The organism is Novosphingobium sp. UBA1939 (genome assembly GCF_002336885.1).
Taxonomy (GTDB): Bacteria; Pseudomonadota; Alphaproteobacteria; order Sphingomonadales; family Sphingomonadaceae; genus Novosphingobium.
Map to the genome: position 1 here is coordinate 1 of NZ_DDFB01000116.1, position 52,210 is coordinate 52,210.

The 52,210-nt window shown below is 64.9% G+C and carries 44 protein-coding genes and 1 pseudogene; 28 read left to right on the forward strand and 17 right to left on the reverse strand.

What is annotated here, in order from left to right; translation table 11 throughout:
• The coding region (locus B3547_RS15125; protein ID WP_292964411.1) for a DUF1109 domain-containing protein at positions 1-522 on the reverse strand (522 nt) is incomplete at its 3' end.
• Positions 519-1,058: a sigma-70 family RNA polymerase sigma factor gene (locus B3547_RS15130; RefSeq protein ID WP_124809450.1), complete on the reverse strand. Its 540-nt coding sequence runs from the start codon at positions 1,056-1,058 to the stop codon at positions 519-521. The genes B3547_RS15125 and B3547_RS15130, both read right to left, overlap by 4 nt.
• Before the next feature lie 177 nt (positions 1,059-1,235).
• Here B3547_RS15130 and B3547_RS15135 point away from each other — a divergent pair, with 177 nt between their 5' ends.
• The 4 genes from B3547_RS15135 to B3547_RS15150 all read left to right on the forward strand — a co-directional run bounded on the left by B3547_RS15135 (position 1,236) and on the right by B3547_RS15150 (position 4,848).
• A complete protein-coding gene (locus B3547_RS15135) occupies positions 1,236-1,499 on the forward strand; it encodes a DUF2282 domain-containing protein (RefSeq protein ID WP_124809451.1) in 264 nt (87 codons plus the stop codon).
• A gap of 74 nt (positions 1,500-1,573) precedes the next feature.
• Positions 1,574-2,020 (forward strand): DoxX family protein, encoded by a 447-nt coding sequence (locus tag B3547_RS15140; protein WP_292964412.1) that lies wholly within the window; start codon positions 1,574-1,576, stop codon positions 2,018-2,020.
• A 223-nt stretch (positions 2,021-2,243) separates the two neighbouring features.
• A complete protein-coding gene (locus B3547_RS15145) occupies positions 2,244-3,575 on the forward strand; it encodes an MFS transporter (protein WP_292964413.1) in 1,332 nt (443 codons plus the stop codon).
• 64 nt (positions 3,576-3,639) lie between these two features.
• Positions 3,640-4,848 (forward strand): citrate synthase, encoded by a 1,209-nt coding sequence (locus B3547_RS15150; protein WP_292964414.1) that lies wholly within the window; start codon positions 3,640-3,642, stop codon positions 4,846-4,848.
• Between the two features lie 47 nt (positions 4,849-4,895).
• Here B3547_RS15150 and B3547_RS15155 read toward each other — a convergent pair whose 3' ends face one another.
• From B3547_RS15155 to B3547_RS15170, 4 genes are all read right to left on the reverse strand, one after another.
• The gene (locus B3547_RS15155) at positions 4,896-5,204 is read right to left on the reverse strand and encodes a DUF4387 domain-containing protein (RefSeq protein ID WP_292964415.1); all 309 of its coding nucleotides are present in this window, start codon (positions 5,202-5,204) and stop codon (positions 4,896-4,898) included.
• Entirely contained in the window at positions 5,204-6,607 is a 1,404-nt protein-coding gene (locus B3547_RS15160) for an acyclic terpene utilization AtuA family protein (RefSeq protein WP_292964416.1), read from the reverse strand. Before B3547_RS15160 ends, B3547_RS15155 begins: the two co-directional genes overlap by 1 nt.
• Before the next feature lie 36 nt (positions 6,608-6,643).
• Positions 6,644-7,927 (reverse strand): CitMHS family transporter, encoded by a 1,284-nt coding sequence (locus B3547_RS15165; RefSeq protein ID WP_292964473.1) that lies wholly within the window; start codon positions 7,925-7,927, stop codon positions 6,644-6,646.
• 109 nt (positions 7,928-8,036) lie between these two features.
• A complete protein-coding gene (locus B3547_RS15170; RefSeq protein ID WP_292964417.1) occupies positions 8,037-10,298 on the reverse strand; it encodes a TonB-dependent receptor in 2,262 nt (753 codons plus the stop codon).
• A gap of 207 nt (positions 10,299-10,505) precedes the next feature.
• Between B3547_RS15170 and B3547_RS15175 the strand changes: the two genes are divergently transcribed.
• Both B3547_RS15175 and B3547_RS15180 read left to right on the forward strand, forming a co-directional pair.
• Entirely contained in the window at positions 10,506-11,189 is a 684-nt protein-coding gene (locus B3547_RS15175; protein WP_292964418.1) for a Crp/Fnr family transcriptional regulator, read from the forward strand.
• 180 nt (positions 11,190-11,369) lie between these two features.
• Positions 11,370-14,300: a TonB-dependent receptor domain-containing protein gene (locus B3547_RS15180; protein WP_292964419.1), complete on the forward strand. Its 2,931-nt coding sequence runs from the start codon at positions 11,370-11,372 to the stop codon at positions 14,298-14,300.
• A gap of 42 nt (positions 14,301-14,342) precedes the next feature.
• Here B3547_RS15180 and B3547_RS15185 read toward each other — a convergent pair whose 3' ends face one another.
• Positions 14,343-15,236, reverse strand: coding sequence for a LysR family transcriptional regulator (locus B3547_RS15185; RefSeq protein WP_292964420.1), 894 nt, complete (start codon positions 15,234-15,236; stop codon positions 14,343-14,345).
• Between the two features lie 166 nt (positions 15,237-15,402).
• Here B3547_RS15185 and B3547_RS15190 point away from each other — a divergent pair, with 166 nt between their 5' ends.
• The 6 genes from B3547_RS15190 (at position 15,403) to B3547_RS15215 (ending at position 23,407) form a co-directional block, all read left to right on the forward strand.
• A complete protein-coding gene (locus B3547_RS15190) occupies positions 15,403-17,058 on the forward strand; it encodes a hydantoinase B/oxoprolinase family protein (protein ID WP_292964422.1) in 1,656 nt (551 codons plus the stop codon).
• Positions 17,055-19,151 carry a hydantoinase/oxoprolinase family protein gene (locus tag B3547_RS15195; protein ID WP_292964424.1) on the forward strand — a complete coding sequence of 699 codons (2,097 nt, stop codon included), beginning with the start codon at positions 17,055-17,057 and terminating at the stop codon, positions 19,149-19,151. The genes B3547_RS15190 and B3547_RS15195 overlap by 4 nt, the downstream gene beginning before the upstream one ends.
• A 27-nt stretch (positions 19,152-19,178) precedes the next feature.
• Positions 19,179-20,183 (forward strand): phosphoglycerate dehydrogenase, encoded by a 1,005-nt coding sequence (locus B3547_RS15200; protein WP_292964426.1) that lies wholly within the window; start codon positions 19,179-19,181, stop codon positions 20,181-20,183.
• Between the two features lie 72 nt (positions 20,184-20,255).
• Positions 20,256-21,512 (forward strand): glycerate kinase type-2 family protein, encoded by a 1,257-nt coding sequence (locus B3547_RS15205; protein WP_292964474.1) that lies wholly within the window; start codon positions 20,256-20,258, stop codon positions 21,510-21,512.
• Entirely contained in the window at positions 21,509-22,585 is a 1,077-nt protein-coding gene (locus tag B3547_RS15210; protein WP_292964428.1) for a tartrate dehydrogenase, read from the forward strand. The genes B3547_RS15205 and B3547_RS15210 overlap by 4 nt, the downstream gene beginning before the upstream one ends.
• Before the next feature lie 78 nt (positions 22,586-22,663).
• Complete coding sequence (locus B3547_RS15215) at positions 22,664-23,407, forward strand: class II aldolase/adducin family protein (protein WP_292964430.1); 744 nt, start codon at positions 22,664-22,666, stop codon at positions 23,405-23,407.
• Between the two features lie 45 nt (positions 23,408-23,452).
• Here B3547_RS15215 and B3547_RS15220 read toward each other — a convergent pair whose 3' ends face one another.
• The 3 genes from B3547_RS15220 to B3547_RS15230 form a co-directional block, all read right to left on the reverse strand.
• On the reverse strand, positions 23,453-23,764 hold the full coding sequence (locus tag B3547_RS15220) for a DUF4387 domain-containing protein (RefSeq protein WP_199558045.1): 312 nt from the start codon (positions 23,762-23,764) through the stop codon (positions 23,453-23,455).
• The gene (locus B3547_RS15225; protein WP_292964433.1) at positions 23,761-25,155 is read right to left on the reverse strand and encodes an acyclic terpene utilization AtuA family protein; all 1,395 of its coding nucleotides are present in this window, start codon (positions 25,153-25,155) and stop codon (positions 23,761-23,763) included. The genes B3547_RS15220 and B3547_RS15225 overlap by 4 nt, the downstream gene beginning before the upstream one ends.
• Positions 25,156-25,489: 334 nt before the next feature.
• Positions 25,490-26,761, reverse strand: a complete 1,272-nt coding sequence (locus tag B3547_RS15230; RefSeq protein WP_292964435.1) for a Rieske 2Fe-2S domain-containing protein — start codon at positions 26,759-26,761, stop codon at positions 25,490-25,492.
• 244 nt (positions 26,762-27,005) lie between these two features.
• Between B3547_RS15230 and B3547_RS15235 the strand changes: the two genes are divergently transcribed.
• Genes B3547_RS15235 through B3547_RS15250 form a run of 4 tightly spaced genes read left to right on the forward strand, consistent with a single transcriptional unit; the run spans position 27,006 to position 32,493 of the window.
• Entirely contained in the window at positions 27,006-29,414 is a 2,409-nt protein-coding gene (locus B3547_RS15235; protein WP_292964437.1) for a TonB-dependent receptor, read from the forward strand.
• 36 nt (positions 29,415-29,450) lie between these two features.
• Positions 29,451-30,359, forward strand: coding sequence for a VOC family protein (locus B3547_RS15240; protein WP_125953437.1), 909 nt, complete (start codon positions 29,451-29,453; stop codon positions 30,357-30,359).
• Entirely contained in the window at positions 30,356-31,471 is a 1,116-nt protein-coding gene (locus tag B3547_RS15245) for an FAD-dependent oxidoreductase (protein WP_292964440.1), read from the forward strand. Before B3547_RS15240 ends, B3547_RS15245 begins: the two co-directional genes overlap by 4 nt.
• A 53-nt stretch (positions 31,472-31,524) precedes the next feature.
• Entirely contained in the window at positions 31,525-32,493 is a 969-nt protein-coding gene (locus tag B3547_RS15250) for a fumarylacetoacetate hydrolase family protein (protein ID WP_292964442.1), read from the forward strand.
• Here the strand turns inward: B3547_RS15250 and B3547_RS15255 are convergent.
• Entirely contained in the window at positions 32,490-33,131 is a 642-nt protein-coding gene (locus tag B3547_RS15255; RefSeq protein WP_292964444.1) for a TetR/AcrR family transcriptional regulator, read from the reverse strand. The genes B3547_RS15250 and B3547_RS15255 overlap by 4 nt on opposite strands.
• A 79-nt stretch (positions 33,132-33,210) precedes the next feature.
• On the opposite strand from B3547_RS15255, the gene B3547_RS15260 reads away from it, so the two are divergent.
• The 4 genes from B3547_RS15260 to B3547_RS15275 are packed head-to-tail and all read left to right on the forward strand — an operon-like array spanning position 33,211 to position 37,796.
• On the forward strand, positions 33,211-34,194 hold the full coding sequence (locus B3547_RS15260; protein WP_292964446.1) for an MBL fold metallo-hydrolase: 984 nt from the start codon (positions 33,211-33,213) through the stop codon (positions 34,192-34,194).
• Positions 34,184-35,485: a fumarylacetoacetate hydrolase family protein gene (locus B3547_RS15265; protein WP_292964448.1), complete on the forward strand. Its 1,302-nt coding sequence runs from the start codon at positions 34,184-34,186 to the stop codon at positions 35,483-35,485. Before B3547_RS15260 ends, B3547_RS15265 begins: the two co-directional genes overlap by 11 nt.
• Positions 35,482-36,528 carry an amidohydrolase family protein gene (locus B3547_RS15270; protein WP_292964450.1) on the forward strand — a complete coding sequence of 349 codons (1,047 nt, stop codon included), beginning with the start codon at positions 35,482-35,484 and terminating at the stop codon, positions 36,526-36,528. Before B3547_RS15265 ends, B3547_RS15270 begins: the two co-directional genes overlap by 4 nt.
• Entirely contained in the window at positions 36,525-37,796 is a 1,272-nt protein-coding gene (locus B3547_RS15275; protein ID WP_125953443.1) for an MFS transporter, read from the forward strand. Before B3547_RS15270 ends, B3547_RS15275 begins: the two co-directional genes overlap by 4 nt.
• 99 nt (positions 37,797-37,895) lie before the next feature.
• On the opposite strand, the gene B3547_RS15280 is transcribed toward B3547_RS15275, so the two are convergent.
• On the reverse strand, positions 37,896-38,165 hold the full coding sequence (locus tag B3547_RS15280; RefSeq protein ID WP_292964452.1) for a hypothetical protein: 270 nt from the start codon (positions 38,163-38,165) through the stop codon (positions 37,896-37,898).
• Positions 38,166-38,308: 143 nt separating this feature from the next.
• Between B3547_RS15280 and B3547_RS15285 the strand changes: the two genes are divergently transcribed.
• Together B3547_RS15285 and B3547_RS15290 are read left to right on the forward strand one after the other, a co-directional pair.
• Positions 38,309-39,649, forward strand: coding sequence for an MFS transporter (locus B3547_RS15285; RefSeq protein WP_292964454.1), 1,341 nt, complete (start codon positions 38,309-38,311; stop codon positions 39,647-39,649).
• 23 nt (positions 39,650-39,672) lie between these two features.
• Positions 39,673-40,638 carry an amidohydrolase family protein gene (locus B3547_RS15290; protein WP_292964456.1) on the forward strand — a complete coding sequence of 322 codons (966 nt, stop codon included), beginning with the start codon at positions 39,673-39,675 and terminating at the stop codon, positions 40,636-40,638.
• 2 nt (positions 40,639-40,640) lie between these two features.
• Here B3547_RS15290 and B3547_RS15295 read toward each other — a convergent pair whose 3' ends face one another.
• The 3 genes from B3547_RS15295 to B3547_RS15305 all read right to left on the reverse strand — a co-directional run bounded on the left by B3547_RS15295 (position 40,641) and on the right by B3547_RS15305 (position 42,940).
• Entirely contained in the window at positions 40,641-41,372 is a 732-nt protein-coding gene (locus B3547_RS15295) for an SDR family oxidoreductase (RefSeq protein WP_292964458.1), read from the reverse strand.
• A complete protein-coding gene (locus B3547_RS15300) occupies positions 41,365-42,369 on the reverse strand; it encodes a Rieske 2Fe-2S domain-containing protein (protein WP_292964460.1) in 1,005 nt (334 codons plus the stop codon). Before B3547_RS15300 ends, B3547_RS15295 begins: the two co-directional genes overlap by 8 nt.
• Positions 42,370-42,436: 67 nt before the next feature.
• A complete protein-coding gene (locus B3547_RS15305; RefSeq protein ID WP_292964462.1) occupies positions 42,437-42,940 on the reverse strand; it encodes a hypothetical protein in 504 nt (167 codons plus the stop codon).
• A gap of 440 nt (positions 42,941-43,380) precedes the next feature.
• On the opposite strand from B3547_RS15305, the gene B3547_RS15310 reads away from it, so the two are divergent.
• The 4 genes and pseudogenes from B3547_RS15310 to B3547_RS15320 all read left to right on the forward strand — a co-directional run bounded on the left by B3547_RS15310 (position 43,381) and on the right by B3547_RS15320 (position 46,389).
• Positions 43,381-44,181, forward strand: coding sequence for an amidohydrolase family protein (locus B3547_RS15310; protein ID WP_292964464.1), 801 nt, complete (start codon positions 43,381-43,383; stop codon positions 44,179-44,181).
• A gap of 172 nt (positions 44,182-44,353) precedes the next feature.
• Positions 44,354-44,620 (forward strand): annotated as a pseudogene (locus B3547_RS22065) (CocE/NonD family hydrolase); the annotation flags it as partial.
• Positions 44,621-44,630: 10 nt separating this feature from the next.
• Positions 44,631-45,857, forward strand: a complete 1,227-nt coding sequence (locus B3547_RS15315) for a CocE/NonD family hydrolase (protein WP_292964466.1) — start codon at positions 44,631-44,633, stop codon at positions 45,855-45,857.
• 40 nt (positions 45,858-45,897) lie between these two features.
• A complete protein-coding gene (locus B3547_RS15320; RefSeq protein WP_292964468.1) occupies positions 45,898-46,389 on the forward strand; it encodes a flavin reductase family protein in 492 nt (163 codons plus the stop codon).
• Between the two features lie 80 nt (positions 46,390-46,469).
• Here B3547_RS15320 and B3547_RS15325 read toward each other — a convergent pair whose 3' ends face one another.
• A complete protein-coding gene (locus tag B3547_RS15325; protein ID WP_292964469.1) occupies positions 46,470-47,645 on the reverse strand; it encodes an LLM class flavin-dependent oxidoreductase in 1,176 nt (391 codons plus the stop codon).
• 462 nt (positions 47,646-48,107) lie between these two features.
• On the opposite strand from B3547_RS15325, the gene B3547_RS15330 reads away from it, so the two are divergent.
• Positions 48,108-50,321 carry a TonB-dependent receptor gene (locus B3547_RS15330; RefSeq protein ID WP_292964470.1) on the forward strand — a complete coding sequence of 738 codons (2,214 nt, stop codon included), beginning with the start codon at positions 48,108-48,110 and terminating at the stop codon, positions 50,319-50,321.
• A gap of 57 nt (positions 50,322-50,378) precedes the next feature.
• Here the strand turns inward: B3547_RS15330 and B3547_RS15335 are convergent, their stop codons facing one another.
• The gene (locus tag B3547_RS15335) at positions 50,379-51,335 is read right to left on the reverse strand and encodes a LysR substrate-binding domain-containing protein (RefSeq protein WP_292964471.1); all 957 of its coding nucleotides are present in this window, start codon (positions 51,333-51,335) and stop codon (positions 50,379-50,381) included.
• 138 nt (positions 51,336-51,473) lie between these two features.
• Here B3547_RS15335 and B3547_RS15340 point away from each other — a divergent pair.
• On the forward strand, positions 51,474-52,210 hold a 737-nt coding region (locus tag B3547_RS15340), incomplete at its 3' end, for an aminotransferase class III-fold pyridoxal phosphate-dependent enzyme (protein ID WP_292964476.1).

The following is a 52,210-nucleotide window of genomic DNA, read 5'->3' on the forward strand; positions in this document are numbered from 1 at the left end:
CGTGGCCGCCCAGGCGCCCGCCGTGAGGCCGGCGGTGGCGCCCGCGGCGCGCAGCCGCGTGGGGGCCAGTCGCCGGAACGACCAGAGCAGCCCGCCGAAAATCGGGATCGCCAGCAGGAATACGTTGCGCGAACAGATCTTCCAGCTCGCGCCCAGCCACATCGCCATCCATTCGGACGATGGCGTCTTGGCCATTTCCGCAATGCTGATCGCCGCAAGGCCCGCGACCGGCAGGGCCATGATCCACAGCCAGCCGAGCGCCGCGCCGTCGGGCCTGCCCAGCCGCGCGGTCGCCAGTGTCGCGCAGAGGGCCAGGGACGCGGTGTAGAGCCACTTCATCCAGAATGCGCCGCCATGCATGGCGATCCAGAGATCGGGCCGGAAGCCCAGCCATGCGCCGACGGCGAGCAGAGTCCCCCCGCCCCCCAGGATCAAACCGGCGGTCAGCCTCCGGCGCAGGGCATGGCGCGGCATGGGTTTGACGTCCTTCGTCAGGCTGTCGATAAGGTCGTCGGTGTTCATTTCAATGTGTCCCTGACCCGTGCGGCGAGCGCTTTCAGCCCGCGATGCACGGATACTTTCACGTCGGATTCGCCCATGGCGTGCCGAGCGGCGGCTTCGGCCGTACTGAGTCCGTCGATCCGCGTGGCCCGGATCGCGGCCGCCTGTTTGGCCGGGATCGTATCGAGCAGGCGGGAGACGTCCGAGCGGGCGTTGCTGGCGTCCTCGAAGCCTTCGACGACAAGAATGTCCTCCAGTCCCTCGATCGCGCACGTCCGCCCGGTACGCCTGAAGCTGTCGATCATCTTGTAGCGCGCGATCGCGAAAACCCAGGCCATCAGCGGCCGAGCGGGATCGTATGTGATGCGTCGCTGGTGAACCGCGATCAGTGTTTCCTGGACAAGATCTTCCACATCGTCCTCGCGCCCGCTCATCCGGCGGCGATAGAACTGGCGCAGCACTGGCAGCAGCCCGCGCAACAGCAACTGGTGCGCGGCCGCATCGCCGTCCAGCCCGCGTGTCATCCACGCCTTCAGTTGATCTTCGCTTGCCTGCATGTGCGTTTCCCGAAGCCGTTTCGGGGCGGATGGGCCGATGGTTACAACCGGACAGGCGATCCGGCAAAAATTTTCCCGGCCGATGATCCGTAACCGGAACGCGTCCCTGATCGAAATGCGGTGGTCGGACCTGATACGGCCGGTGGATCAACGAAAACCCGCATAGGAGAAAGAACCATGAAAATCACGCACGCAGCCCTGGCTGCCGCCATCGCCATCGGCGCCAGCACCGCTGTCAGCGCAGCGGACGCGCCGCAGATGGAAAAGTGCTACGGCGTGGCCAAGGCCGGCAAGAATGACTGCAAGGCCGGCGCCGGCACCAGCTGCGCCGGAACCTCGCGCGTCGACTATCAGGGCGATGCCTGGAAGCTGGTGAAGGCCGGCACCTGCACGCACATTCGCACGCCAAAGGGCTTCGGGTCGCTAACCCCCCGTACCTGAAGCTCCTGCCCGGCCGGTTGACTTGCCCCCGTTCCTCACCGGCCGGGCCCTTCCTTTTGCCCGGGAGACGGCTCATGAACCCTGAACGCAAATCCGGCTTAGGCGGCCTTGTCGCGCGGATCGGCAGCGACGACGTGCTGCTCCTGCTCGACCGGCTCGCGATCGCTCCGGTCTTCTTCCTGTCGGGCCGGTCGAAAGTGGAAGGCCTGTTCACGATCACCGACGGTACATTCGAACTGTTCCGCAGCGAATATGCGCTGCCCTTGCTGCCGCCGGTGCTGGCGGCGTGGATGGCCACGATCGCCGAACACCTGTTCTCGACCATGCTCGTCCTTGGCCTCGGCACGCGCATCGCCGCGTTCGGCCTGCTGGGCATGACGGCAGTGATCGAGATCTTCGTCTATCCCGATGCCTGGCCCACGCACCTGAGCTGGACGGCGCTGCTGGTGCCGCTCGTCTTGCGCGGAGGCGGACGCTTCTCGCTCGACGGCTTGCTCACCAGATCGCGGGCCGCACGCTAAAAAACCCGGCTCGTCGTTTCGCACATAATTCCATGCGCCGGGCCTTATAGACAGGCCGGCGTTGCGGCGGGATACCCGGCGGACAGAACCGGGAGAGAACGAGTGGCGACGGTGGCGATGGTATCGTCCATGAGCGAGGCGGACCGGGCCGCGCGTCAGGAAGTAGCAGCGTGCCGCCGTTTAGGCGGTAAAGTCTCCTTGATCTCCAGCCGCCGGCATCGGCATGGGGCGTGATGGGCGCACGGCGGCGGCGCCCACGCGCGCTGGTTTCGATGCCTGGTGGACGCTGACGGTCGTCTCGTCGCTTTACGTGGCGAGTTACCTCAACCGCTTCATCGTCACCATGGTCGTGCCGGACATGAAGGCGAGCCTGCTGCTCAGCGACTTCCAGGTCGGCATGATCCTGGGGCCTGCCTTCGCCGTGTCCTATGCCGTGGCGGGCGTGCCACTGGGATGGCTCGCGGATCATTATTCGCGCCGGATGGTGATTCTGGGCGGCACCATCCTGTTCGCGGCGGCGACTGCCGCGTCCGGCCTTGCCGGCTCGTTCGTGGCGATGCTGGCATTGCGCATCTGTGTCGGCATCGGCGAATCCTCGCTGTCTCCGGCGGCCCTTTCGCTCATCGCGCAGAAGTTCCCGCGCGAGCGCCTGACCACGGCGATCTCTGTCTTTTCGATGGGGCCCAAGATGGGCACCGCCTTCGCCTTCGCGCTTGGCGGGATCGTCGTGGGTGGCGCGGCCTATGCCACGCGCACCTTGCCGACCTTGCGCGCTGTCGAGCCGTGGCGCCTGGCCTTCGCGATCACCGCCATACCGTCGCTGTTCATCGGCTTGCTGTGCCTGACTTTCCGGGAGCCAGGGCATCCCGACGCGGCGGCCGGGCGCGTGGGGAGCGGCGGCGACAGCGTTGTGCGGTTCCTGGTCGCGCAACGCCGGCTGATGATACCCATGTTGGGCGGATTCGGTCTCTTGCTGATCTGCGGACAGAGCCTGATTTCCTGGGTTCCGTCGTATCTCCAGCGCCAGTTCCATTGGGAACCGGTCAGTTATGGCCCGGTGCTCGGCCTGATCAGCACCGTCGGGGCCGCCTCGCTGGTGGTCAAGGGCATGATCATGGACCGGCTGTTCGCGCGCGGCATTCGCGATATTCACATCCGCTTCTACACCTGGCTACTGATCGCGACCTGCCCGATCACGGTGGCCGCCTTTCTGGTGCAAGGCCGCGTGGCGTTCGTGCTTTGCTATGCGGTGGCCGGCGTTATCACCATTCCCTGCCTGGCCTACGCCTCGGTGGCGATCCAGATGATCGCGCCGCCGACGTTGCGCGGCCGAGTCTTCGCCGTGTTCTCGATACCGCTTGCCTTGCTGGGCGGCCTGGGACCGCCGCTGGTAGGCGCGATCACCGACTATGTGTTCCATGATGAAGCGCGGCTCGGCTGGGCGTTGAGCATCCTGCTGGGAACGGCCATCCCGCTCGCGATCGTTGCCTTGCGCGTGTGCCTGCCCGCCTTGCGCCAAGCGATCGATGCCAACGATCCGGCGAGGCAACTGTAGCGCGGTTACGATATGAATACATCAACCTTGACGTTGATTTGTCCATATGAAATTCCGGCGTTCAATGGATGACGAATATATCTCCGCGGAAGAAGCGGCCGCGCTGCTGGGCGTCAGCGTCACCACACTTTACGCCTATGTCAGCCGCAAGGGGCTGCGTTCGCAACCGGTGCCGGGCTCGCGTTCGCGCCGCTACTGGCGCGATGACGTGGAAAGGCTGCGGCGCAAGGGCCGGCAACCGGCGTTCGCGCCCGGTGAATTGCAGCGCGAAAGCCGCATTACCCTGCTGACCGAGCATGGCCCCTATTATCGTGGGCGCAGCGCTGCCGAGCTGGCGGAAACAGCCTCGGTCGAGGCGGTGGCGGCGCTGTTGTGGGACGTGGAGGAAGAAAAGGCCTTCACCGCCCGTGCGCCGCGCTGTCCTGCGCATTTCACGGAACTGGATGCCCTGCTGGCGGGCGAGCCGGCGGTCGATCGCGCGGTGGCCCATCTGCCCTTCCTGGAACACGCCAACGCCCATGCGCACGATCTGACGCCGATCGGCATGGCGCGGTCCGGGGCCGACATCATTCGCTGGCTGACCGCTATCTTTCTGCGCCGGTCCGAACCCTCGGTCCAGCCGATCCATGAACAGTTCGGCGCGGCGTTGCGGCTTGAACCGGCGGTGACCGATCTGGTGCGACGGTTGCTGATCCTGGGCGCGGACCACGGCTTCGAGGAGGGGACCTATGCCGTGCGGGCGGTGGCCAGCACGGGCGTTACCCCGTGGCGGTCAGTCGCGGCCGGGCTGATGATCCACGCCGGCCGCAGCAGCAAGTTCGGGCACAGTCTTGCCGCGCGGCAGTTCGTGGCGGAGACGATCGAGGCGGCGGATCCGGAAGAACCGATCGCCCGGCGGATGCGCGAGCACGAGCCGCTGCCGGGCTTCGAAAGCCGCCTCTATGCGGGCGGCGATCCCCGGGCACGCGTGCTGGTGGACTATTGCGACGCGGCGCTGGGCGATGATCCCGCCTATGCCCGGTTTCGTCACGCCTTGCGCTATGCCGAGGACGTGCTGGACCGTAAGCCCGCCTTTTCGCTCCTGTCCGCCTTCGTCACGGCGCGGATCGGCCTGGCGGGGGACGCGGCGCTGCGCGGACCAAGCGCCACCCAGTCGCCATTTCTCATCGGCCGCGCGATCGGCTGGATCGCGCACGCTTCGGAACAGTACCAGCTTGGCGAAGCCGGCCGGCGCGAACAGGTGTACAAGGGGCCGCTACCCCCCGTGGCATGATGGCAAGCAGGGGCGGAACCAAGGTTCGGCTATGCCCCTGCGCGCGCTCAATCCAGCTCGATGTCGAGCAGGCGGACATATTGCTGCCCGCAGTGCATGTCGCGCTCCACTTCGCCGCCTTGCGGGGAGGTGCGTGGGTAGGACACTTTCAGGACGTGAAGGCTGTCGACCGGGAAGTATTTCACCAGCGCGGCATCGGCACCGAACAGCCGGGCGAAGGTGTCGCCTCCCAGCGCCGGGCTGTGCGCGTGCCGGGCATAGCTTTCGGCGTCCTTGAAGAAGAAATCGACCGTCACCCAGTATGGGCCGGCATTCTTGGAGCGGACCAGCCTGCACACCTCGTTGACCGTTGCCATCACGCGGCCTCCTCAAGCGCCAGATCGACCCATTCGGTGCGGACGAGCTCCATCGGATCGTCGCATTCGACCACGTGGTTGAGCCGGAACTCGTAGACCGGACCGCGCTCTATGTCCGCCGGGGTGAAGGCGAAGCCGTAGCTGGGCATTTCCTCGTGCTCGGGCATGTACATGTGGAAGAAATAGGGATTGCACGCCTTGGCGATCTGCGTGGCCATTTCCTGCGTATCGGCGGTGGCGACGAACAGCACGCCAACCTCGCGCGGGGCCGGCGTGCCGGCCGGCACCTTGTCGCCGGAAACCGCGTTCCAGCCGTAGAGGCGCAGCGAAAGGTGAAAGTCGCCGGCCGCTTCGCCCACCGCCTTGTGGACGCGATCGTACAGCACCCCCAGCATCCGGTCGTGAAACGCGTCCAGGTTGTTGAGGACCACGGGGTCCTGGATGCCGACGAGCATGACCGTCTGGAAGCGGCCGCTGGAGGCGCCCTCCAGCTTCATCGTGTAGGGCTTTGGCTCCCACACCGATCCGGTGACCTTCACCGTGCGTGGATCAATCTGGGCATAATGCGACGCGGTGACGTCCAGAACGCCTCCGGGCTCGACAAGGCGGAACGGATCGCTGTTTTCGTAAAGCATATGTGCCGAGACGCTGTGCGGCGTGCAGCGGTTGGCCGTGCTGAGGGGTTCGACCTCGAAGCTGTCCCGGTCGATCCGCAGCAGCACGCCAGCGCCTTCTTCCACCTTTTCCGTGCATTGTGCGCCGCATTCGGCGATCTTGCCGGCATGCCAGCTCGGGCCGGCCGGCGCGCCCTTCCACAGCGCATAGCTGGCGATCACGGCGGTATCGGTGGTGCGGCCGCCCAGGATGATGTCCGCGCCGGCGTCCAGCGCGGCGATGTAGGGCTCTGGCCCCAGGGCGGCGACGATGTGGTCGCACGCATCGATCGTGGCGTCGTCGAGCGCGCCGAGCGGAGCTAGCGGACGAATCCGGCCCGCCGCGTTCTTCGCCTTGACCGTCGCCTTGTCCAGTTCGGAACGCAGCAGTGCGATCTTTGGCGTGATGCCCAGTTCGCGCGCGATCTCCACCGCGATATCGCGCGTCCAGTCAAGGTTCTTGTCACCGCCGGCCTGCCCGCTGGTGCCGATCACGATGGGAATGCGCGCGGCCCAGGCCTGCTTCATCATGATTGTCAGATCGCGCTTCACCGACTGGCGGTTATTCTTGGAAATGCCGAGCGCGAGATAGGCCGCACCGCTGTCGGTCGAGCCGGCGTCCGACGCGATCACCATGGCGCCCCTGGCGATGCCATAGGCAACCTCGTCCTCGCGCACGCCGGCGCCAAGCGAGCCGGCCGGGACGAGGACCGATATGGGCTTGGACGGATTGTCCTTAGGTTCTGTCATGTCATGCTTCCATCGTCAGCGGTTTGTTCGGAAAAGTCACAGGATCACGCCGGTCAGCGTGGCTGCGGCGATAAGGATCAGGGTCAGCAGCAGCGCCCATTTGAGGCCGAAGCGCTGCATCGCGCCGACATCGCACCCGAGCAGGCCAGCCGTCAGATAGACCGCCGCCACCAGCGGGCTGAGGCCATGCGTCGGCAGGCTGAGCAACGAGGCGCGTGCGATCACCGCCGGCTCCACCCCGTAATGCGCGGCGGTTTGGGCGATGATAGGGATGACGCCGAAGTAGTAGGCATCGTTCGACAACACGAACGTCAAAGGGATGCCCAGGAACGCCGTGACCATGCCAAGCTGCGGGCCCATCGCCGGCGGCACCGCGGTCATCGCGCCCTTGGCCATGGCGTCGATCATGCCGGTGCCGGCCATGATCCCGGTGAACGACCCGGCGGCCAGGATCAGCACCACGATCGGCAGCGCGTTTTCGGCATGGGCCTTGAGCCGCTCGCCCTGCAGGCGGGGCGAGGGATAGTTGAGCAGCATCGCCACCGCAAAGCCGATCATGAACGCCAGCGGCAGCGGCACCAGCCGCGCGATCGCTATGCCCAGCATCGCCAGCGTGAGTGCCAGGTTCAACCAGATCAGGCGGGGGCGGGCCAGCGTCATGTCGCGGGTGAACGAAAGGATCGATTCGCCGGATTCGATCGGGTCGGTGCCGCGCGCGATCCTGCCGCGTTCGCGCCGGCCCAGGTGCCAGGCAATCGCCAGCGTGCCCAGAATGCCCGCCGCGATCGTCGGCAGCAGGGGCACGAAGACGTCCGCCGGATCGACGTGCAGCGCCGCCGCCGCGCGGCCGGCCGGGCCGCCCCACGGCGCCAGGTTCATGACCGTGTTGGCGGAACCCAGGATCACCGCCAGCACCAGCGGATTCATGCCGAGCCGACGATAGACCGGCAGGAACGCGGTGATCGTGATCAGCGCCGTGGTCGCGCCGTCGCCGTCGAGCGCCACGATCAGCGCGACGATCGCGGTGCCCAGCGCCACGCGCACCGGGTCTTCGCCGGCAAAGCGCAGCACACGGTTGACCAGCGGATCGAACAGGCCGGCATCGATCATCAGCGCGAAATAGAGCACGGCGAACAGCAGCAACGTGGCGGTAGGCGCCAGTTGCGCGATGCCGTCGACCGCCATCTTGCCCAGATCGGCACCGTGGCCGGCAAGCACGCCGAACAGCATCGGTATCAGGATCAGCGCGACCAGCGCGGTCAGCCGCCGCGTCATGATCAGGACCATGAACGTCAGAACCATCATGTAACCGAGCAGCATCAGCACGCGTCGTTTCCTTCCGCCATCACCCGGAGTGCCGCCGCCGCGCCATGGCGCAGCGGCGGCCGGGCCGCCTCGGGTGGAGAGGTGAGCCCGAAGCGCGACACCGTCAGAACCGCGCGTCCAGCGTGACGCCGAACTGGCGCGGCGGACCATACTGCACGAACTGGTAGGAGCCGCCGTTGGTCTGCCACAGGCGGTATTCCACGTCGGTCAGGTTCTTGCCCCACACGCGGGCCGAAAAGCGATCGTTGAGGTAGTAGGTCACGCTGGCGTCCCACAGGGTGCGGGAGCGCCGGTATTCGGTGTAGCTGTTGATGTTGTTGTCGTAGATGTCGCTTTGATAATCCATCGTCACGGCGGCGCGCAGCCAGCCCCACGCGGCCCTGGGAGTCTGCAGCCCGATATCGGCCACCACGGCGTTCACCGGCGTCCGGCTCAGGCGATTGCCCGCGCCGTTGGTAAAGCTGGGATTGCCGTTCACGTCGAAGCCCGACGTCTGGATGTACTTGGTGAAGAACGGATGCAGGTAGGTATAGCGGACCGTCGCATCGAACCATTCGACCGGCTTGATCATGAATTCGGTCTCGATGCCCTTGATGTTGGCGTCGGCGACGTCGATGGTCACGCGCTGTCCCAGCGGCCCGACACTTAGATCGGGGACCACCTTGATGGTCTGGAAGTTTTTGTAATCCATGATGAAGCCGGAGACGTTGAAGCGCAGCCTGCGGTCCCACCAGTCCGTCTTGAAGCCCACTTCGTAGTTCGTGACGCGCTCGGGTGCGGTCGGCACGCGGGCGAGCGCGGCCGTGCTGGGTTGTTCCTGGAAGGCGCCTGACTTGAAGCCGGTCGAAATCGAACCGAACGCGAAGATATTGTCGTTGAAGCGCATGTCCGCGCCGACGCGATAGGTGAACACGCCCTTGTCGAACACGCCGGGCTGGCTGCCGGTGTCATAGTTCACGACCGGTGCTGCCGGCGTGCCGCGAATGCGACGGGCGTCGTAGGTCTTCTTTTCCTGGGTGAAGCGACCACCGGCAAAGAGCCGCAGGCCGAACCCGAAGCGATACTGCCCTTCGCCGAAGACCGCGTAGCTGTCGTTGGTGGAACGGCCGATGAAACGGTTTACCGTGGTCGGGACGAGCTGCTGCTGCGTTTCGCGTTCGCGATAGATATCGTCGTGGTTGAAATAGAGTCCGCCGACCCAGCTCAACGGGCCGGAACCGGTGGACGAGAGCCGCGATTCCACCGAATAGGAATCAGCCTTTTCCACGCCCAGCAGCTGGATGCCGTCGGTGCCGAGGCGGTTGGCCGCATTGGTCGCCGCGTTGGTACCGTCCAGATCGTTGAGGAAGCTGTAGTTCAGGGTGCGCCAGCCCACCGTGGTGGTCCAGTTCGCGAAGCCCAGGACGTCGGTGGTCAGTTCGGCGCGCGCACCGCCGGTCCGCGATTTGATGAAGCCTTGCACATCGGGATTGGCCACGCGCGGCTTGTCGTAGTCGTCGTACCCGAACGGGGAAGCGGTGCGGAAGGGCAGGACGATAACGTTGTAGCGCGAATTGTCCGACAGGTCCTGGTTGGCGATGTCTCCCGACAGCAGCAGGTAAGTGCCCGGCGAAAGATCGACCTTGATCTGCCCGCGCGCGCTCAGCTTGTTTTCGTCGTCCAGCGGATGACCGGTCACGGTCTTGCGGAAGCCGTCATTGGTGACGGCGCCCAGCACGAACCGCGTCGCGATCGTGTCGGTCACGGGCAGGTTCAGCATGAGGTTGCCGTTGCGCTGGCCGTATTCGCCGAAGGTCAGCTCGGCGCTTCCTTCCGCTTCATGCACCGGTTTGTTGGTGATGAAGTTGATGGCGCCGCCGACGACGTTCTTGCCCCAGAGCGTGCCCTGCGGCCCCTTGAGCACTTCGACGCGCTCCATGTCGTAGAAATCGATGCCCAGCATGGCGCCGCGGGCGAGATAGATCCCGTCGAGGAAGGCGACCGACGACGGATCGCCACCCGCGCCCTGGTTGCTGCTGCCGATGCCGCGGAAAAACGGCCGCGGGGCGGCCCGGGGATTGGCGTCGAAGTTCACGCCCGGCGTGGCCTGGGCCAGCCGGTCGAAGTTGGTAATGCCCTTTTCGGACAATTGCTTGCCGGTGAAGGCCGTCACGGTGACAGGCGTGCTTTGCAGCGATTCCGCACGCCGGCGCGCGGTGACGATAATGTCGCCGAACGCGCCGCCGTCGGTGGCTTGCGATGCGCCGGTTTCGTTCGTGTCGGCCTGCCCACCGGCTGCCTCCTGCGCCAGAATGGCGGACGGTGCGCATACGATGCCCGCCGCCGTGGATGCGCGCAACAGCGCGCGCCTGAAATCGGATGTCATGGTCCCAATCCTCCCCCGCATACGGACTTTCCGCCCGTCATGCCGTGTGATGCGCTGCCGGCGCCGGTTGTGACCGGTGCCATGCAGTGGCCCCTATGTGCGGTCTCGTCACGGGAGATGCCTGCCATCCAGATTGCATTGCGCGCATTTTTTTATTCCCGCATTCGCTGGTACGGCGCAGGGAGAGGACGAAAGCGAGCGAAACCGATGATGTCGCGCGAGAACTGGCTCCACGAATTGCCCGCGCACGTGCGTGAGGCGATCGTGGCGCGGATGACGACGGTGGAAATACCGGCCGGGCAGACACTGCGGCGGACGGGAGACCGGGCCGTGGGCATGTATCAGGTCGAAAGCGGGTACGTGCGGCTGCTCGGCCTCAATCCGGATGGCCGGCAGGTGTTGATCCTGCTGTACCGGCCGGGCAACTGTTTCGGTGAAACGCCGGTGATCGCGCGCCGACCCTTCAACCATACCACGGTCGCGCTCACCGACGTGCGGCTGCGGATGCTGGCCGAACGCGATTTCTGGGAGCTCTATGGCGAATTCCGGGAAATTCCCGACGCGCTGTGCCGCAAGTTCGCCAACAACACGAGCCGCCAGTTCGTGATGCGCGAGATGCGCTCGACCTTCCGGCTGCGGCAGCTGATCAGCGTGTGTTTCGCTAGCCTTGCCGATCATTGCGGCAAGCCCTTTGCCGATGGATCGGTGCTGGTCGAACTGCCGCTGGTCCAGGGTGATTTCGCGGATTTCCTGGAAGTGACGCGCCAGGCCGTCCAGCGCGAGATCGGCGCGCTCAAGGCCGCTGGCCAGATCAGCCAGAGGCGGGGGCATTGGCTGCTGCACAACGTGGAGGGCCTGCGCGTCGACGGCCTTGCCTTCGGCGCCGCCTGACGATCAGGCGCATTCTTCCGGTGTGAAACCGCTCGTCTGACACATCATGCATCGGGCGCATGTTATGTTTCAGGAAGCGGCATTGATACCGGCATCCCCGGCCTTCACAAATCCAGCATCGCAAGAACCCGCGTCGAGACGGGTTTGGGAGGATGTATGGATTGGAAGAATTCATGTGCCGTGGGCGCTCTGGTGATCGGCCTTGCCGCCGGGCAACAGGTCTGGGCGCAAGCGGCCGCGGAACCGGCTCATGGAGTGGATGGCGCAGCGCCGGCCACCGCGGATAAAGGCGGCGAGATCATCGTGACCGGTTCGCGCATCGCGCGGCGCGACTACACGTCGAGCAGCCCGATCTCCACGGTCAGTTCCGATTTCATCGCGAAGACGGATTCTTCCACGCTGGAGACAAGCCTCAACCAGCTGCCGCAAATCGCTTCGTCCGCCAGTTCCTCCACCAACACGCAGGCGCGGGGCGGGCAGGCCAGCCTGAACCTGCGCGGCCTTGGCCAGCAGCGGACTCTGGTGCTGCTCGACGGGCGGCGGGTGCAGCCTTCGGCGGCGGACGGTTCGGTGGATCTCAACGTGATCCCCGCGAACCTGATCGGCAGCGTCGAGGTTATCACGGGCGGCGCCTCCGCGATCTACGGCTCCGACGCGGTAACCGGCGTGGTCAATCTCAAGCTCCGCCGCGACGTGAACGGGCTCGAGGTTTCGGGCAAGATGGGCGTTACCGGGATGGGCGACGGGCAGACGCGAGATTTCAACGCCATCGCTGGCGGTAAATTCGCCGACGGGCGCGGTTCGGCGATGATTTCCATCGGCTATTCGGATCGCCGCACCGCTCCGTTCGACGCGCGTGCCTATCTGCGCGGGCAGGTCGTCGTCCCGGCCTTGCCGAGTTCGCTGGTCAACGTCTCGGCCAGCAACCTGCCGAGCCAGGCGGCGGTCAATGCCATTTTCGCGGGCTATGGCGCGGCGGCGGGATCGGTTTCACGCTCGTCGCAGCTCTCGTTCAACGCCGATGGCACGCTGTTCGCGCCGACCGGCGCGGTCAACTATCGCGGTAGCCGGAACCTGCCCTATATCTACTATGGCGGCATCCTGCAGTTCACGACCACCGATACCTATACCGCACAGACGCCGCTGACCCGGTACAACATCTATGGCCGCGCCGATTACGAAGTGGCCGACGATATCAAGGCGTTCGTGGAAGGGTGGTACACCAGCTATAACGTCACCACCGGCGGCGCCTATGCCAACGCCGGGTCGTCGTCGGGCAAGATCCTGTCGGTACCGGTGACCAACCCGTTCATTCCGGCCGATCTGCGCACGTACCTCGCCTCGCGGCCCAATCCGAACGCGCCGTTCACGATCACCCGGTTCATGCAGGAAGCGGGTACGCGGGCCGAGCGCAACGACTATGACGTGTTCCAGCTTACGGCCGGGCTGAACGGCAAGATCCGCAGCGCCCATCTGGACTGGAGCCTCGTGGCGAGCTTCGGCAAGACCCGCGCGCTGACCACCGAGACCGGCTATCCCAGCTCCTCCGCGCTCCAGACCCTGCTGAGCGCGGCGGACGGTGGGCGAAGCCTGTGCAGCGGCGGCTACAACCCGTTCGGGCCAACGCCCAATTCCGCTTCGTGCATCGCCTATATCGCGCGCACGGCACGCAATGTCACCGAACTCAAGCAGACCAACGTCGAGGCCAATCTGGCCGGCGACCTGTTCAAGCTTCCCGCGGGGACGCTGAAATTCGCGCTGGGCGCGAACTATCGCGAAAACACCTATGCCTTCAGCCCGGACAATCTGATTTCGAGCGGCGATCTCGCCAACTTCCTGCCCGTGTTCGGGTCGTCCGGGAAGACCAGGGCCACCGAAGCCTATGGCGAGCTGCTGATCCCGGTCATCAAGGACGCACAGCTGATCCGCGAGTTCAACATCGATGCTTCCTATCGCTATTCGCACTACAATACGGTCGGAGGTATCTCGACGTACAAGGTCGACGGCGACTGGACGGTCATCGACGGGTTGCGGCTGCGCGGGGGCTATTCCCGGGCGACACGCGCGCCTTCGGCGGGGGAGCTGTTCGCGGCGACCAACCTGGGGCAGGCGCCGATCGGCTCCCCCGGCCTGATCGGATCGGGTGATCCCTGTGATTCCCGTGGCGCTTACCGTTCGGGGCCGAACGCGTCGGCGGTGACGGCCCTGTGCCTGGCGCAGGGGGTTCCGGCCAGCCTCATTACCGGCTTCACCAACACCAACCCCCGCGTGCCCTTCCAGGCGGGCGGCAACACCGCGCTGAGGCCGGAAACGGCGGACACCTACTCGATCGGTCTGGTGCTCAATCCCAGGCTGGCCTCGCCGTGGCTCTCGCACATCTCGCTGTCGGTGGACTGGTATTCGATCAGGATCAGCCGCGCGATCGGGCAGATCACCAATACCGTGGCGCTGTCACAGTGTTTCGACGGTACGGTCAATCCCACCTTCAGCAGCAGCAATTACTACTGCTCGCTGCTGGCGCGCGATGCCACCAACGGCCAGCTGACCGTGATTCAGAATCCGCTGCTCAATCTTGCCAGCTACAAGACGACCGGCGTCGACACCCAGCTGGACTGGCGCGTCCGGTTCGATGAAATCGGGTGGAAGGGCAAAGGATCGTTCGGCATCAACACCGTGATCACCTACCTCGATAGCTTCAAGATCAAGAACTTCGCCACCGCGCCGACGCTGGATTACGCCGGAACCATCGGAAACCAGCAGATCGACCTGTTCGCCGATGCGCATCCCCGCTGGAAGGCCACCACCGGCGTCACGGTGACGCTGGAGAGCGTTTCGGCCGGAATGCGCTGGCGCTATCTCGGGGCCATGGCCAATGCCGCCAACGTCGGCACTGGCGGCACCGCGCACGGCGTGCCCGCTGTCAGCTATTTCGATTTCGATCTGGCCTTCAACGTGGGCAAGCAGTTCACGTTGAGCCTTGGCGTCGTGAACGCGTTCAACAAGACGCCGCCGGTGCTCAACGACAACGTGACTGGCGTCCTTGCTACCGATCCCTATACCTACGACCTGCTTGGGCGCCGTTTCTATGCCGGCATCAAGGCGCGCTTCTGAACCGCCAGGGTGGTCGCTCCGGTTTCCGGCGCGGCCGCCCGTTCAGCCGGGGGAAGAATGCGCCTTGAGAATCCGGGACCAGAGCGCTTCGGCCGCCGCCGATTGCCGCGCCTTCGGGCGCCACAACCGGATTTCGATGGGCACGTCATCGTCCGGCGCGCCAGCGCGTACCAGCCGGCCGCTTGCCAGATCGTCCTGCACCAGACTCTGCGCGGTCCAGGCGATGCCCCGTCCATCGCGCGCCATGGCAGTCAGCACACTGGCGAGGTGAGAGGTGAAGATCGGGTTCGAGGGCGGTTCGCGTCCGGCGGCGGCCCAGGCGGCCGAAAGGATCCGGCCCATGCCCGAATCCGCGGTGAAACACAGCTGCGGCAGATGGTCGGCGCTTTCGTCCAAGAGCAGTCCGGGCGTGGCCACGGGCAGAAGCACGTCCTCGCCCAGCCGGATCGAGCGGAAGTCCGATCCGAACCGCGTCGTCGCGGCCTCGTGATGATGGCACAGCAGGAATTGCGCGCGGCCTTCCACCATCAGGCGTTCGCAGGCGACCATGTTGTCGGCGGTCAGCTCGACGGTGGCGCTGAACGGGTGCGCGTTTTCGAGCTGGCGCAGCCACAGCGGAAAGAAGGTGAGCGACAGGACATGCGTCGAGGCGAACCGCAAGGTCTCCGACGAGGCTTTGGCGATGGCGCGCACCTCGTCCCGCCCCAGCTGCAGGCGGCGCAACGTTTCCTCCGCCACGCCGCGAAACCGCTCTCCCGCCTGAGTCAGCTGGATGCGGTGGGTGCTGCGATCGATCAGGGTGGCGCCGACCCAGTCTTCCAGCGAGCGGATGCGCCGGCTGAAACTGGGCTGGCTGACCGCCCGCTTTTCCGCCGCCCGCGAAAACCCCCCGCAATCCAGCAGGGCAAGAAAATCCTCTAGCCATTCGGAGTCCATGGCCGAAGGTCTGCGCGAAACGCGGTTGTCCCGCAAGGGCCGAGGCGGGCGGCAACGCGGATCAAATTATGCGAACACTGTATTGGATGGCTCGGCCGACGCCGGCTAGGCCGTAAGCAAGGCTCCGGACAACGGTCGAAAGACGGGGCAACGGGAATGGGGATCTATGGGCAGTCGTTTCGATCCGATCGCGCTGGAAATTCTGTGGAGCCGGCTGATCGCCGTAGCCGATGAATCGGCCACCACGCTCCTGCGCACGGCCTTTTCGCCGATCATCCGGGAATCGAACGATTTCGCCACCTGCCTGATGAACGCGCGAGGCGAAACGCTGGCCGAATGCAGCGGCGGCATCCCCACGTTCGCCGGCCTGCTGGGGCGCACCGCGCGGCACATGCTGTCGCGCTTTCCCGCCGAGAGCTGGCGCGAAGGGGACTGCGTCATCACCAACGATCCCTGGATCGGCACCGGGCACTTGCCCGACATCGCGATGATCGTGCCGATCTTCCACCTTGGCCGGTTGGTGGGCTTTTCCGGGACCGCCGCGCACACGCCGGACATTGGTGGCAGCCTGGGCGCTGAAAATCGTGAGCTGTTCGAGGAAGGCGTGTGCATTCCGCCGCTGCATCTCTATCGCGCCGGCGAGCGTAGCGAAGACATGCTGGCGCTGCTGCTCAATAACGTGCGCCTGCCCGATCTGATGCTGGGCGATCTGGAAGCGCAAGTCACCGCGAACGAGGTATGCCGGCGGCGCACGGTGGACTTCCTCGTCGACACGGGGCTTGCCGATCTCGACGATCTTTCCCGCGCAATACAGGCGATGTCGGAGCGCTCCATGCGTTCTGCCATCGCGGCGCTGCCCGATGGCGTCTATCGCTCCGCGATCGATCTGGACGGGTTCGACGATCATCCCACGCATATCGCCTGCACGATCACCATCGCCGGTGAGACGATGACGGTCGACTATGCCGGCAGCTCGCCGCAGAACCAGCGGGCGACCAACTGCACGATGAACTACACGCAGGCCTACTCGATCTACCCGATCAAGTGCGTGCTCGATCCCTATACGCGGCGCAACGAAGGTTCCTATCGACCGATCACGGTGACGGCGCCCGAAGGTTCGATCATCAACGCGAAATACCCCGCCGCCGTCGCCGCCCGCCACTTGTCGGGCCATATCCTGTCATGCGCGATCTATCAGGCGCTGGCGGAGGTGGTGCCGGACCGGATCATCGCCGACAGCGGCGGCGCTCCGGCCATGCGCGCCCGGCTGGGCGGCGTGGACGACAACGGCGATCGCTATTCCGTGGTGCTGTTCGCCAGCGCCGGCATGGGGGCCTCACATGCCAAGGACGGCCTTTCGACCACCGCGTTTCCGACGAATTCGGGAGCGGGCAGCCTGGAAGTGCTCGAAGCGGGGTCTCCCCTGCTGTTCCGCAAAAAGGAATTCCGCCCGGATTCGGGCGGCGCGGGCCGGCAGCGCGGCGGCCTGGGGCAGACGGTGGAGATAGAGAATACCGCGTCGCGGCCGATGCAGGTTACCATCGTCGGCGATCGGGAGAAGAATCCGGCGAACGGCCTGCTGGGCGGCCAGCCCGGTGCCTGCGCCTCGGCCTCGGTTGAAGGCGTGGGGCCGGTGCGGCTCAAGTCCCGGACCGTGGTCAAACCCGGCGCGGCCGTCGCCTTCCACTTCGCGGGCGGAGGTGGATTTGGTAATGTGGCCGAGCGGGATGCCGCCGCGATCGAACGTGACCTCCTGCTGGGCCTGGTGACGCGCGAAGGGGCCGCGCGCGATTATGGTCAGGGCGCGGAGGGCGAGGCGTGAGCGCGCTCAAGACGGCGCGGATCGGCGTCGACATCGGCGGCACGTTCACCGATTTCGTACTGCACGACGAAGCGCGGGGGATCACGCGCACGGGCAAGCGTCTGACCACGCCCGACGACCCCAGCCGGGCGATCATCGAAGGCGTGCAGCGACTGCTGGAAGAGACCGGCACTGCGGCGTCCCAGCTTCACAGTATCGTCCATGGCACCACGCTCATCACCAACACGGTGCTGGAGCGGACAGGCGCGAAAGTGGGTCTGATCGCGACGCAGGGTTTTGCCGATACGCTCGAGATGGGGCGCGAAACCCGCTACGACGTGGACGACCTGTTCCAGCAGCCCGTGCCGGTGATCGTACCGCGCAACCTGCGGCGCGGCGTGCCGGGCCGGATCATGGCCAACGGCGAGGAGCGCGAACCGCTCGACGAGCGCGAACTCATCGCGCAAGTCACCGACCTCTTGGAGAACGAGGGGATCGAGGCGCTCGCCATCGCCTTCATGAACGCCTATCGCAATGCCGCGCACGAACAACGCGCGCGGGACATCGTAAAGGCCGCGTTCCCTGATCTTCTGGTCACGATTTCGTCGGCTGTCGCGCCGGAAATCCGTGAATACGAACGCACCAATACCGCGTGCGTGAACGCCTATGTTCAGCCTCGCGTCCATGGTTATCTCGATCGGCTGACGGACGAGCTGGGCGCGCTCGGCTTCGATGGCGATCTTTCGATCATGCTGTCGAGCGGCGGTCTGACGACGATCGACGAGGCCAAGAATTTTCCGGTTCGCCTGATCGAGTCCGGTCCTGCCGCCGGGGCGATGGCCGCCGCCTACATCGCACGGCAGATTGGCGAGGATCATCTGATCTCGTTCGACATGGGCGGAACCACGGCAAAAATGTGCCTGATCGAGCAGGCCGAACCGCACGTGAAGCACGATTTCGAGGCGGGACGGCTTGAACGGTTCAAGGCGGGGTCGGGTCTGCCGCTCAAGGTCACCGTGATCGACATGATCGAGATCAGCGGCGGCGGCGGGTCGATCGCGGCTGTGGACGCCCTGGGGCTGATGAAGGTCGGTCCGCGCAGCGCCAGTTCGGTGCCTGGGCCGGTCGCCTACGGACGCGGCGGTACAGAGCCGACCGTGACCGACGCGGACTTGCTGCTGGGTTACCTCAACCCTGATTATTTCCTGGGCGGCGAAATGGCGCTGGGCCTTGAAGCGGTGCGCAACGCGGTGGATATCCGGCTCGCCAAGCCGCTCGCCATCGAGGGGGAGACGGCCGCGCGCGGCATCCAGGAGATCGTCAACGAAAGCATGGCGGCAGCCACGCGGATGCACCTTGCTGAAAAGGGCAAGGACCCCCGGGCTTATGCGATGCTGGCGTTCGGTGGTGCCGGGCCGGTCCACGCTTACGGGCTTGCCAAGCTGCTCAAGGTCCGCCGCCTGATCGTGCCGATGGGAGCGGGGGTCATCTCCGCGTTTGGGTTCCTCGTCGCCGCGCCCTCGACCGACAGCGCGCGCGGGTATTTCGCCCGGCTTGACCGGGTCGACTGGGATCACGTCAACGGCCTCTTCGCCGAGATGGAGGCGGCCGCCCGCCTGATGCTTGCCGATACCGGTTCGGGGCAGGGAGAGATCCGGTTCCAGCGGCAGGCGGACATGCGCTATCACGGGCAGGGCTTCGAGATCACTGTCACCTTGCCCGAAGGCACGCTCGGGCCGGAGCGGACCGGGGACGTGCGTGAAGCCTTCGACGCCACGTATCGCCGCCTGTTCGACCGGGTGGTGCAGAACGTTCCGGTAGAGGCGGTCAACTGGCGGCTGACGGCATCGCTGCCCGCGCAGGAGATCAGCCTGGCCCACGCTCCGGTGGATGCGCCGGCGGAGCGGCCCTCGCGCAGCGTCAGCTTCCCCGGGTTCGGCAGGATGGAAACACGTGTCTACGATCGCTACGCCCTGAAGCCGGGCACCCGTATCGAAGGTCCCGCGATTTTCGAGGAGCGGGAATCCAGTTTCAACGTCGGCCCCGATGCCGTCGTTACCGTCGATGCTTTTGCCAACCTGATCGTCGAGATCAGCTACCCGGGCCTCGTCTGAGCGGCACCGGCGATTTTGGAGATCCGCATGCCACCATCCCGCCGCCGCGTCGTCGTCACGCAACGCTTCTTCGATCAGGCGACGATCGACTATCTCGAACAGGCCGGCTGCGAGGTGGTGCAGGCTGACCTTCCGCCGGGTCAGGCCGACGGCAACCTCAGCCACGACGAACTGGTCGGGCATCTTGCGGGCGCGGCTGGATGGATCGTCGGTCACGCGCGCGTGACGCGCGAATTGATGGCCGCGCTGCCCGATCTCCGGATCGTTTCGCGCCGTGGCGTCGGTTACGATCGCGTCGATGTGGCGGCGGCCGGGGATCTTGGCAAGGTCGTGTGCATCGCGGTGGGTGGCAACCACGAATCCGTCGCGGACCATACGCTCGCGCTGATGCTCGCGGTCGGGCATCGCTTTCGCGAAACGCAGGCAAGGATGATCGGCGGGGACTGGTCGATCCTGCTGGGGACGGACCTCTATCGCAAGACCGTGGGCGTTATCGGGCCGGGACGGATCGGGCGAAGCGTGGTGCAGCGCCTCGCTGGATTCGAAGCGGAGGTCCTGGTCCATGGCGGTTCGCCGGATGCCGGCTATGCGGCCCGCTCCGGCGTGACCTGGGTCGACCTGGACGAACTGCTGGCGCGCAGCGACTATGTGACGATCCACGCGCCACTGACGCCCGAGACGCGGTTTATCATCGATGCCGATGCGCTGGCCCGGATGAAGCCAGGCGCTTTCCTGATCAACACGGCGCGGGGCGGGCTGGTCGACGATGCCGCATTGCTCGATGCGCTGCGCAACGGGGTGATCGCCGGCGCGGGGCTCGACGTGTTCCTCAGCGAAGCCGATCCCGCGTTCAAGCCGGTCACCGAAGCGCTTCTAGAACTGCCCAACGTGATCGCCACGCCGCATTCGGGCGCCTCCTCGCGCGAGGGGCTGGACCGGACCAACATGGTGGCCGCCCGCTGCGTGGTTGCCGTGCTGGACGGCGGCGATCCGCCGGCCGAATGCATTGTGGCCGATGGGCGGAAGGGCTGATCGATGAGCGGTTCTCCGGCAATGCCTCCTGCCAGCGCGGAACGATGCGCGCAGGAGAACCTGTTGCTGGAGATGTTTCGGGCCGCCGTCGGCAGCGCCCTGCCGCAGCAATGCCTGCCAAGCAGCGTCTCTGCGCCGCCGCTTGGTCGAACGGTCGTCGTGGGGGCGGGGAAGGCCTCCGCTGCGATGGCGCGGGCGCTGGAGGGTTGCTGGCCGGCATCGCTATCCGGCGTGGTGGTGACCCGGTACGGCCATGCCGTTCCGTGCGACGCCATCACGATACTGGAAGCGGGCCATCCCGTACCGGACGCGGCCAGCGTCGAAGCCGGCAGGCGCATCCTCGAAGCGGTTTCCGGGTTGACGGCGGACGATCTCGTGATCTGCCTGATATCGGGCGGCGGTTCCGCCCTCCTTTCGGCGTTGCCTCCCGGTGTCAGCCTAGAGGACGAGCGCGCGCTTTCGAAAGCGTTGCTCAAGAGCGGCGCCACGATCGAGGAAATGAACTGCGTGCGCAAGCACGTCTCGTTGATCAAGGGCGGACGGCTCGCCGCCGCGGCCGCGCCGGCACGGGTCGTGACGCTGGCCATCTCCGACGTACCGGGCGACGACCCGGCCACGATCGCCTCCGGCCCCACAGTGCCCGATCCCACCACGCGTGCGGAGGCGTTGACGGTCGTGGACAAGTACGCGCTGGAACTGCCGGCGGCGGTGCGGGCGTGGCTTGCCAGCCCGGATAGCGAAACGCCGAAGCCGTCCGGCGGCACCGAACCCGACTACCGAATGATCGCGACGCCGCAACGGGCGCTCGAAGCGGCGGCGGACGTGGCCCGGAAAGCTGGATATACGCCGTTCGTTCTGGGTGATGCCATCGAGGGAGAGGCGCGCGACGTCGGACTGGACCACGCCGGTATCGCCCGCCAGATCGTCGCGCGCGGGCAGCCCGTGCGCGCGCCGTGCGTGCTGCTGTCCGGCGGGGAGACCACGGTAACTGTCCGGGGCGATGGCCGGGGCGGCCGGAACGTGGAGTTCCTGCTGGGTCTCCTGACCGGTCTGCAAGACCTGCCGGGCGTGTTCGCGCTGGCCGCCGATACCGATGGCATCGATGGCACCGAGGACAACGCCGGGGCGATCATCTCGCCTTCCTCGTCCGCCCGCGCAAGAATGGCGGGGCTGTCGGCCAACGGGCACCTCGCGCGCAACGACGCCTATAGCTTCTTCGCGGCACTGGGCGATCTGGTCATCACCGGTGCCACTCTCACCAACGTCAACGATTTCCGCGCGATCCTGATCGATGCGGCGCATCCCGTGCAGGAGCAGAGCACTTCATGAGCAAGAACGTTCACCGCATCGCGGTCATTCCCGGCGATGGCATCGGCAAGGAGGTGGTTCCGGAAGGGTTGCGCGTGCTGGAAGCGGTGTCGCGGAAGTACGGCTGCGGGTTCGCGTTCGACCACTTCGATTTTGCCAGCTGCGATTACTACCGCGAACATGGCACGATGATGCCGGACAACTGGAAATCGCTGATCGGCGGGCATGATGCGATCTTCTTCGGCGCGGTCGGCTGGCCGGAAACGGTGCCCGATCATGTATCGTTGTGGGGATCGCTGATCCAGTTCCGGCGCGAATTCGATCAATATGTCAATCTGCGCCCCGTGAAGCTGATGCCGGGTGTTCCCAGCCCGCTGGCCGGCCGCGTCCCGGGCGACATCGACTTCTACGTCGTGCGTGAAAATACCGAAGGCGAATACTCGTCGATCGGCGGCAAGATCTTCCCGGATTCCGATCGGGAAGTCGTCATCCAGGAAACGGTAATGACGCGCGTGGGCGTGGACCGTATCCTGCGCTTCGCGTTCGATCTGGCGCAGCGCCGCGAAAAGAAGCACCTGACGTCGGCCACCAAGTCCAACGGCATTTCGATCACGATGCCCTACTGGGACGAGCGCGTCGAAGCGATGGCATCGTCCTATCCGGACGTGCGCTGGGACAAGTATCACATCGACATCCTCACCGCGCACTTTGTCCAGCATCCGGACTGGTTCGATGTGGTCGTTGCGTCCAACCTTTTTGGCGATATTCTGTCCGATCTCGGCCCCGCCTGCACGGGCACGATCGGGATTGCACCCGCCGGCAACATCAATCCCGAACGGCGCTTCCCTTCGCTATTCGAACCGGTCCACGGGTCCGCGCCGGATATTGCCGGGCAGGGCATTGCCAATCCCATCGGGCAGATCTGGTCCGCTTCGCTGATGCTCGACCACCTGGGGGAAACCGTTGCCGCCGCCGCCGTGCTGCGGGCGATTGAGGAGGTATTGGCCCAGCCGGGGTTCCGCACCCGGGATCTTGGTGGTACCGCCAACACCATCGCTTGCGCCGATGCGATCGTGGACGCCATCGGCGCCTGAGCTTCCGTGCATTCGTGCGCGTTTTTTGCAATCTGGATGGCGGGCGCCGTTCCGGTCACGAAAAGGGGAGGTTGCTGAATGGAAATGTCCGCAGAAGAAGCGCAGGCGCGCGTCGATCTTGCCGCCGCCTTCCGGCTTGTGGCGCACTATGGCTGGGACGACCTGATCTTCACGCACCTGTCATGCCGGGTGCCGGGGCCGGAACACCACTTCCTGATCAATCCCTACGACATGATGTTCGAGGAGATCACCGCTTCGTCGCTGGTCAAGATCGACGTGGAGGGCAATCCGGTCGGTCCCTCTACCCATCCTGTGAATCCGGCGGGCTTCACCATCCATTCGGCGATCCACATGTCGCGCGAGGACGCCATGGCGGTGATGCACCTGCACACGCCGCACGGGCAGGCGGTTTCGGCCATGGAATTCGGGCTGTTGCCGCACACGCAGACGGCGATGATCGCCAAGCACACCGTGGCCTATCACGACTACGAAGGCATTGCGACCGACCTCGACGAACGGGAGCGGCTGGTCCAGGACCTTGGTGAAAAGCACGCGATGATCCTGCGCAATCATGGAACGCTCGCGGTTGGCGCCACCGTGGGCGAATGCTTCCTGCGGCTCTATTTCCTTGAGCGGGCCTGCCAGGCCCAGGTCATGATGCTGGCCGCCGGCCATGACCGGCTGAACACACCGCCGCAGGGGGTCGAGCAGAAGGTTGCGGGGCAGACGCCTCCGGCGATGGTCGCCATGGCCGCCGGGGCGCTCGCGTGGCCGGCGCTGCTGCGCAAGCTGGACCGGATGGACCCTTCGTTCCGCAATTGACGGGGGCGGAAGTGCGGCAGGGAGGCCCGCCGCACCTTTCGCGTATCAGTCCAGTTGCACGTCCAGCAAGCGAACGAACATCTGGCCGCTGTGCATGTCGCGCTCCTCGCGTCCGCCCGAAGGAGCCGGCCGCACGCAGGAAATCTTGACCATGTTGAGGTTTTCGACGGGGAACTGCTTGACCAGCGCCGGGTCGGTCCCGAACAAGCGTTCGAAGGTGGCCGGCCCCAGCGCGGGGTGCCGCGCATAGCGGTGGAAGTCTTCGCGGTTCCGGAAAAACAGGTCGAAAGTCACCCAGAACGGCCCGGCGTTCTTGGAACGGACGTGGCGGCAAACGTCTTGCACGGTAGGCATCATGCGGCCTCCTCAAGGCTGAGGTCCACCCATTCGGTGCGGACGAGTTCCATGGGATCGTCGCATTCGACGACGTGGTTGAGCTTGAATTCGTAGATCGGGCCGCGCGGGATATCGGCCGGCGTGAAGGCGAACCCGTAGCTCGGCATTTCGTGGTGCGCGGGCATGTACATATGGAAGAACTTGGGATTGCAGGCCTTGGCGATCTGGTTCGCCATGTCTTGCGTATCGGCGGTGGCCACGAACAGGACGCCGATTTCGGGCGGTGGCGGCGTGCCGGCCTTCGGCTGCGCGCCGGACACCGCGTTCCAGCCATAGAGCCTGAGCGAGATGTGGAAGTTCCCCGCCGCTTCGCCGATGGTGCTGTGGACGCGATCGTAAAGCGTCTTGGTCATCTTCGCCTGGAAGGTCTCAAGGTCGTTGAGCACGACCGGATCCTGAATACCGACCAGCATCAGCGTCTGGTACTGGCCTGCGGCCGCGCCTTCCAGCTTCATGGTATAGGGCATTTCTTCCCATTCGGAGCCCGTCACCCTGACCGTCCGGGGCGTTACCTGCTCGTATTGCGAATGAGTCACGTCCAGTACGCCGCCGGGTTCGAAAAGGCGGAACGGATCGCTGTTCTCGTAGAGCATATGCGCCGAAACGCTTTCGGGCGTGCAGGTGTTGATCTGGTTGAGCGGCTCGACCTCGAAGCTGTCGCGCCGGATACGCATGAGCAGGCCTGCCGCGTCGACCGTCTTGATGGTCGACTGGCCGCCGCATTCGCCGATCTTGCCGGCGTGCCAGCTCAACCCCCGGGGGGCGCCCTTCATCAGCGCGTAGCAGCAGATCACCGCCGTATCGGTGGTGCGGCCGCCCAGCACGATGTCGGCGCCCGCTTCCAGCGCGGCGATGAACGGTTCCGGTCCCATTGCGCCAACGATGTGATCGCAACCGTCGATCGTCGCATCGTCAAGCGGCCCCATCGGCGCGAGCGGACGAATCCGCCCTTCGGCGTTCTTCCGCTTGACCGTTTCCTTGGAAAGCTCCGAATAGAGCAGGGCGATCCGGGGGCGAATGCCCAGTTCCCGCGCGACTTCCACGGCGATATCTCGCGTCCATTCCAGATTGAGATCGCCGCCGGCCTGGCCGCTGGTGCCCACCACGATCGGAATGCCTGCCCTGGAGGCGGCTTTCATCATCAGGGTGAGATCGCGCTTAACCGCTCCACGGTTGTTCTTCGAGATGCCCAGCGCGAGATAGGCCGCGCCGCTGTCGGTGGAGCCAGCATCGGTCGCAATAACCTGCGCGCCCTGGGCAATGCCGTATTCCAGTTCTTCCTCGCGTGCGCCGGCGCCCAGCGATCCGGTGGGAACCAGAATTACCACCTCGTCATCGCATTCCTTGCCCATACCTGCTGCTCCTGTTGATCCGTGGAGCCATTTGTCCACCCATCATCATGGAGTCGTCAAGATGTACGGATTTTATCAATATATATATTGATCGGTCGTAAAGCGCCCGACAGCGATTACACCGGCGGGGCGGAGGACGACCCGTTGCGGTTGATGACGAGGATACCGCTCAAGGCCTGTCGAGCACCAACCCGCTCGCGCTCATGATTTTGTGAAAATGGGGCTGCAATCGAGCGATCTGCTTGTCGGTCGGACAGAACAAATCACCCCTGATTCAGGCAACTCCATGAACGCCTGGATCACAGCATTGTCAGGGAAGCAACGGCTTCAGATCCTAAGCGTTTTCGTGCCCGGTGAGCAGGGCTTGCCGGACATCCCGCCAGTTTTCTGTCTTGGGGTAGGCAAAGCTTAGCGCGCGGATGGTCCGCAGTTCGGCCTGGGGACCGGTGAACGGTACGGTCGACGTCGCTTCATAAGACCGGACCGCATCGAGCAACATGCGGCGCGCACGGTAGATGACCCGGTCGCAGGTGCCGAGGTATTCGCGGCTGCGGTCCACGATGGTCCCCATCGATTCCTGCACGGCGAAATCCTCGTAGGGGTTGCCGCGGTTGACGATGCCGGACCAGTGCCCGGCCTTCATCGCCTCGCGGTCCTGGTGCCAGAGGTTGGATTCATCGCCCATGTCCGAATTGAAGTGGTCGGGATCGCCGCTCCAGTTGCCCATCAGTGTCAGGTTGCTGCCATCGACGGGCGCATCGGCATCGTAGGATATGTACCATTGCGCGGTGGTTTCGTCGTCGATCGGTATCGAGCAGCACACGATCCGCGCGCCCGTGGGGGCGGCGGGAATGAAGCTGAAGAAGGGCAGGACCACCTCGCGCACCCGGGCATAGTCCTGATCGCCCAGTTCCGTGCGGATCGCCCCTTCGGTGAAGCCATAGGGCTTCTCGTCGAATTCGAAGACGGGCGCGCCGTCACCCAGCATCATATCGCTCTCTTCGAGAAAGAGCGATCGGCCGACCGCGCTGTCGAGATTGGTGGCGTGCAGGAAGGTGACATGCGCGCTGTCGAGCAGGGCTTCGAGACCCTGCAGCCAGTTGGTCTTGATGATCCCGCGCAAGGGGAACACGTGCGTGTCGGGCAGTTGCGTGAACTCGAAGTCGGGGAAGGGCGGCGGAGTTTCTTGCGCGCCCATGTAGACCCACACCAGCCCGCCGGCCTCGCGTGTGGGATGGCTGCGCACGGGCACGCTTTGCGCAAAGCGTTCCCGCTGGCTGCGCGGTTCCGTGGGAGCATCGACGCATTCGCCGTCGACGCTGAACTTCCAGCCATGGAAAATGCAACGCAGGCCGTTCCCTTCGTTGCGCGCCAGGCGCAGGCTCGCGCAGCGATGCGGGCATGCTTCCTGCAGAAAGCCGACCCGTCCGTCGGTGGCGCGGAAGGCGACGAAGTTCTCGCCGAAGAGGCGCACCTTCTCCGGAGCGCCATCGGCTTCCAGCTTGGCCGAGCGGCACGCCGGCACCCAGTATTCCCGGAGCATGGTGCCCATCGGCGTGCCCGGCCCGATCCGGGTCAGCAGGGTGTTGTCGGCGGAATTGAGCATGTTCGATCTCCCAATCGCGTTGCGAAGGTCGGCCGCAGAGGCCGCCTTGCGAATTTCCACCAAGGCTAGGACGATAATTCCGGTTGGCAAGAAATAATTCATGCGGGAGGCGCGCGAGGCTCACGCACCCGCTTGCGGAGCCCTATATTTCATGATAGCCGGAATTAATAATTCAGCCGCCCAAGAATAATGGGCGCTTAACGGGAGAGGGATCATGAAGCGATTCCATGGCAATGCGTGTGTGATGGCCATCGCGCTCGGAACGTTGCCGGCCACGGCTTATGCCGAAGCCGGCGATGCCGATCCGCAGGCAGGGCAGTTGGGCGAGATCATCGTGACCGCCGAAAGGGTGAGCCAGAGCCAGCAAAAGACACCGCTGGCGATCGACGTGGTAACGGCCGATGATCTGGCGATACAGCGCGTCACGCGCGCGGAAGACCTTTCCCGCACCTCCCCCGCGCTCGCGACCATCGGTGGCTCCGGCGGCACGACCACGTTCTATCTGCGCGGCGTGGGCAACAATACGGTCAACGCCTATTCCGACCCCGCCATCGCCTTCAACTACGACGGGGTTTACATTGGCCGGCCCAGCTCGACCTCCGGCATGTTCTATGACCTGGCCCGCGTGGAAGTGCTCAAGGGGCCGCAAGGCACACTCTACGGACGCAATGCCACGGGCGGCGCGATCAATGTCATTCCCAACCGCCCGAAGCTGAACAGCACCGGGGGCGAGGTCAGCGCCGGCTATGGCAATTACAACTGGTTGACGCTGCAGGGTGCGGTCAACTTGCCGCTGGGCGAGAACGTGGCGATCCGCGCCGCGGGCAATCTCTCCCGCCACGATGCCTTTCTCAGCGATGGCACCGGAAACCAGCGGGAAGCCGGCGCCCGGATTCAGATCTATGCGGAGCCGAGCGCGGCGCTCGATGTGCGGCTGGCATTCGACTATGCCCACCAGGGTGGCGCCAGTGCGTCAGGCTACTACGTCGGCGCGGTGAACCCGACCTTCGGCCCCACGGGCTTCGCCGGATACAACTTCGTGCCTTCGGGCTTTTCCACCCAGCAGGGCACCGGCGATCCCGCGTCGCAGGGCTTGCTGGCCTCGCGCTTTCTGGCGCAGGCGGGGCGTGCCGGCGCCGTGCAGGACGGCCGTCCTTCCAACGACAACAACTACTGGGGCGTCACCGCCGAACTGAACTACAAGACGGACGCAGGAACGCTCACGATCCAGCCGGCCTGGCGCGAGGCGAACCTCGATTACGTCTTCACCAACATCTTCCGCGAATCCGGTTCGAAGGAAAAGGACCGGCAGGCCAGCGTCGAGGCGCGGTGGACTGGCAGTCTGGGCAAGCAGCTGGATTACCTGATCGGCGGCATTTATTACGACGAGCGGATTTCGGCGAGCGCGTGGTACAACCAGTGGACGCTTTCGCCTTTCCAGAACTTCAAGACCAGCACGGAATCGTGGGCGGGCTTCGGCAAGGTTACCTTCAAGCCGGTGGAGGGGTTGAGCCTCACGGCGGCCGGGCGCTACACGTCGGACCGCAAGACCTTCAACGGCACGTCGCAGGTTTATCTGCTGTTCTGCGGCCAGCCCGGCATCGGCAATGTCTGTCCGAACACGCCGCTTATCCCCCGCGTGCAGACCGCCGCCGATGTTGAAGCGTTCTACGCCGCCAACGGCGTGCCGATCACCAATGTGCCGCTGTTCGTGCTGCCGCCGTTTGCGGGCGGATCGACCACGGCGCCCTTCGTGCTGCGCTCGCCGATCCCGGTCAATTCGGGGCTCCGGAACAACAAGTTCACCTATCGTCTTGCCGCGCAGTACGATTTTTCGCCGCGCAACATGGTCTATGCCAGCTTTGAAACGGGATACCATGCGGGTGGCTTCACCTTTGCTCGCGGACTGGAATCCTATGCGCCGGAAACGCTGGACGCCTACACCATCGGATCGAAGAACCGGTTCTTCGGCAACAAGCTGCAGGTCAACCTCGAAGGCTTCATCTGGAAGTACCGCAACCAGCAGTTCAGCCAGTTCGGCTATGACCTTGGCAATCCGCCATCGACGGTGTTTCTGACGCGCAACATCGGCAACAGCACGATCAAGGGCTTCGATCTCGACGTCGAACTCCTTGCCGCGACCGATACCCTGTTGTCAGGCTCGGTGCAGTATCTCGACACGAGCTATGACAGCTTCGTCTATTACGTGCCGAACCAGGGGCTGCCGCCCAACACGGCCTGCCCCTTCGCGCCGACCACGCAGACGACGCCGGGCGGCACGATCAACGTCTACGCGATCAACTGTTCGGGCCGGCCCGCGTTCAATGCGCCGAAGTGGTCCGTCACGCTCAACGGGCAGCAAACGTTCCACCTCGATACGCTCAAGCTGGTGCTCCAGGCCAATACCCGGTTCCGCAGTTCCACCTTCGTCAGCGCCGATTACCTTTCGTACCTGAAGGCACCGGCCAATTTCGTCACCACGCTTTCGGTGACGCTGGCGGAGGAAAGCGATCGCTGGTCGATCACGGGCTATGTCTTCAACGTCGAAAACAACCAGCGCATCGTGAATCCCTTTACCAACAGCGCCAACCTGATCGTCGCCAACGCGGAGCAACCCCGTACTTACGGCATCCGGGCGGCGTTCAAGTTCTAGCATGAGCCAGCACCAGCTATCCGGAGCCATATTCCCATGACAGTTTCGGTCACCGACCTTCAGTACGTCGCCCTCGCCGTTCCGGACATTGCGGCGGAGAGCGATTTCTTCCGCGATGTCTGGAAGCTCGAACCCGCGTTCGAGCAGAACGGGATGGTGTACCTCGCGGCGATAGGGTCTTCGCATCCTTATGTGATCCGCCTGCGCCAGGACGAGGTCCGCAAGACCGATCTGATCGGCTATTCGGCGGCAAGCCGCTCCGATGTCGATGCCCTGTTTGCCCAGGTGCAAGGTTCGGGCGCGAAGATCATCAGCGAGCCCGCCGAACTGGACGGTCCGGCGGGAGGCTATGGCTTCAGGGCCTTCGATCCCGACGGCCATGCCTTCGAAGTGGTCGCCGACAGTGCGCAGCGGACGGTGGGCGAGTTGCCGTCCGCACTGGCGGCGCCGTTGCGCATCAGCCACGTCGTGCTCCATTCGCCCGCGCACAAGGCGCTGGAGCAATGGTATCGCGACGTGCTGGGCTTCCGGCTTTCGGACTGGCTGGGCGATTTCATGGTGTTCCTGCGCTGCAATCCGGCCCACCACCGCCTGGCGATCCTGCCGGGACCGCCCGCGCTCAACCACATCGCGTTCGACGTTGCCTCGATCGATGCCCTGATGCGCGGCCTGGCCCGGATGAACGGGGCCGGGATCGAACTGCAATGGGGGCCAGGGCGCCATACGGCGGGCAACAACACCTTCACCTATTACACCACACCCAACGGCAATACGGTGGAGTACACGTCGGACCTCGAGGAAGTTGACGAGGCGACGTGGCAGCCGAAGGTCCATACGCCGGGGCTTGAGACGATGGACCAGTGGGGCACCGGGCGTATCATCCCGGGAAACAAGCCCCATGCCGAAATGGCACCCGATCCGGCACTGTGGCAGGTGCCGGCATGATCGCCTCGGCCCTGGTGATCGGTGGCGGCATCGCGGGGATGAGCGCCGCGCTCGTGCTGAGCGGGCAGGGCGTGGCGGTCGATCTGATCGATGCCGATCCCGAATGGCGCACCTATGGCGCGGGCATCAGCGTGACCGGTACCTCGCTGCGCGCGCTCGACGATCTCGGCTTGTTGGACGAAGTGCGCCGGCGCGGGCACGTCGCCTCGGGCTTCAAGGGGCGCTCGCCGGATGGTGGCATCCTGTTCGAAGCGCCGCTGGTGCCGGATGCCGCGCCGATCAACTGCAGCGGCGGCATTATGCGGTCCGAATTGCACGAAATTCTGTCCGCGAAGGTCAAGGCCTCTCCGTTGGCGGTGCGGCTCGGCACCACGGTCGCCGCGCTTGATGACACCGGCGATGGCGTCGACGTCGCATTCTCGGATGGATCGCGCGGGCGCTTCGATCTGGTGATCGGGGCTGACGGCATCTATTCGCAGACCCGCAGCCATCTCTTCCCCGATGCCCCGGCCCCGGTCTTCACCGGGCAGGGCTGCTGGCGAGCGGTCGCGCCCCGGCCAGAGGGCATGACCGGAACGGAGATGTTCTTCGGCGGGCCGGTGAAGCTGGGCTTCAATCCCGTTTCGCCCACGCACATGTACCTGTTCGCGCTGGAGCACGTGCCGGACAACCCGCGCTATGCCCAGGAGGATATGGTCGGCCGTCTCAAGGATCTGCTGGCCGGCTTCGGAAGCTATGTCGCCGAGGTGCGCGATGGTCTGGGCGATCACTCGCTGGTGAACTACCGGCCGCTGGAATGGCAACTGCTGGCGGACCCCTGGTACAAGGGACGCGTCGTGCTGGTCGGCGATGCCGCCCACGCCACCACGCCCCACATGGCGTCGGGCGCGGGCATGGCGATCGAGGACGCGCTGGTGCTGGGGCGCGAACTCGCCGGGCATGACAGCGTCGATGCCGCGCTGGCCTCGTTTATGGCGCACCGCTTCGAACGCGCGCGGATCGTGGTGGAGAATTCCGTGCGGATCGGCACGATCGAGATGACCGGCGGGGACCAGGTGGAAGCCAATCGTATGCTGGGCGGCACGCTGGCGGCGCTGCAGAAGCCCTATTGAAGCCAGAAGCCCTGTTGAAGCCAGAAGCCCCATTGAAGAAGGTGCAACCGAACGTGGACTTTACCGGTATCGCAACGATCGAGGTCGATGGCGCGCCTGCGGCGGTGGCCGTGCGCGCGGGCAAGGCCTTGCCACTCGCGCGGGTTGGCCTGCCGAATGATGCCCTGCGGCTGCTGGAGACGTGGGAAGAGACATGCGCGGCCCTTGCCGGGTTCGGCGAGGACGCCTGGGCGCAGGCTGTGCCGTTCGACATGGCGGACGCGCTGGTTCCTTACGTGCCCCGGCAGGTGTTCTGCACGGGGGCGAATTATCGCAAGCACGTGATCGGCCTGATGATGGGCGATCCGTCGATGCGCACCGCCGACATGGAAGGCAAGTCGCCCGAGGAACTGCGCGCCCACGCCGAACGCGTGATGGACGAGAAGGCGAAGACATCGACTCCCTTCTGCTTCATCAAGCTGCCGTCCGCCGTGATCGGGCCGAACGATACGGTGGTCCTGCCGCGGCAGGTCGAAAAGCCCGATTGGGAACTGGAACTCGGCGTCGTGATCGGCAAGCGCTGCCGCCATGTGTCGCCCGAACAGGCCATGGACCACGTCGCCGCCTATGCCGTGGTGAACGATGTGACCGCGCGCGAACTGATCTTCCGCAAGGACGGCTCGGCCGTCGGGCCGGACTGGCTGGCGGGCAAGAGCTTTCCCACGTTCCTGCCGTTCGGCCCCTTGCTGGTGCCGCGCCAGAACGTGGCCGATCCCTATGCGCTGAACATCCGGCTTTCGGTGAATGGCAAGGTTTATCAGGACGAATCCACGTCCGACATGATGATCGGCATCGAACGGCAGATCGCGTTCCTGTCGAGCATCGTGGAACTGCAGCCCGGCGACCTGATTTGCACCGGTTCGCCCTACGGCAACGGATCGGCCTTCGGGGTTTACCTGCAGGATGGCGATGTGATGGAGGGAGAAATCACGGGCCTGGGGCAGCAGCGCAATCCTTGCGTGAAGGAAGGCGACGCCGGTTAACGCCGGCGGAGCCCGTCTAGCAGGAGTTTCGGCACGAACGCCTCGTATTCCTGCTCCAGCGCGGCAAGATCGGTTCCTTCCGGCACGAGCATCTTCACCACCTCTTCGCCGGAGTGGAAGAAATCGCTGATCCCGATCACGGCCAGATGGACAAACAGGGGAGAGAAATCGGTCAGTTGCTTGTCGTGGTCGGCATCGAGCAAGGCCTGGTAGGCCTCGACCGGCATGCTCTGCCATTTGCGCAGCTTCTCGCGCACTTCGGGCGAGCGGACGCTGCTCAATTCCTCGGCCATCAGCCGCTGCATGTATCGAGCCGAGCGGGTGAAGCGGAACGTGCGGTGGATCAGGTCTTCCAGCCCCGCCTCGGGGGTAAGGTCTTCCGAACGGGTTTCGACCTCGGCCTGAAGCGCGATCTGTTGCGTGACCTCCAGCAGCAAGGCCTCGCGCGATCCGAAATAGTAGCGGACAAGGGCAGGGTCGGCCCCGGCCTCGCGCGCGATGGCGGCGATCGTCACTTGCGCGGGCGTCAATTCCTGAAGCAGCTTCTTGGCCGCGGCAATCAGCGTTTCCTTGCCAACGCCATCCCCCGAACCGACCGGTCGTCCCTTGCCCCTGCGCGGCTGTTTGCTGCTGCTCATTTTTCACCCTTAGCGCGCGACTTAATTCTTGAGAACAGGAATAAAAGCGTTAGGGTTGAGGCGGGAGAAGGAGACGGGAATGGCGAATTGGGCCTTCACGCAGGGCGTCCATGATATCGGCAACGGCGTTTACGGCTATGTCCAGCCCGACGGCACATGGGGATGGTCGAACGCCGGGCTGATCGTATCGCGGGGAGAAACCCTGCTGGTCGATACGCTGATGAGCCGGAGCCTGACCAGGACGATGCTGGCGGACTTTGCGCGCGTCGACGGTGGCGATCATATCGATCGTCTGGTGAACACGCACGCGAACCCCGATCATTTCGTGGGCAACGGACTTGTCGAAGGGGCCGAGATCATCGCGACGGTCGAAACCGCGCGCGAGATGGGCGGGTTCGATCCGGTCCGATTCGCCAGCCTGGCCGATAACTGGCAGGCGATGGGCGATGCCGGGGCCTTTCTTTACGAAACCATGGGCCGCAAGTTCGACTGGAGCGACCTTGATTCCGTCGCCATGCCCAACCGTACCTTCGAAAAGTCGTTGCAGCTGAGCGTCGGCGATACCGCGGTCGAGCTGATCGACCTTGGCCCGGCGCATACCGCCTCCGACACGATCGCCTGGCTGCCGCAGCAGCGCGTGGTCTTCACCGGGGATCTGCTGTTCAACGAAGGGCATCCGATCATGTGGGACGGCCCGATCGAAAACTGGATCGCCGCCTGCGAACACATCGTCGCGCTCGATCCCGAAGTGGTTGTGCCCGGCCACGGCCCGATCACGGACACCGTGGCGGTCGCCAACCTGCGGGACTACTTCCGCTATGTCCGGGACGAGGCGCGCCGGCGGTTCGAAGCCGGGATGGGCTGGAAGGAGGCCGGGCGCGACATCAACATGGCCGAGTATCGCGGCTGGACCGATCCGGAGCGCATCGTGGCCAACGTTTTCGCGCTGTACCGGCAGTGGGGGGCGCCGCTCGCGCCGGAGGACGGGGCCGACCTGTTCGGGGAAATGGGCCGCTATGCCCGCGAACTGGCTGGGCACGAAGGGTGTGGCCATGACCATTGATGCGCCGCTCAACGCCACGCACGATCCCGCCGCGCGTTCGTGGCTCGCTTCGGCCAACCTGCCTGAAACGGATTTCCCCATCCAGAACCTGCCGTTCGGGCTGTTCGAGCACGGCGGCCGGGTGCGGGGCGGGGTGGCGCTTGGCGATTGCGTGATCGATCTGGCGGCGCTGGCTGACAGCGGATTGCTCCGGGGCGACGGGGCGCTTGCGGCCGCGAAGGCGGCCAGCGGGGAAACGCTGGCGCCGTTGCTGGCCTGTGCGCCGGCCGACGTAAGCGCCTTGCGCGCGGAGCTTTCGCAGCTGTTCCGCGACGGTGGCGGAGCCGACCGATCGGTGCTGGAGCCAATGCTCGTGCCGTTGTCGGACGTGACGCTGCGCCTGCCGGTCCGTCCGCCGGCGTTCACCGACTTCTGCACGTCTTACGATCACATCGCGCGGATGGGCCGGAAAACGCCCGGACTTGCCGCGCTGTCGCTGCCCGTCGCCTACAATGGCCGGGCGAGCTCGGTGGCGGTCAGCGGAACGCCGGTGCAGCGGCCGCTGGGACAGTTCGAAACCGCGCCCGGCAGCGGCAAAGTGCGCTTCGGCGCGGAACCGATGCTCGATTTCGAACTGGAGTTCGGCGCCTGGCTGCGGGGCGGAAACCCTCAGGGCCAGCCGCTGACCATGGCGGAAGCCGAGCAGGCCCTGTTCGGATGCTGCCTTGTCAACGACTGGTCGGCGCGGGCCATCCAGTTCTTCGAATCCATTCTCGGACCCTATCTGGGCAAGTCGTTCCTGACCACGGTCAGCCCGTGGATCGTCACGATGGAAGCGCTGGCGCCATTTCGCGTTGCGGCGCGTGGTCGTGGCGAAGGCGAGCCTGCGCTTGCCGGGCATCTTCGCGATCCCGCCGACATTGCCGGGGGAGGGCTGGCGATCGAGCTGACGGCAGAGCTTGCCGCGCCCGGCCTTTCCCCCCAGCGGATCGTGCGCACCGACACCCGCGACCTGTACTGGACGCTGGCGCAGATGGTTGCCCACCAGACCTCCAACGGCACGCCGATCGACACCGGCGATCTTATCGCCACCGGGACGGTTTCCGGGCCTGAGGACGAAAGCCGGGCCTGCCTTGCCGAGATCACGCTGGGCAGCGGCGTGCCGATCACGCTCTCCGATGGCAGCACGCGCACGATGCTGGAAGACGGCGACATCCTGACCATACGCGGCCGCGCCACGCGCGATGGCTTCGTTCCGATCGGCTTCGGCGAATGCGCCGGGGCCATCCAACCTGCGCGGAGCCTTGCATGAGCCTGTTCACCTGCGGCGATCGTGCGCCGATCCCGGTCCGCGCACGCGGCCAGCATCTGGTTGTCGACATCCATTGCCACCTCGGCATTCCGGCGGCCGATGCCATCGTGCAGGCGCACTATCCGGGGCCGCCGCCGGGCATCAACGATTTCACCAGCGCCAAGACCAGCGAGGTCAACCGAGCGATGTTCGGCGCGATGGGCCGCACGCTCAACACGCTCGATACGCGCCTTGCCGACATGGACCGGCTGGGCATCGATGTGCAGGCGCTGTCGCCCAGCCCAGGGCAGTATTTTTACTACGCTGACGCCGAGACCGGCCGGGATGCCGCGCGGGCGGTGAACGACGGGATGGCTGCGGCGGTCGCCAGCCAGCCCGACCGGTTCGTGGGCATGGGCACGGTTCCGCTGCAGAACGCGGAACTGGCCATCGCGGAAATGCGCCGCTGCGTGGCCGAGCTTGATCTGCGCGGCATCGAGATCAGCTCGAACGTCAACGGCGAAGACCTCCATGCCGAACGCCTGCGCCCGTTCTGGGCGGCCGCCGAGGAGCTGGGCGTGCTGATCTTCCTGCACCCCCTGGGCTTCACGCAGGGGCAGCGGATGAGCGAATATTACTTCAACAATCTGATCGGCAATCCGCTGGAATCCACCCTGGCGATCGGGCACCTGATCTTCAGCGGCACGCTGGACCGGCATCCGGGGCTGAAAATCTGCGTGGCGCACGGCGGCGGCTATCTGCCGGGCTATTGGGGCCGCATGGACCATGGCTGGCGGGCGAGGGGGGATTGCAGCGAGCACTGCCAGCACGCGCCCTCAAGCTATCTGCGCAAGCTCTGGCTCGATACGCTGGTGTTCGATCAGGACCAGCTCGACAGCCTGGTCCGCACGCATGGCGCGGATCGGCTGTGCCTGGGTACCGATTACCCCTTTGACATGGCGGAGCCCGATCCCGTCGGTTTCCACGCGCGGTTGGCGGAGGAGGACAAGGCACGCATCCTTGGCCTCAACGCCGCCGGTCTGCTGGGCCTGGCGCCGGCATGACGCCGACCGAGGGGGCGCCGCGGCAGGCCTTGTCGTCGTACTGGGCGCTCGCCGTCCTTTTCCTGACGAACGTTCTCAACCAGGGCGACAGGATGCTGTTCGGCGTGGTGGCCGAACCGATCCGCACGGACCTGCGGTTGAGCGATACGCAGCTGGCGCTGGCCAGTGGTCTGTTCTTCGTGCTGTTCAGCCTGCTCGGGGGCGTGTTCATCGCCAGGCACGTGGACCGGGGCAACCGCGTCAGGATTCTGGCGGCGGGCATCGCGCTGTGGTCGTTGGCGACAGCCTGGACCGGACTTGCCCACAGCTACCTATCCCTGTCGTTGGCCCGGATTCTCGTCGGCATTGGCGAGGCCACGGCTTTTCCCGTGGCCATGTCGATGATTCCCGATCTTTTCCGGACCGAAACGCGCGGCCGAGCCGTATCGATCTACCAGTCGAGCAATTTCGTCGGAATCGTCGGTGGTACGATACTGGCCGGGGTTCTTGCCGCCTTGATGGGGTGGCGCAGCATGTTCATCGTGTGCGGCGGAGCGGGTCTGGCGGTGGCCGCGCTTCTGGCCCTTACCGTGCGGGAACCCGCCCGCGCTCGCGCCGACGACGAGTCCCCCGTGGCCTACTGGACCGATCTCGTGACCGGCTTTCGCGCGGTGCTGCGCATAAGGGAGGTATTGTACCTGTCGGTGGGCCTTGGCTTCACCGCCATGATGGGGTCGGTGCTGGGAGCATGGGGGCCGGCGTTCCTGATCCGGCTGCACGGGATCGAACTGGGGCAGGTGGGGATTTTGATCGGTCCACCGGTCGGGCTTGGCGGCATTGTCGGGACCGTCGCGTCAGGTTTTCTCGCCGACGGCGTGGTACGCCGCACCGGGCGGCGCAATGCCATGCTGCGGGTTTCGTTGGTGGCGGTCCTGCTCTCCCTGCCGTTCATGGCGGGCTTCGTCTTCGTGCGGGAAATCCAGCTTGCCCTGGTGTGCGCCGGCGTCATGAACCTGCTGCTCAGCGCGGCCATTCCGCCGATCATGAACTACGCGATCGGGCTGGTCGGGCCGCGCGAGCGCGGGATCACCGCGACCGTCGTGATCATCCTGATGGGCCTCGTCGGGGGAGCACTCGGTCCGGCTGTTGTCGGCGCGATCAGCGATGGGTGGCAGGCCGAACACGGCGCGCAGGCACTCCGCTACGGACTGGCCGCGATGCTGGTTTCCCCGATCATCGCCGGGTGGATCATCGCGTCCGTGCTGAGAACGGGCGACGTCAGGATCTGAGCGACAGTCCGAATATCGGCCTGCCTGGGGCAAGGCGGAAGCTGGACTTCCCGTCATCGCCTCCTGCGTACGATTCCGCTGTTTATGAAACCGTGAGGTTCATTGCGGGAACATCTCGACATGGGTTTCAGCGGTGCTACCGTAGTAGACGACGCGGCGCACCAGGAACGAAACGATATAGCCGGCGCAGCCTTTGTCTTTCACCTTTTCGCTGAAGGCAGCATAGCTATACTCGGGATCGCCGGCCTGAGCCCAGCGCACCAGCGCTTCGACGCCCGCGTTGTCGAATGTGGCAGCGACGGCGCCCGCCGAATGCGGCAAATCGAGTGCGATGCAATCGCCATCGGGCAGCGCCGGCCTGTCGCCCACAACGCCATTATCCGCGATGCCCGATCGCGGCGTTCACCCATTAATTAAATACGAGTAGAATATTATTGATGCCCTTGGGGGCGCATGCTAGGCGTCCCGTCGGCAGATCCGCAAGACAGCCGGTCGCCAGCGGGAGAGGCGGTTTGGACGCAGCGCAACGATCGATCGATCCGGTTCTCGAACGTCCGAGGATGGGTGCCTATCGCTGGATGCTTTATATCGCCTGCGGCGTGCTGATGGCGTTGGAAGGCTACGATGCCTACGTGGTCGCCAATCTGGCCGCGGTCATTGCCAAGGGGCTGGCCATCCCGATTCCGGCGATGGCCTTCGTATTCACCGCGCAAGCTGCCGGTATGGCGCTGGGGTTCTACACCATCCCCATGCTGGCCGACCGGATAGGCCGCCGCGGCTTGATTATCGCCGGTTCGGCGCTGTTCGGCGTGTTGACGCTGGTATCGACGGTGGCGGTCGATTTGCAGCAATTCGCCATCGTGCGCTTTCTGGCGTTCGCGTCGCTGGGCGGAACGATGCCCAACATCGTGGCGCTTGTTGCCGAATTCATGCCCACGGTAAGGCGTGGGCGCCTGTTGACCTGGCTGTTCATCGCGCATGGGCTTGGCGCATCCATCGCCGGGCTGATAGGCCCGACACTGGTGGCCTATCATTCCTGGCAAGCGGCGTTCTGGGCCGGCGGTGGGCTGCTGCTGGCGTTCGTTCCCTTCCTCTACCTCTACCTGCCCGAATCCTGCCGTTTCCTGATCGTGCGCGATCCCTGCGATCCGCGTATCGGTCGCATCTTGCGGCGGATCGACAACACGTTCGAATACGCGCCCGGCGCCCGTTTCGTTACGGCGGAGGCCAGCACGACCGGCATCCCGCTGGCGGGGCTGTTCCGTGAAGGCCGCGCGTTGATGACACTGATGCTGTGGCTGGCGATGGGGGCTGCGCTGTGCGTGACGGCAACGCTGTCGGCATGGCTGCCCAGCTATCTTCACGTGCTTGGCGGGTTGGACACCAGCACGGCCACACGGATGTCAGCCATGTCCGCGTTCGGCGCGATCGCCGGGCCGGTGCTGCTGACCGCGATGATGAAGCGCATGGGGATGGCAAGGTCGCTGATGCTGACGCTGTTCATCGCCTTCATCGTGATGAGCCTGACCGGCATGGTGCGGGAAAGGCCCCAGCTTGGCTGGGTGTTTGGTGGGGCGTTCGGTTTGCTGGTGATCAGTGCTCAGGCCGGTCTGAACTCGCTCGTGGCGTCAAGCTATCCCAGTTCGATCCGCTCCACGGCTATCGGCTGGGCTGGTGGCATCGGGCGCGTGACATCGATGATAGGACCGGGGCTGGGCGGCGCGATGCTGGCGGCAGGCTGGGGTTCGTGGCGCATCTATCCCGCGGTGGCATCGCCACTGCTGCTGGCGGCTATCGCCATGATGGTTTTTCACACTCTGCGGTCGGATGGGATTCCTGACACGCGCGATTGATGGACAGTGGACTGGTGACAAACATGCAAAGAAGATCGTTGTTGGCCGGTGCGGGAGGATTGGTGCTGGCGGGCGCGACGCGGCTATCGGCCCGCGCCGAGCCACGGGTGTCGGCAACGGACCCGCTGTTCGACGCGCACATCCATTTCTTTTCAAGCGATATCGCCGCCTATCCGATCGATCCGCGTTTCGCGCGCGAGCCGGAGGAGGTGCTGCGCGCCCGGATCATGCACGCGCCGGCCACCCCGGAAACGGTGTTTCCGCTATGGCAAGCGGCGGGTGTCGTGGGCGGCGTGGGCGTGCAATACAGCGGGGCCTACAAGACCGACAACAGGTACGTCCTGCATGTGGCGGACGCCCACCGCGACCGGATCGCGACGGAGATCATCGTCGATGCGCGCAATCCCGCCGCCGCCGCCGATATCGAAGCCAAAGTGCGCGACCATCACGTCGATGCGCTGCGTGTCACGGGGTTGGCCGACGCCAGCGGCCACTACCCCTGGCTCGATTCCGAACCGACCCGGGCAATATGGGCGCTGGCGGAACGTCTGGGGCTGCCCGTGGGGGTGACGTATCTGCCGCCCAAGGTCACCGGCAACGCCTTCGCGGCGATCGCGGGCCTGGCGGACCGCTATCCGGGCTGCACGATCCTGTTCGAACATCTGGGATGGACGGGCGGCCCCAATTCCGCCGGTCTCCTGGCCGAGCACGCGACGCTCGCGGCGCGCAGCAACGTCCGCTTCAAGTGGACCACGATGGATATAGACGCGCTGACTGCCGCGGGGATCGACCCCGCGTATTGCCTGCGCGACGCCGTTCGCCTTTACGGCGGCTCGCGCATCATGTGGGGATCGGACTTCGGCAACACCACGCGGCCTTATGGCGGGATCGCCAAGGATGCGCGCGATTCCTGCGCGCTGCTATCGGCGGCGGATCGCCGGGCGGTACTGCACGATACGGGGCGCGCCACCTTCCGGCGGCGCGCCTAATTCTACCAGGGAACCTTACCGCTATCGCCATAGAGACCGCCGGTCGGGCCGTCTTCATCGAGAAGTGCCAGCCCGATCGCTACCGCCGCGCCCTCGCTGGGCGGGCGGCCGTTGCTGTTGGAAAGATCGGTCGCGCACAGGCCGGGGTTAGCCGCATTCACCTTGATAGGCGTGTCGAGCAACTCGTTCGCGAACTGCACGGTAACCGCGTTCACGGCTGTCTTCGACGTGTTGTAGGCCAATAACCGGCTGAACGAGAACGGCGCCTCGCGGCCGCTGGACAACGAAAGCGAGGCAAGGCCCGTCGACATGTTGACGATGCGGCCCGCCTTGCTGGCGCGCAGCAGGGGAAGCATCGCCTGCGTCACCGCCACGACGCCGAACACGTTGGTTTCATAGGTCTGGCGCATCAGGCCCAGATCCGACAGGCTGGGTGGAACCCCCTTTTCCAGCGAGACGGCGGCGTTGTTCACCAGGACATCAAGCCGGCCCCATTCGCTGGAGAGACGCTCCGCCGCGGCGGCGATGCTGTCGGCATCGGTAACCTCCAGGGGCTGGAAGTGAACTTCCAGCCCTTCGTCCCGCAGCGCGGTTGCTGCTGCTTCGCCCGCCACAGGATTGCGCGCGCCCAGCACTACAATCACTCCGTGCCGCGCGAGCCCTCGGGCGATCTCGAACCCGATGCCCTTGTTGCCCCCGGTAACCAGCGCGATCTTGCTGCCGGTGTCAGACATCGAACGGTGCCGAGCGGGGATAGCGGCCGATGTATTGCAGGAACTGGCCGAAATATTTGTCGCTGCGGATCAGCGTGCTCTTGCCGTATCCCCGGAAGCGCAGCGCGAACAGGATCGGCTCGTCCTCGGCATAAAGCTTGTGCATGTAGTCAATCCGGCTCTGCAATTCCGCGGCTGCGGCTTCCGGCCCCAGTTCATCCGCCTGCGACTTGCGCATGGCCACGAGGAAATAGGCGTCGGACCAGCCAGGGGCGACCTGGGAACTGCCAGCCATGAAGAACCGTTCGGTGCCGTCGGAAAGCTGCATGTGGGCAGTAAGCCAAGTGCCGCCGAAAAGCTGCGTATCGGCGATGCGCGCTTCGGATTCCTGCCGCACGACGATCACGTAGTCCCCGAAATCCACCTTGGTGGGATTGGGGTTGTTGATGCCGTGGACGGTCTGAAGGTGCTGGAAATCGACGAGGTTGGACGATCCGATCCAGCCCTCGATCGGCCGCAAGCCGCGATGGAATGCACGGAAAACAACCTCGTCTTCCGAGACGTTGGGCAATTCCGGCAGGTCGAACAGGGGCGTTTCACCGTTGAAGGCCCAGATCATCCCCCAGCGTTCCGCCGCCGGATAGGAAAAGATGCGCACGGCGCGCGGGATGTGGGTTTCGCCCGGAATGTCCACGCAATCGCCGTTGGGGCCGAACTTCCAGTGGTGGTAGGCGCAGCGCACCGCGCCATCGACGAGGCAGCCTTGCGCAAGATCCGCCCCCACGTGCGGGCAGTAGGCGCTTTGCACCACCGGCCGGCCTTCGGCATCGCGATAGACGATGACCCGCGTGCCGAGGAAATCGCGCCCGACGATTTCGCCGGCAGGCAGTTCTTCCGCCAGCATCAGCGGGTTCCAGTTCTTCAGATAGGTGCCATCTGGCTCCTTGCCGTATTCCTGCCCCGCGAAAGGCGGGGGCGGCAGGATGGGGGCGGCTTGCTGGGTCGTAGAATCGGACATCTGTTTCTCCCTTGATGGCGGGGAAGTAGCAGATCGGCCCGTGCTCTGGAATATATTTTATAGTGAGCTATAATTTATTCCCTGATAATTGCTTCCTGTTCGGCGGTGCGGCCGCTGGCACGGCGCCAAGGCCTTCCAGGATCAGGCTTCGCACGAAGCCCTTGTAGCGCGCGGCGGTATCGGCGGAACTCTCGTCCCACTCCACTCCATCGCGGTCAAAAAGCTTGGATGCCTGCAGGTATTTTTCGCAAAGCCCCATGATGGCGAGGAAGGTGAAATAGGGATCGACCGGCCGCAGCGTTCCTTCCGCCACGCCGGCGGCGATGATCGAGCGATAGATTTCCAGCGTTTTCGACATCCAGACATTGATGAGCTCGGCCGCCAGGGGATCGGTTTCATCGCCGATGATTTCCACCATCAGCCGATGGTAGAAGGGGTTGGCCATCAGGAAATCGACCATCGCATCGATGCGGATGGCCAGACGGTCCGGCGCGGACGTGGCATCGCTTTCCACCGCGGCCACGCTGTCGCCAAACTCCTTCGACAGCATTCGGGCCACGTCGACCAGCAAGCGCGTGCGGTCCTGGAAATAGTATTTGAACAGCGTAAGGTGAACGCGGGCGTGGCGCGCGGCGACCGAAAGCGAAAGCTTTTCCGGCGGCAGGGTCCGCAATAGTTCGGCGGTCTGTTCAATCAGCAGCTCCTTGCCGATCCGTCGCTTGCCGGTGGGGCGCCCGATCGCCCGGGTCACTTTCCCGGCGGTCCGCTCGGCCTTCTTGCGCGGGGCTCCGGCCTTCTTTTTCCCCCGCGTTGGTACGTCTTGCTTGTCCACTCGCCAAATCCTCGATCGCCAAAACGCAGGGGCCGATACGCCGCATGACGGCCCTGTCGCGCGGTGTCGCGATGCCGGACCGATCGCAAGCACTACCGCGCGGTTTCGCCAGCGACAACATCTTGCGGATTCCCGAACAACAATTATCGGTGCATATAATTTGATGGAGAAAAGCCTTTATGAGTGTGGCCGGCGTAGATACCCACGCGCATATCTTTCACGCCGGGATGCCACTCTCCCCGGACGCCTGGCATCGGCCCGCGGGGGAAGCTCCGATCGAGCTTTATCTCGACAACCTGCGCGCAGCCGGCATCGACCGTGCGGTGTTGGCGGCGGCCAGCCTGTTCGAAGACAACAACGATTATGCGCTGAAGGCCACGGCGACGCATCCGAATCTGCGCACCACGGTTATCGTGGATCCCGCGACGGACGATTATGCGCTGCGCGAGATGGCGTCGGCCGGGGCGGTTGGTGTACGCCTTCAATGGCGTAGCACGCCGTCGCCGCCCGACCTTGCCGATCCGGTGTGGCAGCGCTTTCTGCGCCGCCTGGCAAACGGGGGCTGGCATGTGCAATTGCACGACCGGGGGGATCGCCTGCCCGCCGCCATCGCCGCGATCGAACGGAGCGGCGTGCCACTGGTAATCGATCACTTCGGCCGCCCTGACGCGGCGCTGGGCGTGAATTGCACCGGCTTCCAGGCCGTGTTGGGCGCGGTCGAGCGCGGGCGCTGCTGGGTCAAGCTCTCCGCCGATTTCCGTATCGGCTCCGACGCGCTTGTCCGGCAACTGACCGATGCCCTGCTTCGCCACGCCGGCACCGACCGGCTGTTCTGGGGAAGCGACTGGCCCTTCGTGGCGTTCGAGGCAGGCATGACCTATGGCCGGGCGATCTCTCGCTTCGAAACGCTGGTGCCCGATCCAGCCGTGCGTGATGCGATCCATCGCACGGCCGGACGTTTCTATTTCGGAGATCAATAATTATAATTGGTTTGAAATAAAAATCACTGTCGGATAAGCCATGCGTGCGGCGGCTAGGAAGAAGGGTTCGCGCATGGAGACGGGATATCGTGAGAGGCTGCGGGCGCCGCTGAATTCGCCTGATTTTCGGGGCGCGCGGCCGCGTCGTTACGAACGCAGCGTCGTGAATGGCATGATCGTGGAACGCGACGTGCGCGTGCCCACGCGGTTCGGGTTCGATATATGGATCGATCTCTTTCGCCCGGAAGGCGAACGCGGCGAACTGCCGGTTCTGGTGGCGTGGACTCCTTATGGCAAGCACGATCCCGCCCCGTTGGCGACGATCTTCCCGGCCTCTGGCGTGCAGGAAGGCTGGATGTCGGACTTCACGATTTTCGAGGCGCCCGATCCGGTCTACTGGACGGCGCGCGGCTATGCCGTGATCACCGCCGACGTGCCCGGCACATGGTTTGCCGAAACCGAAGCCAGCTATTTTTCNNTGGTCCAATGGCAAGGTGGGCCTTTCGGGAGTGTCCTATCTTTCGTCGTGCCAGTGGAAAGTGGCCGCGCTGAAGCCGCCGCACCTGGCGGCGATCAACGTGTGGGAAGGGTGGTCGGACACCTACAACGAGATCGTCCGGCACGGCGGCATTCCGGAAACAAGCTTCTGGCCCTACATCCACGTGCGCTGGGGTGCGTCCGACCGGCAGGTCGAGGATCTGTGGGCGCAAACCGTGGAGCACCCCTATTTCGACGCATACTGGCGATCGAAGGTCGCCGATTTCAGCGCGATCGACGTTCCGGCCTATGTCGTGGCCAGCTGGTCCGATCACGGCGTGCACACGCGTGGCACGCTGGAAGGCTTCAAAGGCTTGTCCTCCCCGCGCCGATGGCTGGAAATCCACGGCGGGAAGAAGTGGGCTTATTATTACGAGCCGGATTCGATCGCGCGGCAGGCAGCCTTTTTCGATCACTTCCTGAAAGGGGAGGAGACAGACCTGGTCGACTGGCCGCCCGTGCGCTTGCATGTGCGCGATCGTTATGGCGAGGCGACGATCCGCGCCGCCACGGCGTGGCCGGTGGAAGGCACGCGGTACGAGCGGCTATATCTGGACGGGGAAAGCGACGGCCTTGGCGCGTTGCCGCCCGCGGCAGGCTCCGAGGTCTGCTATGATCCGCTGGACCAGCAAGGGTGCGCAGTGTTCGATTTCCCGGTCACCGAGGATCTCGACCTCGTGGGACACATGAAGCTGAAGCTGTGGGTTTCGACCGACGAGGGCGATGACCTTGATCTGCATGTTGCGGTGGAAAAGCTGCGCCCGGACGGCGGCAAGGAAGGCTTCGCGCACTGGGCAGTGTTCGAGGACGGACCGGTCGCTCTGGGATGGCAGCGCGTATCACGCCGCGCGCTCGATCCGGTGCGGTCCACCGCGCATCAGCCGGTGCTGTCCAACGATCGCGACGAAAAGCTTGCGCCGGGCGAGATCGCCGAAGTGGATATCGAGATCCTGCCTTCCGGCACGCGCTTCCGGCCGGGCGATACCTTGCGGCTGATCGTGAAAGGGCGCGACATCTACGATCACCCCAAGCCGATGCTGTACATGCGCCACGAAGATACCGTGAACCGGGGCACGCATCGCATTCATACTGGCGGCGATCGCGCGTCATACATTCTGATACCGCGAGTGGACAAGTAAGCGATGGACGTGGCGCCGCGTGCCAAGCAGGAAAGGGTGCATGATGAGCGAGGTTAAGGACGTGGCGGACGATTTGCGGGCCGGTTTGCGGCGGCTGGCGAAGGCGGTGGTCGTCATCACGACGCGGCACGAAGGGCAGCGGCACGCGATGGCTGCGACGGCGGTAAGCGAACTCAGCATGGACCCGCCGTCGTTGCTGCTCTGTGTGAACCGGGGAGCGAGCCTGCACGGGCCGCTGGCGGCGGGGGCACCGTTCTGCGTGAACATCCTGCACGCCGGTCAGGAAGCGCTTTCGGCGCTCTGCAGCGGACGCGAGAAAGGCGAGGCACGCTTCGCGTCGGGCGCGTGGACCGGAGAGGAAGACGGCCCGCCGTGGCTGGAGGATGCACAAGCTAGCTTCGTGTGCGTGTACGAGGATCGCATGGAATACGGCACGCACAGCGTGATAATTGGCCGCGTCACCGACGTGCGCCTGCACGGCGATGTCGATCCGCTGGTCTATGTCGACGGGCGCTATACCCGCGTCGCCTGAACGGCGTGCCGCACCAAAAAGGGCGCCCGATCCTCGGCGGGATCGGGCGCCCTTTTCATCGCTGTGAACGTGTCAGGCCGTCATGGCCTTCCCGCGCTGGCAACGGCCTTGTTGATGGCGGCAATGTTCGCGCCACTGAACGCTTCGCGGTTTTCGTAGACCCAGTCGAACGACCGTTCGCGCTGGCGATTGGCCTTGTTGAAGCGCGGCATCACATAGCGCATCATCAGTTCGTAGGAGCGCTTTGTCGCCTCGAAGTTCATCCAGTTGGTGCCGGTCATCAGCAGGCAACCAAAGGGACCGGTGCGCTCCCACATCCGCTCGAGAAACTCGACCGCGTCATCCGGCGTGCCGACAAGGCCACCGCGCAGCGCGATCAGTTTGGCCGCGTCGTTCCCCGCCTTCGCGCGGGAATCGGCATAGCTCGCGGGATTGAGCGCTTCGAGATAGCGCATCCAGGGCTCAAGCCCGAACTCCACCGCCTTGGCGGCCTCTTCGCGCGTTTCGGCGAGGTGGAACGATACGACGACGCGCAGGTTATCGCGGCTCAGCTGGTTGCCAAATTCGCGGCCCGTTTCCTCTGCCAGCGCCCAGCTGGCGTTCACGTCGCCACCGCCATGGGTGAGGATGCCGAAGTTGTAACGCCCGGCCAGCCGCGATCCGACCGGCGTGCGCGAGGTGACGACGGTCATTTCCGGCAGCGGGTGGCTGTAGGGTGAAAGCTGCATGCTGGCATCGCGCAGCGTGAACCATTCGCTGTCGTGCGTGACGACTTCGCCACTGACGAGACGATGGATCACATCCACACCCTCGACCAGCCGCGCGCGCTGCTGCTCCGGCGCAATGCCCAGCATCGCCGCGTCGGACACCAGCATCCCCGGGCCGAAACCGAACATCGCGCGCCCCCGCGTCTGGTGATCCAGCTGGATCATGCGATCGGCGATCATGTAGGGATGGTGATAAGGCACGGAGATCACGCCAGCGCCGATGCGGATGCGCGAGGTGCGTTCTGCCGCCGCGGCGATGAACAGGTCTGGCGATCCGTAGATCTGCATCCCGCCCGAATGATGCTCGCCCATCCAGACTTCCGAAAAGCCCAGGTATTCGAGCCATTGCACGAGTTCGAAATCACGCTGCATGCACAGCGAGACATCTTCGTCGTTGCCGTGATGGGGGGGGAGGAACACTCCCGTTCGCACATGGCGGGACTCAGTCAAGCAAGGCCTCCACAAGTTTGTTTTGCCGCGCGTCTGCATCGCGGTTGCCTTCGATCCATAATCCGACCGGCGGGGAGGAGGCAAGATAAATTATAGTTGATTAGAAAAATGCGTGTCGACTCGCCGGCAGGTCATCAACGAGGCAAACGGCTTCCCCCGGCGCGTTGGACGAGCGATGGGGCGAAACCTGCGAGACCGCACAAGCTGAAGCCGCTGCCGCGGATGTCGGAAAATCCACGATTTTATCCCGCCAGCCCATGTTAGGAATATCTCAAAAATCCATGGAAATATGGAATATGAAGTTTATTTATCCTCTCTATTGAATTTATTTTTGGTACATGTATGCTCCGTCGAACACGAAAAGAGCCGCCATCGGGTGGGCTTCAATATGGGGAGAGCAGGCAGATGCGCCTGGGTTGTACCGTTTCCGCTCTTGCACTGGTTATCGCGACATCGCCCGTCGCCGTCGCGCAAACCAGCGATTCTTCCACGAAGACAAATATGGTTGACGGGCAATCGCCGGAGGCGCAGCCGGAGTCCGGGATTACCGACATCATCGTCACCGCACAGCGCCGCACGGAATCGATCCAGAATTCGTCGCTTTCCCTTGCCGTGGTCGATGCAAAGCAACTGGCCACCGCCGGGGTGACGCAGCCGGAAGGCCTGAGCCGGCTGGTACCCAACCTGCAAGTCGGCTCGTTCGCCTATGCGCGCATCTATCTGCGCGGCGTTGGCGATAACACGGCGAACGGCTTTGCGCAGTCTGCGGTCGCCTTCAACGTGGATGGCGTGCATGTGGCGCGTTCCACGCAGTATGGCGGCAGCTTCTACGACGTAGCGCGGATCGAGGTGCTGAAAGGCCCGCAGGGGACGCTTTACGGGCGCAACGCTTCGGCCGGGGTGATCAACGTGATTACCAACGCGCCCACGCAGAAATTCGAAGGCTACCTCAGCGCCAACGTCGGCAACTACAATTTCTACCAGCTGCAGGGCGCGCTCAACGTGCCCATCACCGATACGCTTGCTGGTCGCGTGGCCTTCAACGTGGTGGAGCGCGATGGGTATCTGCAGGATGGATACGACGATGAATCGCAGCGGTCCGGCCGTCTGCGGTTGTTGTGGGAGCCGAGCAGCGCCGTCAGCCTCGGGTTGAAGGCCGATGTCACGCACACCGGCGGCAAGGGGCAATCGGGCGTCGTATTCCCCACGCCGGCCGGCGCCGATCCCTGGATGGCGGCCTCCGGCGATCTGGTTCGGCAATACCAGATCGCTACCGGATCGCCGCGCGTTCCTACCGATGGCTTCGTGGACAACACCTATGTCGGCGTTTCGGCGGAGCTGAACGCCAAGCTGGGCTTTGCCGACCTCACCGTGGTTCCCGCCTATCGCTGGCAGGATTTCGCGTTCTACGCATCGCCGGCCGGCAACCTCAATTTCCGCGAGGCGGACAAGGTCTATCAGACCTCGCTCGAAGTCCGGCTGGCGCGGAATACGTCGAACTACAACATCGTGCTCGGCGGGTTCTATTTCCGCGAAGTCACCTATGCGGATTCCCGCATCGACCAAGGCGCGCGTGCGGGCGCCCTGGCGGGCAACTCATCGATCTTCACGTCCTATCGCGCGCCAACCAAGGCGCTCGCGGTATTCGCCGACGGGCGCCTTTCGCTCACCGATCGCCTCCGCGTGCTGGCGGGCATTCGCTACACCGATGAAAAGCGCGGCCTGTTCGGGGTGACCACGACCTTTTCCACCATCGCCAGCGTTCCCACCTGTCCGCCGACGATCGCGCTGTTCGATCCCGCCTATCGCTTCTGCCTTCAGGGCCGGGCTGATAACGAGGTGAAGAACAACGCCGTCACCTGGCGCGGGGGCGTGGAATTCGATCTCGCGCCACGCTCCATGGCCTATGCCCGCGTCGATCGCGGCTTCAAATCGGGCGGGGTTTTCTCGGGCGCGGCCCCGGGCAATGACTATGCGCCGGAATTCCTGACATCCTACGTCGCGGGCGTGCGCAACCGCTTTCTCGACAACAAGTTGCAGGTCAATCTGGAAGGCTTTTACTGGGACTATCAGGACTACCAGTTCACGTTCGTCAATTTCGACACGCGCGGCGTATCGGCGCTTGTGACCCGCAATGTCGGCGCGGCCCGCATCTATGGCGGCAATGTCGATGTCGTGTGGCAGCCGCAGCGAAGCGATACCTTCACCTTCAACGTCGAATACCTGAACGCGCGCTTCAAGTCGTTCACCTACACAACATCGCTTGCCAGCGATCCGGCGCGGGAATGTCCTTCGCTGGGCGTGGTCGGGTCGGTGAACGCACCCGGCCGCGGTCCGGTGAGCCTTTATGGCTACAGCTGCGCCGGCGCGGCGCTTCCCCGCGCGCCCGAATGGACGCTGCGCGGCGGATGGACGCATGAATTCGAACTGTCGAGCGGTGCTACTTTCACTACCGATATCGATGCGCAGTACAGCTCATCCTACAAGCTTGATCTCACCAAGGTGGCGTTCCTCACGCAGTCGCCCTACGCGCTTCTCAACGCGCAGCTCACGTACCGCTCGCCGGACCGGCAGGTTACCGTCACGGCCTGGATGCGCAACATCACCAACCGCGCCGTTTACAACGATGCCCGTCGCTATGGCTCCACCAACTTTGCCGGCGGCGATATCCGGCCGCCGCGCACGTTCGGTGCATCGCTGAAGTACAGCTTCTAAGGCTGCGCGCATTCCGCCACGCCAGGAGTGGGCGCCGATCTTGCGACGGCGTCCACTTCAGGTTGCGGCGTCGTCCGGCAGGGACCACGCCTGTTCGTCTTGCGCCACGGCCTTGTGCAGCCATCGCCGGAAGCGGGCGACAAGCGGCTCGTTCCAGCGTGGCCGGCTGCACCGGAAATAGTAGGCTCCCAGCCGGACAGGCTCCCAGGGGCCGTCATCGGGCGACAGCATGACCAGTCGGCCGCTGGCCAGATCGTCGGCAACCAGGTAATGGTTGGCCAGCGCCACGCCTTGCCCCGATCGTGCCGCGACGAGCGCCAGGTGCGCCTGCCCGTACCGCGCGACGGGCTGGCTTACCTTGGGGCTAAGGCCTTGTAGCGAAAGCCAGTTGGCCCATTCCGCATCGGACCGCTCCTGGATCATCGGCAGGTCCAGAATGTCCTCGCGCTGGCGCAGGGCGCCGTGCCGGCCGATCCTGAAAGACGGCGCGGCGACAGGAAACACCACGGGCCGGGCAATTTCCTCCGCGCGCATGTCATCGGGCAAGGTCTTGGCGTCATCGTCGAACAGATAGCGGATGTCGCCGTCCGCTTCGTCGTGCCGGAACGATGGTTCCGTGTCGGTGGAATGAAGATCGACCAGCGGTCCGCTGCGTTCGCGCGCGCCGGTGCGAAAGTCCGGGAGGCGTTGCGCCAGCCAGTGCAATGAAAAGCCTGCGGAACACCAGATGGTCAGCGGGCGCGCGTGCGCTCCCTTCACCGCGCTCGTCGCCGCTTCCATGTCGGAAATGGCGGCGGCGATTCGCGCGTGATACCGGCGCCCGGCTTCGGTCAGCTCGCCCGTCCGGCGATTGTACAGCGTGACGCCCAGGAAGGTTTCCAGCGCGGCCATGTGACGGCTGACGATGGCGTGGCTAATCTGCAGGGAGTGCGCCGCCTTGCGAATGCCACCCAGGCGACCGACCCTGTCGAACGCGCGCAGCACGGCAAACGGCGGAAGGATTCCGGTGCTCATGGTGGTAACCTAACGTTACCACCCCGACCATACAAGGCGCCTTCCGCCGACCGGTGGAGCACTCTAGGCCGGCGGCTACCGCGATCCATGCCACCCTTTTCCGCGTGCGTATCCCATCGGCACAGCAGGAGTTGCCTCATGACGAACCAGTCCATTCTCGAACGCCGCGAACGCGCTGTACCGCGTGGCGTTGCCACGGCGACACCGGTCTTCGCGGCCCGTGCCGAGAATGCCGAGATCTGGGACGTGGAAGGCAAGCGCTACGTCGATTTCGCGGGCGGCATCGCCGTGCTCAACGTGGGGCACCGACATCCCCGCGTGATGGCGGCCGTTGCCGAACAGCTCGATGCCTACACGCACACGGCGTTTCAGGTCATGGCTTACGAGCCCTATATCGAGCTGGCCGAGAAGCTGAACGCGATCGCGCCGGTGGAAGGCGAAGCCAAGACCATCTTCTTCACCACCGGCGCGGAAGCGACCGAGAACGCGGTGAAGATCGCCCGCGCCGCCACCGGCCGTCCCGGCATCATCGCCTTTGCCGGCGGTTTCCACGGGCGCACCCTGCTGTCTTCGGCGATGACCGGCAAGGTCAATCCCTACAAGCGGGGTCTCGGTCCGTTCCCGGCCGAAATCTACCACATCCCGCTCCCCTCGGAATCGAGCGGCGTCACGCTGGACCAGACGCTCAAGGCGCTGGATTTCCTGTTCGCGGCGGACATCGAGCCGGAACGCATCGCGGCGTTCATCATCGAGCCGGTGCAGGGCGAGGGCGGCTTTCACATGGCCGATCCCGGCCTGTTCGAGGCGCTGGACAAGCTGCGCCAGACCTACGGTATCCTGATCATCGCTGATGAAGTGCAGACCGGCTTTGCCCG

Bases quoted from the DNA above. Each gene is read 5' to 3' on its own strand.
- B3547_RS15325 (WP_292964469.1), bottom strand. From the start codon at position 47,645: ATGCAGACGCGCGGCAAAACAAACTTGTGGAGGCCTTGCTTGACTGAG.
- B3547_RS15150 (WP_292964414.1), top strand. From the start codon at position 3,640: ATGGATGACGAATATATCTCCGCGGAAGAAGCGGCCGCGCTGCTGGGC.
- B3547_RS15225 (WP_292964433.1), bottom strand. From the start codon at position 25,155: ATGGGCAAGGAATGCGATGACGAGGTGGTAATTCTGGTTCCCACCGGA.
- B3547_RS15255 (WP_292964444.1), bottom strand. From the start codon at position 33,131: ATGAGCAGCAGCAAACAGCCGCGCAGGGGCAAGGGACGACCGGTCGGT.
- B3547_RS15185 (WP_292964420.1), bottom strand. From the start codon at position 15,236: ATGGACTCCGAATGGCTAGAGGATTTTCTTGCCCTGCTGGATTGCGGG.
- B3547_RS15160 (WP_292964416.1), bottom strand. From the start codon at position 6,607: ATGACAGAACCTAAGGACAATCCGTCCAAGCCCATATCGGTCCTCGTC.
- B3547_RS15130 (WP_124809450.1), bottom strand. From the start codon at position 1,058: ATGCAGGCAAGCGAAGATCAACTGAAGGCGTGGATGACACGCGGGCTG.
- B3547_RS15170 (WP_292964417.1), bottom strand. From the start codon at position 10,298: ATGACATCCGATTTCAGGCGCGCGCTGTTGCGCGCATCCACGGCGGCG.
- B3547_RS15275 (WP_125953443.1), top strand. From the start codon at position 36,525: ATGACGCCGACCGAGGGGGCGCCGCGGCAGGCCTTGTCGTCGTACTGG.
- B3547_RS15295 (WP_292964458.1), bottom strand. From the start codon at position 41,372: ATGTCTGACACCGGCAGCAAGATCGCGCTGGTTACCGGGGGCAACAAG.
- B3547_RS15240 (WP_125953437.1), top strand. From the start codon at position 29,451: ATGACAGTTTCGGTCACCGACCTTCAGTACGTCGCCCTCGCCGTTCCG.
- B3547_RS15135 (WP_124809451.1), top strand. From the start codon at position 1,236: ATGAAAATCACGCACGCAGCCCTGGCTGCCGCCATCGCCATCGGCGCC.
- B3547_RS15300 (WP_292964460.1), bottom strand. From the start codon at position 42,369: ATGTCCGATTCTACGACCCAGCAAGCCGCCCCCATCCTGCCGCCCCCG.
- B3547_RS15175 (WP_292964418.1), top strand. From the start codon at position 10,506: ATGATGTCGCGCGAGAACTGGCTCCACGAATTGCCCGCGCACGTGCGT.
- B3547_RS15265 (WP_292964448.1), top strand. From the start codon at position 34,184: ATGACCATTGATGCGCCGCTCAACGCCACGCACGATCCCGCCGCGCGT.
- B3547_RS15145 (WP_292964413.1), top strand. From the start codon at position 2,244: ATGGGGCGTGATGGGCGCACGGCGGCGGCGCCCACGCGCGCTGGTTTC.
- B3547_RS15260 (WP_292964446.1), top strand. From the start codon at position 33,211: ATGGCGAATTGGGCCTTCACGCAGGGCGTCCATGATATCGGCAACGGC.
- B3547_RS15205 (WP_292964474.1), top strand. From the start codon at position 20,256: ATGTTTCGGGCCGCCGTCGGCAGCGCCCTGCCGCAGCAATGCCTGCCA.
- B3547_RS15290 (WP_292964456.1), top strand. From the start codon at position 39,673: ATGCAAAGAAGATCGTTGTTGGCCGGTGCGGGAGGATTGGTGCTGGCG.
- B3547_RS15210 (WP_292964428.1), top strand. From the start codon at position 21,509: ATGAGCAAGAACGTTCACCGCATCGCGGTCATTCCCGGCGATGGCATC.
- B3547_RS15245 (WP_292964440.1), top strand. From the start codon at position 30,356: ATGATCGCCTCGGCCCTGGTGATCGGTGGCGGCATCGCGGGGATGAGC.
- B3547_RS15220 (WP_199558045.1), bottom strand. From the start codon at position 23,764: ATGATGCCTACCGTGCAAGACGTTTGCCGCCACGTCCGTTCCAAGAAC.
- B3547_RS15310 (WP_292964464.1), top strand. From the start codon at position 43,381: ATGAGTGTGGCCGGCGTAGATACCCACGCGCATATCTTTCACGCCGGG.
- B3547_RS15235 (WP_292964437.1), top strand. From the start codon at position 27,006: ATGGCCATCGCGCTCGGAACGTTGCCGGCCACGGCTTATGCCGAAGCC.
- B3547_RS15155 (WP_292964415.1), bottom strand. From the start codon at position 5,204: ATGGCAACGGTCAACGAGGTGTGCAGGCTGGTCCGCTCCAAGAATGCC.
- B3547_RS15140 (WP_292964412.1), top strand. From the start codon at position 1,574: ATGAACCCTGAACGCAAATCCGGCTTAGGCGGCCTTGTCGCGCGGATC.
- B3547_RS15270 (WP_292964450.1), top strand. From the start codon at position 35,482: ATGAGCCTGTTCACCTGCGGCGATCGTGCGCCGATCCCGGTCCGCGCA.
- B3547_RS15215 (WP_292964430.1), top strand. From the start codon at position 22,664: ATGGAAATGTCCGCAGAAGAAGCGCAGGCGCGCGTCGATCTTGCCGCC.
- B3547_RS15330 (WP_292964470.1), top strand. From the start codon at position 48,108: ATGGTTGACGGGCAATCGCCGGAGGCGCAGCCGGAGTCCGGGATTACC.
- B3547_RS15190 (WP_292964422.1), top strand. From the start codon at position 15,403: ATGGGCAGTCGTTTCGATCCGATCGCGCTGGAAATTCTGTGGAGCCGG.
- B3547_RS15230 (WP_292964435.1), bottom strand. From the start codon at position 26,761: ATGCTCAATTCCGCCGACAACACCCTGCTGACCCGGATCGGGCCGGGC.
- B3547_RS15320 (WP_292964468.1), top strand. From the start codon at position 45,898: ATGATGAGCGAGGTTAAGGACGTGGCGGACGATTTGCGGGCCGGTTTG.
- B3547_RS15165 (WP_292964473.1), bottom strand. From the start codon at position 7,927: ATGCTGCTCGGTTACATGATGGTTCTGACGTTCATGGTCCTGATCATG.
- B3547_RS15335 (WP_292964471.1), bottom strand. From the start codon at position 51,335: ATGAGCACCGGAATCCTTCCGCCGTTTGCCGTGCTGCGCGCGTTCGAC.
- B3547_RS15200 (WP_292964426.1), top strand. From the start codon at position 19,179: ATGCCACCATCCCGCCGCCGCGTCGTCGTCACGCAACGCTTCTTCGAT.